The sequence below is a fragment of the Alistipes intestinihominis genome, from assembly GCF_040095975.1.
Lineage (GTDB): Bacteria > Bacteroidota > Bacteroidia > Bacteroidales > Rikenellaceae > Alistipes > Alistipes senegalensis.
This window is the reverse complement of the sequence record NZ_JBBMFL010000015.1, coordinates 1-57,671: the sequence shown is the minus strand read 5'-3', so window position 1 is coordinate 57,671 and position 57,671 is coordinate 1. Positions and strand designations below refer to the sequence as shown.

Sequence of the window (57,671 nt, the reverse complement as noted above, 5' to 3'; positions counted from 1 at the left end):
GCCTCGCCGCGGAATCCGAACGTATGCAGGGCGTAAATATCCTCCACGGCCCCGATCTTGCTCGTGGCATGGCGGTCGAAAGCCATGCGCGCGTCGATGGGCGACATGCCGCAGCCGTCGTCCACGATCTGAATCAGGTCCTTGCCGCCGTCGCGGAAATTGACTTTCACGGAGGTCGCGCCTGCGTCGAGAGCATTCTCCATCATCTCCTTCACCACCGAAGAGGGCCGGTTGACGACCTCGCCCGCGGCGATCTGGTTGGCGACGACCTCGGGTAGTAATCTGATCTTGTCTGCCATCTACTCCTCCTGGTAATCGTTGGGGACGACCGTGATAGGTGCGTAGGGATCGAACTCCTCGGCGGCCTGCTCGGTCCGGACCGGTACGGCCGGACTTCCCGCACGCAGGAACACGTCGGCCAGCTTCGGGTACAGAAGATAGATGAACAGCAGCACCAGCACGGCTGCCGCCGCCATCTTCAGAATACGCACCTGCCCCGCCCTATCCTCGTCGGCGCGCCGCGCCGCACGGGCGTCGCGCTGGGTGCGGATGTACTGCCCGGGCTTGTATTCCCGTCCGGCATCCTCGGCCCGTTCGCCGCGCAGCTCGGCACGGCGCTGTTCACGGGCCTCCTTCTCGGGGTCATAATAACGCGGGATATAGTTGAACTTGTTCGCGTGCTTCTTAAACGGGGTAAAGCCTAACATGGTCGTCCTGTTTTTTCGGTAAAGATACGAAATCTTCGGGATTTTATGATCATCCTTCCATTTTTGAGACAATCCGGCCGCGATGCGACAACTGCGTGCAACAGGCGAGGGCAGACAATAAACTGAATCCAATGCTCAACATCCAGGCATCGCCCCTAAAGCCCGGCTTTCAGCCGGGTGGATCAGACTCGCAAACAGGGCGGAACGCCCTGAACACAACCGACCGAAACTAATCAAACGGTCGAACCTACCTTCGAATCTTCTTACCGGAAGAAACTCTTCATCCGTTCGAAAATGTTCTGGTTCTTGACCGATTCGGCCTTCTGGAACCCGGGCTGCGCCGCCAGCTGTTCGACGAGCCTCTTCTCCTCGGCCGAGAGTTTCGCCGGGATGGTGATGTCCACCACCACCAACTCGTCGCCGCGGCCGTAGCCGTTCACGTCGGGCAGACCCTTGCCGCCCAGACGCAGCACCTTGCCGGCGTGCGTTCCCGGGGCGATCTTGATCTTGGCGCGTCCGTCCACGGTCGGCACCTCCACCGTGCCGCCCAGCAGGGCCGTCGTCACGGTGATATTGAGGTTGTGGATCAGGTCGTTGCCGTCGCGCACCAGTTCGGGGTTCGGCTTCTCCTCGATCATCACCAGCAAATCGCCGCTCACGCCGCCCTGACGCGCCGCGTTTCCCTTGCCCGTGACCGTGAGGACCATGCCTTCGCCCACGCCGGCCGGAATGCGGATCTCCACGACCTCCTGGCCGCGCAGCGTCCCTTCGCCCTTGCACTTGTCGCACTGCGCCGTGACGACCTTGCCCGAACCGCCGCACGTCGGGCACACGCCCTGCGTCTGCATGCGGCCGAAGAAGGTGTTCTCCACGCGCGTGACATACCCCGTGCCGTTGCACGTCGGGCAGGACGAATAGGAATTGGCATCCTTGGCCCCCGTGCCGCCGCACTTGTCGCAGGCCACGGTCTTGTTGATCTTGAGCTTCTTCGTGACGCCGTTGGCGATCTCCGCCAAGGTCAGCTTGACCCGCACGCGGATGTCCGAACCGCGGTTCACGTGGCGCGCACCGCCGCCGCCCGACGAGCGGAACCCGCCGCCGAAATGGCCGCCGAAGATGTCGCCGAACTGCGAGAAGATGTCCTCCATCGAGAATCCTCCGCCGCTGAATCCGCCGAAGCCCCCGGCTCCGCCGCCCGCCGCGCCGCTCATTCCGGCATGGCCGAACTGGTCGTACCGGGCGCGCTTGTCGGGATTCGACAACACGTCGTAAGCCTCCGCGGCCTCCTTGAATTTCTCCTCGGCCTCCTTGTCCCCGGGATTCTTGTCGGGGTGATACTTGATGGCCGCCTTGCGGTATGCCTTCTTTATTTCGTCAGCGTTAGCGTTCTTCTGGACGCCCAGCACTTCGTAGTAATCCCTCTTTTCTGCCATGATCCTACTCTCCTACAACAACTTTTGCGAAGCGCAGCACCTTGTCGCCCAGCTTGTAGCCCGTCTGAACCACGTCGATGACCTTGCCCTTCTTCTCGTCGCCGGCGGCGAACCGCGCCACGGCCTCCGAGAGATCGGCGTCGAACTCCTTGTCCAGCACCTCGATCTCGGTCACGCCCTTCTGGCGCAGCGCCTCGGTGAATTTCTGCGAAATGAGCGTCACGCCCGCCCGCAGCGCCTCCAGATCGTCGCTCTTCTGCATGGCGTCCACGGCGCGCTGCACGTCGTCGCGCACGGGCAGCATGGCCAGCAGCACGTCGCGGCCCCCGGTCTGCACCAGTTCCATCTTCTCTTTGAGCGTCCGCTTGCGGTAGTTGTCGAACTCGGCCTGCAAACGCACGAATTTGTCCTGCCACTGGGCCACGGCCGCTTCGAGCGCCTTGGCGGCATCGTCCTCGGCAGCCGGATCGTCGTCTGCCATTGTGTCAGTCGCATCGTCTGCCGTGTCTGACACATTGGCACAGGGTTCACCGTCGCACGAAGGATAACCGTCGCCCGGAGCGAAACCTTCGTCGCCGCTAACGGCTTCATTATAAACTTCTTGCTTTTTCATATCTTGTAATTTTTTCAGTTTTCCTCCCTTTATTCGAACAAATTGCATACCAACCCGCCCAAAGGCCGGATTTCAAGGGCGATGCTACCCGATGATGAAAATCGCCGGGCGTTTGTTCAGTTCGGGCAGCGGACGCCGCCGCCACTCCCCCGCCGTGCGGGTCTCGATCCGCCCGCCGGGAGCCGTCAGCTCCACGGCCACCGTCAGGCGCGTCTCCGCCCCGAGCGTCTGCACCAGCTGCTCCATCAGCTTCCCGTTGCGGTAGGGCGCCTCGATGAACAGCTGCGACTGCCCTTCGGTCAGGGCCCGCCGCTCGAAAAAGCGGATGGCCTTCGCCCGCTCGGGCGGCTTCACGGGCAGATAGCCGTTGAAGGCGAACGACTGGCCGTTGAGCCCCGACGCCATCACCGCGAGGATGATCGACGACGGTCCCACGAGCGGCACCACGCGGATGCCGCGACGGTGGCACGCCTCGACGACCAACGCCCCCGGATCGGCCACGCCCGGCACGCCCGCCTCGGAGATCACCCCCGCCGAACGGCCCTCCAACAAGGGTTTCACCAGCTCTTCGACCTCGCGTCCGGCGGCGGTATGCTCGTTCAGCTCGCGGAATTCCAGCTCTCCGATGGGGCGTTCGACGCCGGCTTTCGACAGGAAGCGCCGCGCCGAACGCGTGTTCTCGACGATGAAATAGTCCAGCGAGTTCATCACGTCGCGGTTGGCCGCGGGCAGCACGTCCCAGGGCGCCGTCTCGTCCGAGATCGGGCAAGGTATCAGATAGAGGGTTCCGTAATCCATTACTCTTTGAGGTAAATCCGTTTCACACGCCCCGACACCGAGGTCATGATCTCATAGGGGATGGTCTCCAGCACGCGGGCCATCGTTTCGAGATCGTTGCCCGGCTCCGCCGAGAAGATCACCGCCTCGTCGCCCTCCCCGACGCCCGGAATGTCCGTAACGTCGATCATGCAGCTGTCCATGCAGACCCGTCCGACGATCGGCGCGGGCCGCCCGTTCACGCGCATCGACCAGCGTCCGCACCCCAGGTGACGGTCCAGCCCGTCGGCATAGCCGATCGGCACCGTAGCCGTCACCGTCGGCCGCAGGAGCTTCCCGGCGCGCCCGTATCCCACGGCGTCGCCCGCTTCGAGACGCTTGATCTGCACGATGCGGGTTTTGAGCGTCGATACCGGACGCAGGCCCGGATTGTGCTCCCAGCCGAAGCCGTAGAGCCCCAGCCCGAGGCGGCACATGTCGAACTGCGCCTCGGGAAACCGCTCGATGGCGGCCGAATTGGCCGTGTGGCGAATCACGGGATACGGCAGCGACGCGGCGACGGCCGCGCTCATGCGGTCGTAACGCGCGATCTGCGCCCGCGTGTAGGCGTCCTCTTCGGGCATGTCGGCGCAGTTCAGGTGCGAGAATACCGACGCCACCTTCACGGCAGACAGTTTCGGCAGCTCCCCGCACAGACGCTCGATTTCATTCTCCATGAATCCCAGCCGGTGCATGCCCGTGTCGAGTTTCAGGTGGATGGGATAGCGGATCTCCCCGGCGTGCGACACCGCATCGGCGAAATCGGCCAGCGAACGGAAACTGTATATCTCGGGTTCCAGCCGGTTGGCGATCATCTGGTCGAAACTGTCGGCGTCGGCGTTCAGCACCACGATCGGCATCGTGATCCCCCGCTCGCGCAGCAACACGCCCTCATCGGCGAACGCCACGGCCAGATAATCGACGCCCTGATGTTGGAGCATCTGCGCCACCTCGAAATCCCCGGCGCCGTACGACCCCGCCTTGACCATCGCCACGAGTTTCGTCCGGAAATCGAGTTTCGAACGGAAGTAATTGAGGTTGTGGATCATTGCGTCGAGATCGACTTCCAGCACCGTCGTGTGGCTCTTGCGCGCCAGGGCATGGGCCAGCTTCTCGAAGCGGTACTCCCGGGCCCCTTTCAGCAGCACGGCGCGTCCCGCCACGGCCCGGCGGCCGATACGGGCGATGCACTCGTCGGTCGAGGCGAAAAATTCCTTGTCGCAGTCGAACAGCGCGGCGTAGCGTTTCAGTTTGGGTCCGATGCCGATCAGCGTGTCGATGCCCGCCCGCGAGACCATCCCGGCCACGCGGCCGTACAGTTCGTCGTCCGTCAGCCCGCTCTGCGCGATGTCCGACAGCACGAGCGTCCGGCGGCGCGACAACGCCACGTTGTGCAGGTAGTCCAGCGCCAGCGCCAGCGAATTGAGATCGAGGTTGTAGGCGTCGTTGATGAGCACCGAGTCGTTGATGCCGTCCTTGACCTCCAGCCGCATGGCGACCTCGGGGGCCTCGGAGAACGACGGCGCGGGATAGCCCATCGCCGCGCAGAACGCCTCGACGAGCTGAGCGTTGCGGCGCGACGCCTCGTTGCCGATCACCGCCTCGGGAACCTGCGGGCACGCCGCGGCGTCGCAGAGCTTCCGTTCGGCGAACCGTGCGGCGATCATGCGTCCCAGCGGCTCGTAATAACTATGGTAAACGATGGTCCGGGCCCGGTGGGCGAGGATCATCTTTTCGTTGCATTTCTGCTCCAGATTGAGGAAGTTCTCCTGATGCGCGTCGCCGATCGAGGTGAAGACCACCACGTCGGGACGGATGATCCGCTCCAGCCGCTCCATCTCCCCGGGCTTCGAGATGCCCGCCTCGATCAACGCCAGCTGCTCGTCGCCCTCGATCATCAGCACCGACAGCGGCACGCCCAGCTGCGAATTGTAACTCTTGGGCGAGCGGTAGCACTTCATCCCTGCGGGCAGCTCCTCGGCGATCCACTCCTTGATGACGGTCTTGCCGTTCGACCCGGTGATGCCCACGACCGTGCCTTTGAACTGCGCCCGGTGGTAGGCCGCCAGGCATTGCAGGGCCGCGATGGCGTTCGGAACCGCGACGTACCCGCATCCGGGCAGGGGTTCGACGCTGCGCTCGGTGAGGAACGCCCTCACCCCGCGCACATACATCTGCGCGATATAGTCGTGCGAATCGTGGTTGGCGCCGCACATGGCGACGAACATCGGTCCGGAGCCCAGCTCGCACGTCAGCGAACGGCTGTCGGTCACCACCGACTGCACCTCGCAGTCCGTGCCCGAGAACTTGCCGCCCACGACGGCGGCGATTTGCGAAAGCAGATATTTCATAAAATACCTAAATTTTTCCTTGGTACTTTTTTCCGCAAAAAGTACCAAAAACTCTCCGACGGATGCCTTCGCCTACTTAGGGCGGCCTAACGCTGGCTCCGGGCGACTATTCGCGGGTTTGCAAGCAAACCGTCCCCTCCGCTCGCGCTTTTAGTCCGCCCTGCGTTTCACGGCTCCGGCATCAAGTCGGAATCATTCGTTTCAATTTTTTTCGTCAGAGCGGATGCAGTTTCGGGCTTCGTGCCGCGGCACACGGAAGGGACATACAGGCGTATTTCCCATTCGCGGGACGCAAGGGAAGCGCGAAAATACGCCGCCATCACGAAAAAGTCACGATCGTTATTCCCGCCCCGCCGCGGTCGGCATGCTCGTCGGCCGCCGAAGCGATCTCCGGCACCGTGCGCAGGTAACGGCGGATCTCCTCCTTCAAAGCCCCCGTGCCCTTGCCGTGGAGAATCGACACCGACCCCACGCCGACCATCAGCGCGTCGTCGATGAAGTTCTGCACCATGTCCAGCGCTTCCGACGCCCGCATGCCGCGCACGTCGATGTGGTCCTTGAAGTTGAGCTTGCGCGACGAGATGTCCACCGACACCACCGTCCGGGCCGTCACGGGGCGTGTCGCCTCGCGGTATTCGTTGTTCGAGACCACCGTCAGCCGGCTCTTGTCCACCGTCGTCAGAATCTGCCCGAAGGCCACCTGCGCCCGATTGCCCTTCACCGACTGCACCACGCCGACCATCTCCTGCCCGGCCATGCGGACCTTCGACCCGACTACCGCCTCGCGCGGCTTCTCGGGCATAGGTGCAGGCGCTTCGGCGGCTTTCGCCCCCTGCCGGGCCTTGCGCTCGTCGCGCCGCTGGCGGCGGCGTTCGATCCGCTCGATCTCGCGGGCCACGGCAGCCTCCTTCTCCGACGAATCGGCCTGCTCGACCGTCTCGCGGAAATCGTCCAGCTCCCTCCGCGCCAGCCGCGTCAGCTCCTTCTCGGCCTGCGCTTCGCGGATCGTCCGGATCGTGTTCTCGATCTGCCGGTTGGCGTCGGCGATCAGCTGCTGCGCCTCCTGCTTGGCCTTCTTCAGTATCTCCTGCCGCTCGGCGCGTATCTTCGCCAGCTGTTCGGCGTAGTTCTGTTCCAACTCCTCGACCTTGCGGTCCGTCAGGCGGATGCGGTCGCGCTTCTGCTCCCAGTAGTGCTTGTCGCGGGCGATCTCGCGCAGCTGCTTTTCGATGTTGATATGGTCCGACCCGGCCTTCTCGCTCGCCGCGCGGATGATCTCCTCCGGCAACCCGATCTTGCGGGCGATCTCCACGGCGAACGAACTGCCCGGCTTGCCCGTCTCCAGCCGGAACAGCGGCCGGATGTTCTGCACGTCGAACATCATCGCGCCGTTGGCGATGCCCTCGGCCGACGACGCATAGTATTTGATATTGGCGTAGTGGGTCGTGATGACGCCGTAGCACCCCTTCGCCAGCAGGCGTTCGAGAATCGCCTCGGCGATGGCCCCGCCGATGACGGGCTCGGTTCCCGACCCGAACTCGTCGATCAGCACCAGCGTCCGGTCCGAAGCCCCCGCCAGCATGTTTTTCATGTTCAGCAGGTGGGACGAATAGGTCGAAAGGTCGTTGTCGATCGACTGCTCGTCGCCGATGTCGATGAAGATGCTTTGGAACACGGGCAGCTCCGAGACCTCCGAGGCCGGAACCGGGAATCCGCACTGGAACATATACTGCACGATGCCCGTCGTCTTCAGACAGACCGACTTGCCGCCGGCATTGGGGCCCGAGATGACGAGGATGTGTTTGCGGCGGTCCAGTTGCAGGTCCAGCGGCACGATCTCGCGTCCCGCGGCTTTCAGCGTCTGCTGCAACAGCGGATGGCGGGCGTTCTTCAGCACCAGCCGGTCGTCGGTCGAGAGGATCGGCCGCACGCAGCGGTTCTCCGAGGCCCAGCGCCCCTTGGCGCGCAGCATGTCCATCTCCGCGAGGTAGTCGCCCGAATCGGCGATCAGTCCGGCGTCGGGACGGATCGCTTCGGTGAACTCAGTCAGGATGCGCACGATCTCGCGCCGCTCGGCATACTCCAGTTCGCGCAGCTCGTTGTTGATCTCCACCACCTCGACCGGCTCGACGTAGAAGGTCTTTCCCGTCGCCGACTCGTCGTGGATGAATCCGTTCAATTTGCGTTTGTTGCCCGCGGCGACCGGAATCACGGCCCGCCCGTCGCGGATCGAGATTTGGGCGTCGGCATCGACGATGCCCGCCCCCTTGGCCGCAGCCAGCACGGCCTGCAAGCGCTTGGCCGCCTGCCCCTCGCGTTCGCGGATGGCCCGACGAATCTCCTGCAAGGCCGGCGAGGCGTTGTCCTTCACGTTGCCGAAGCCGTCCAGAATGGCGTCGATGCACCGCACGATCTCCGGGAACGCCGCCACGCCGCGCGTGCGGGCATACAGCGTCGGATAGCGCTCTTCGCGGCCGAGGATGAAGGCGACGATGCCGCCGACGACCGACAGCGCCTTGCGCAGGGTCACGACCTCCTCCACGTCGAGGAACGAACCCTCGACGCGCAGTTTGGCGACGACGTAATCAACGTCGGGATACTCTCCGCCGGGGAAATCGCGCTCCATTTCGAGCACGAGACGCATCTCGTCGGCGAGCGCCAGGCGGCGTTCGATCTCGCGCGGCGAGGTCGAAAAGCCCTCGTCGGCGAGCCGTCCGCGGGCGGCGCGCATGGTACAAAGGGCCGCGACCTGCTCACGGAGCCGGTCGAAGCCTATTTTCTGCTCGAATGTGGCAGGGTAAATCATGACGATAAATTAAAAATGAAAAATTAAGAATTAAAAATTTGGGATTCGGTCTGCTGGAGGCATATCTCGTTTTTAAGAGAGACTGTCCCATCCTATCGGACAAAGCAGGCAGAAAATATTCGCCCGGGGTCCTTTCATTTTTAATTTTTAATTCTTCATTTTTAATTTCAAGGAATCGCGTTCGGCCTTGGCGGCAGCTTTTGCAGCCTTCCGGTCGGCCTTCTCCTGCATCTTCTCCGGACTGCGCCCGAAGAGCGAGAAGTGGACGTAACGGCCGGGGTACTTTTCGAGGTCGGCCAGCAGCGACGCGAGGTTGTCGCTCGCTTCGGTCAGCGAATCGTAGAGCGCGGCGTCGTTCAGCAGCTTGCCGACGGTTCCCTCGCCCGACCCGATGCGGGCCAGCAGACCGTTGACCTCGCCGACCGCATCGGAGAGCTGCCGCGCGAATCCGCCGTCGGCCAGATCCGCGGCGATGCGGTTCACGCTCCCCACGATGCTGTCCACGCGCGGGGCGTTCTCGCCGAGCATCGCGGAAAAGGCCGTGAGATTCTCCACGGCGGCTTTCAGATTGTGTTTCTCGGCGTCGAGAATCCCGGCCAGGTCGCCCGTGACGGTATCCAGATGGCCCAGCGTCCCGGTGATGCTCTGCGCATTGGCCTCCAGCAGGTCATTGAGGTTCGTCAGCGTGCGCGAAAGGTCGCCCGTCACCTGCGAGATCTTCTGCTTGAAGAAATCCAGCTCCGATCCCGCCATGTCCATCAGATCGCGGTCGCGGCTCGAACGCAGCGTGTCGCCCTTTTCGAGATAGGTATGGGCCGAACCATAGGTGATCTCGATGGCTTTCGACCCCATCAGGCTGTTGCTGAATATCTTGGCCTCGGAATCGGTCGGAATCCGGTACTGGCGTTTGACAGTCAGTTGCAGCACGACGTTGTCGCTGCGCCCGGGATCGAACGAAATGCCCGTCACCGTACCGATCTTCACGCCCTTCATCATGATCGGCGAGGCCGTCTGCACGCCGTTGATCTGGTCATAGGCGGCGTAATAGACCGAATTGCGGCTGAAAATGTCGAATCCTTTCAAAAACCGGATTCCGGCCCATGCGGCGATGAGCATCGCCACGGCGAAAATTCCGATTTTAGCTTCTCTCTTCATAGCTGAAATTTTATTTTACGATTTGCGTTCCCCGGCAGCTCACCACGAAAGCCTCCGGGAATACCCTGCGGACCTCGGCCGCCTTGCGCTGGGCCGCGGCGCGGGTTTCGTATTCTCCCACACAGTATTTGTAGGGGAAACGCCCCTCGGAAGTGAACTGCTTCACCTTGCCCTTGTAGTCGCGGAACTGCGCCGAGGAGACGGACACCGGCGACGCCGAGGCCATCACCTGCACCGTGTAGCGCAAGGGCTGCGCGGCAGGCTTCCGCACCGGTTTTTCAGCGGCCGGTTTCGCGGCATCCGCTTTCGGTTTCTCCGCAGCGGGTTTCTCTTTCGGCTTCGCGGGCTCCGTTTTCGGCTTCGGCGTCTCGGCCGCGGGCTTCGCCGCGGGTTCCGGAGCGGCGGGCTTCGCCTGCTCCTCCCCGGCCATACGCGTCCCGATCACATAGGACGAATAGTCCCGCACGGCCCGGTATAGCGAGCGGGCGATCTCGTTCTGCCCCTTCTCCGACTTCATGTAGGCCGCCTCCTGCGGGTTGGACATGAATCCGATCTCGGTCAGCACGCCCGGCATGTCCGTAGCGTAGAGCACGCGCAGCAGCTGCGGTTTGATGCCGCGCGAATGACGCCCGGCTTTCAGGTAGTTGTTCTGGATGCAGCGGGCCAGGGCCATGCTGTACTCGCCGTAGGTGAACTGCAAGTTCTGGATATAGGCCCGCACGATGGCCGCCGTCCGCTCGTCGGACATGTCGATCAGGTCCTCGCGGTTGCTCTCGTAGAGGGCGTTCTCGTTGTAAAGCTGCTCCTTGGGGCTCTCGCCCATGATGAGCGTCTCGACGCCCCGGGCCGCCGCGACGGGCGCCGCATTGACGTGAATCGAGATGAAGAGGTCGCCCCCGGCCTTGTTGGCGATGTCGGCACGCGCCTGCAAGTCCGAAGCCAGGTCCTTCCCCAGCTCCTTGTCCGTCTTGCGGGTGTAGACCACCTTCACACCCGGCATCCCCTCCTCGATGAGTTTGCCCAGCTTCAAGGCCACCTTCAGCGTCAGGTCCTTTTCATAGACTCCCCCGTAATGCGCCCCGGGAAATTTGCCTCCGTGTCCTGCGTCGATCACCACGACTTCGAAGCCGTGCGCAATATTCTCTGCGGCGGCAACGTTGGTAAAAACGATTGCGGCTGCGAAGAGGAGTAGCAACAAGAGTCGTGTGCGCATATTTAATGGTTGCAAATGTGAGCTTTCTGTATTTTTTTACCTATCTTTGTCGGGCTTAAAATGCGGCGGGAACGCACCTGCGGGGCATTCCGGGCGTTTTTGCCGACTTGTCGGCAAAGGTATGGAAAATTTTTGGGATTTTGGATAGAATTAGGGTAAAATATCTCCTGTCGGCGACGGTTCTGCTCCTGTTCGCCCAGATCGTCCTGGGCGGCGCGGCCCCCCGCGCGGCGTTCGACGGCCCCGTGTCCGACACCCTTCCGACTCCCCCTCCCGCCGACACCGTGCGCCCGTCTGCGGACCAAGCGCCGGCCCCCTCGCGGCGCGAAGTACGGCGGCAGGCCCGCGAAGAGGCCCGGCGGCGCGCCGCCTTCAACGCCCTGCCGCAGGAGGAGCGCGACTCGCTCTTCTCGGCGCAGGTCGATTCGCTCGTCGCCCGGAAAACCGACTCGCTGAACATGTCCCGCCCCGACGCGCTCGCCGCAGACACGCTGCACCGCGACACGGTCAAGAAACCGCGGCCCGCGGGCGCCTTTCTCGACGATCCGATCGCGGGCAAGAACACCGACTCGCTGGTCTACGACGTGCGCAACAAACTGGTCTACATCTACAACCAGGGCGATGTCACCTATCAGAACAGCAACCTCAAGGCCGACTTCATGCGCATCGACATGAACTCGAAACTGGTCCACGCCTACGGCAAACCCGACTCGGTGGAGGGCAAGTTCATCATCACCAAGCCCGAGTTCTCCGACGGTTCGGCCTCCTACCAGATGGACACGATCACCTACAACCTCGACTCGAAGAAGGCCAAGATCAAGGGCGTGGCCACGCAGCAGGGCGACGGCTGGCTGGTGGGCGGCAGCGTGAAGAAGATGCCCGACAACACGATCAACATCCAACACGGCAAATACACCACCTGCGACGAGACGGACCACCCGCACTTCTATCTGGCGATGACCAAGGCGAAAGTCATTCCGGGCAAGAAGGTCGTCACCGGCCCGGCCTATCTGGTGATGGAGGACGTGCCGATCTACTTCCTCGGCATCCCCGAAGGCTTCTTCCCGATCAACATGGGTCCCAAGTCGGGCCTGCTGATGCCGACCTACGGCGAGGAGTACTCCAAGGGATTCTTCCTGCGCGACCTGGGCTACTACTTCACGCTGGGCGAATACGCCGACCTGGCGGTGCGCGGCGGCTTCTACACGCTCGGTTCGTGGGAGGCATCGGCCGCCTCGCGCTACATCAAGCGCTACAAGTACAGCGGCAGTTTCAACATGCAGTATTCAAACGTCAAGACGGGCGAAAAGGGCGAGGACGACTACATCAAGCAGAGCAACTTCCGCATCCAGTGGACCCACTCGCAGGACGCCAAGGCCAACCCGGGTTCGACGTTCTCGGCCTCGGTGAACTTCGCCACCAGCGGTTACAGCCGCTATTCGGCCACCAACCTCAACGACATCCTCGCCACGCAGACCAACTCGACGATCTCCTACTCGAAGAACTGGGCCGGCACGCCTTTCTCGCTCTCGGCGAACATGGCCATCTCGCAGAACTCGCAGAACAAGTCGATCTCGGTGACGCTGCCGACGGTGGTGTTCAACGTCTCGCGCTTCTACCCCTTCAAACGCAAGGAGAAGACCGGCAAGGACCGCTGGTACGAGAAGATCTCGATGCAGTACACGGGCAAGATGACCAACTCGGTGACCACCACCGAGTCGGAAATCTTCTCGAAGAAGACGCTCGAAAACATGAAGAACGGCATCGAGCACTCGATCCCCATCTCGGCGTCGTTCAACCTCTTCAACTACATCAACCTTTCGCCGTCGGTCAACTACAACGAAAAGTGGTACTTCAAGAAGGTCGAATACGAGTGGAACCCCGTCACGAACCAGACCGACACGCTGCCCACGAACTACGGTTTCTACCGCCTCTACAACTACAACCTCAGCGTCTCGGCCTCCACGACGGTCTACGGCATGTACGACTTCACGAAGAAGAGCCGCAACCGCAAGATCCAGGCGATCCGCCACACGCTGACCCCCTCGATCGGATTCTCCTACGCCCCGGATTTCAGCGACCCCAAATACGGCTACTACAAGACCCGCCAGACCGACTCGACGGGCCGTTTCACGACCTATTCGCCCTATGCCGTCAACGCCTACGGCGTTCCGTCGTCGGGACGCTCGATGTCGATGAACTTCTCGCTGTCGCAGAACCTCGAAATGAAGGTGCTCTCGAAACGCGACACCTCGGGCGTGAAGAAGATCAAGCTCATCGACGAACTGCGCATCAGCGGCTCGTACAACTTCCTGGCCGACTCGATGCGCCTGTCAACCATCCCGATCTCGTTCCGCACGACGCTGTTCAACAACTTCGGCATCAACCTCTCGGCGACGCTCGACCCCTACCGCGTTTCGCCCGAGGGCAAACGCTACGACAAGCTCTTCTTCCCGGGGCGTATCGTCTCCACGGGCTGGTCGTTCGGCTACACCTTCAAGTCGCGCGCCGACAAGTCCCAGCCGGCCATGAACGACATCACGTCGATCCCTCCGGAGTACATGAACCCCTTCTACGACCCTTACGGGCACATGGACCCCGTGCTGCGGCGGCAGTACATGGCGCAGAGCTACTACGACTTCTCGCTGCCGTGGAACTTCGGCTTCAACTACTCGGTCAACTACTCGATCTCCTACGTCAACAACGGCACGACGGGCTACCGCAAGAACGTCACCCAGACGGTCGGGTTCAACGGCTCGCTGAATGTCACGCCCAAAACCGGCATTAATTTCCAGGGCGGCTTCGACATCAAGCAACGGAAGCTCACGACCTCGTCGGTCTCCATCACGCGCGACCTCCACTGCTGGCAGATGTCCTTCTCGTGGATACCGTTCGGCTACCACCGTTCGTGGAGTTTCAACATCGGCGTCAAGGCTGCGTCGCTCTCCGACCTGAAATACGACAAGTCGCAGTCGATGTACGACAACATGTACTAAACGAAAAGCGGCCCCGGTCGGGGCCGCTTTCTTTACCGCTTTAATTAATTACAGATGCGTCACCTCGGCCGGCTCGCGGTCGATGTAGTGGGGATAGCGGAACTGCGGCATCCCGAAAGCCATCGCCGCACAGATGCGGCGGCCTTCGAGCCCCAGCATCCCGTTCAGCCGCGCCGCCCGGTCCTGCCGGAGGGCCGTCAGCACGAACCCCATGTAAATCTGGCTCACGCCCAGCGCTTCGGCCATCAGCGAAGCGTTCTGACAGGCCAGATTCGCATCCTCGGCCCCGAAACGGTTCTCCTTCGGGGCATGGATGAACAGCACCGCCGTCGCACCCCGCAGCACGCGGTCGCGGCCTTCGGCGTACTCGCGCCGCAGGCGTTCGAAGACGGGCACATAGCGGTACACCTCCGGCACGATGCGGCTCAGCCACGGCCGCACGAGCGGACTTCGCAGGCGTTTTTCCAGCTTTCCGAACACTCCGAGGGTGTACTCCGTAATCCCCCGCAGCTTCTCCGGATCGGTCACCAGCGTATAGCCCAGCTGCCGGGCGTTGCTGGCCGTCGGGGCGCGGTCCGCCGCCGCAACGATGCGGTCCAGCATCTCCTGCGGCACGGGAGTCTTTTTCAGGGCCCGGTTCGACCGCCGCACGGCCATCAGCAGCTCCACCTGTTCGGGCGTCGGCAGCGCGGCGTAATCGGCGGCGTGCACCCGTTCTGGCGGGAACGCCTCGTGCGCCACCGACCCCGTGGGACAAACGGCCACGCAATGACCGCAGACGATGCAACTCCCGGGGTTGCACAGCGTCACCGGAGCCCCGGCTCCCTCCTGTTCGAAAATCTGCGAAGGGCACACCTTCACGCAACGGCCGCAGCGGATGCAGCTCTCCCGGATCGAAATCTCCATCGGGCTCCTAATGGCTCACACCCTCCATTTCGGCGGGGTCGTGCTTGTATTTGAAGACGAGTGCGAAGACGACAGCCACCGCGAGGGCGTATCCCGCGAAGATGAACCACGAATCGGGCCAATGGAAGGCATCCACCACGGCGCCCGCGGCATACGACCCGAAGAAGGCGCCGAAACCGTTGGTCATAATCATAAAGACGCCCTGCGCCGAAGAACGTATCTCGCGGCTGGTCTCCTTTTCGACGAAGAGCGACCCCGAGATGTTGAAGAAGTCGAACGCCACGCCGTAGACGATCATCGAGAGGATGAGGAACACGGCTCCCGAACCGGGGTTTCCCACGCCGAAGAAGCCGAAGCGCAGCACCCAGGCCAGCATCGAGATCAGCATCACCTTCTTGATTCCGAAACGCCGGAGGAAGAAGGGAATCAGCAGGATGCAGAACGTTTCGGACATCTGCGACAGCGAGAGCAGGATCACCGAATGTTTCACGATGGCCGAATCGGCATACTGGGGCATCGTTCCGAAATTCTGGATATAACTGTCGCCGAAGGCATTGGTGATCTGGAGCGCGGCGCCCAGCAGCATCGAGAAGATGAAGAAGACGGCCATGCGCTTCTCCTTGAAGAGCGCGAAGGCGCGCAGTCCCAGCGTATCGACCCACGACTGCTTGCGCACGCCGCGGTTGACGGCGCATGCGGGCAGCGTGAACGAGTAGACGGCCAGCACGAACGACAACGCCGCCGCGACATACAACTGCCAGGCGGTGAGTTTGATCTGCACGCCTCCGATATGCACCAGATCGACGAACCACATGGCGGCGATGAATCCCACGGTGCCCCACACGCGGATGGGCGGGAAGTGCTTCACGCTGTCGAGTTTCGCCAGATCGAGGGCGTTGTAGGCTACGGAGTTCGACAGCGCGATGGTCGGCATGTAGAACATCACGCTCAGCAGCATGCAGCTGTACAGCGGCGCATATTGGGTCTGCGCGGCCGCGGCGATGAGGAACCCGCCGCTGACGAGGTGGCAGATGCCCAGCAGTTTCTGCGCCGGAACCCAGCGGTCGGCGATGATTCCCATGACGGCGGGCATGAACAGCGAGGCGACGCCCATCGTGGCGAAAAAGCTGCCTATCTGCAATCCGGAGAAACCGAGCCCCCCGATATAGGCCCCCAGCGAGATGAGCCACGAACCCCAGATCGCATACTGGAGGAAGTTCATGACGATAAGCCGGAATTTAATTCCCATAATCTTCTGATTTTGTGTAAATTTTAAGTTTCAAACGGTTTTCCCTTCGCGGGATTATAACAAATGTACGAAAAAATTTCGGTAATTTTCTTTGCATTTGAAAAATAAAGTCCTACTTTTGCATCACCAAAATCTACTGAGCTATGGTGTAACGGTAACACAACAGATTCTGGTCCTGTTATTCCAGGTTCGAATCCTGGTAGCTCAACAAAATTCAGCGTAAATCCCTGCAATTCAATGAATTGTGGGGATTTTATCATTTATCAAAGTGCAGTAAAAAGCCATTTCACGCAGGGTGTTAATTGGACCAATCGTGGGACTTTCAGACTAAAATTTTAGTCCAACAAATTTCATTCCATTTCTTTGTATATCAATATTTTACACTTGCAAAAATGGAAAATTTTACGTATCTTTGTGTATATCCCAAAAGGCATTATAGCCTTATCTCCCTGCATAGTTTAGTCTAACTAATTAAAAATCATCTTATTAATATGATTTCGATACTGTTTTTCATTAAACGGCATCGACTCCTGCGTACTGGCCAAGCACCTATATACGTTCGGGTATCAGCCAACCGAGCCTATTCAGAGTTCGGAATAGGACGAGGAGTCGATCAAGAGCAATGGGTGACGGCAAGAGGCCGAGTAAAACCCGTCGGCTCAAAAAACAAGGCACTAAATGCCTATCTGGATAAAATCGAATACGACCTGTTCTCCATAGCTCAAACCTTACAAAGCGAGGGTAAGCAGGTAACCGCCAAAGCCGTAACCAACCGTTACCGAGGTTTTGACAAACCACAGATTTCATTCATTGACCTATGCGAAGAACACAACCGGATGCAATCGGAACTCGTAGGTAAGACAGTAGCAGCAGGCACGGCCATCCGCTATCAAACCTCGCTAAACCACCTCAAAGAGTTTATGCAGACGCAAGGAAAGAACGACATTTACACAGACGACATCACGGTCGAATTTCTCGAAAAATACGTCCATTTCCTACTTGTAACACGGAAACAATGCAACAACACCGTGGTAAAATACCTTAAAAACATCAGCAAAATCATCAATATAGCCATAGCCCATGGAGTGATGAAAAACAACCCCGTAGCATTATTGAAACTGCGATTGGAAGAAACCAAGAAAGATTTTCTGACCGAGGAGGAATTGCACACAATGTCCCAGGCAAAATTCGAAAATCCGCGTTATGACCGTATTCGGGACATCTTCCTGTTTTGCTGCTATACGGGGTTGGCTTATGCTGATGTTTATTCGCTGACCGCCAAAGAGATCGTAACGGGTAAGGAAGGTAAGCAATGGATCGTAAAAGCCCGAACAAAGACCCACAGTTTGTGCAATATTCCTCTTCTCAAACCTGCCATACAGATACTCGACCGTTATGCAGACTTTGCCAAAGCTGAAGGACGATTACTCCCGGTTCCGGCCAATCAAACCATGAATGACGGGCTGAAAGAAATCGCGGAATTGTGCGGAATCAATAAGCAACTCACGACTCATTGCGCACGTCACACGTTTGCCACGACGGTTACTCTTGCCAATAACGTATCTATTGAGAATGTTTCCCAGATGCTCGGCCATAGTAATATCAAAATGACTCAGCACTATGCCAAAGTCCTCAATACCTCAATCAGCCGAGATATGGAAAAGGTCGAAGCGGAACTCTCTTCATAATTATAAGGCTTGCCAAAATCGGCACACCCTTTTTTCGGACACAACTTTTGTGATTAGGGAAAATAGTTGATTGATAACGAGTTAGTAAATGACACAAGTACGGATTTATCCGTATAAACATTATTTCGCTAAGGAAACTACTCTTTTCATGTAGGTTTCTATGTAGGTTAATTAATACCAATTGATTCCTACTAATGCGAATTAATAATAAGTCATTAACTAACTCGTTATCAGTCTATGTACACGATTAACATCAGGGGTAAGCAGAACCCGAAAGACACCAAGATGGTCAAGCTGGAGATAATTTTCTTCAAGACCGGTTACGCCCGTGTGCCGAAGGTTATAAACATCACAGGGCTATTAAAAGACTGGGATGTCAAGTCTCAGAGTTTCCGTGTAGGGAGTGCGGAGGCCACTACCAAGAACAAACTGCTTTTCGATTTGCGAACCAAATATCTGCATGTCGCCGATACCTGGGAGATGGAAGGCAGGAACTGGTCGCCCGTCCAGCTATCACATTGCTTCGATGAAATCAAGGCGGCCAAACCCGAGGTCAAAGTAAAGAGTGTCCAGCAGATGATCGATTATCTTGAAGAGACATTCAAAAACAAGAAACGCATCAAGAACGGTCAGATTGTCGACAGCACGACCAATGCTAAACGGTATGTCTATCTCAAGCGTGAACTGCAGGCGTTTACAAAGGAAAAATATGAAAAAGCCTTTTCCTCTTATTTCTTTACGGATATTACAGAAGAGTTTCTTCTTGACTTTGCGTTTTGGCTTAAAGAAAGAGGTATCAGAAATGGCAACAAGGCCGGACTTACACACAAACTAAGGTTGCTCCGTGCCGTATGCAGGCAGGCAGAAAAGAAAGAGATGTACGGGGTGAATATGGATAACTTCCTCTGTCTCGGTGATGATATTAATTGGCCGGAAACCACTTCAAGAGCAGTTCCGGAAACAGTCATAGCTAAAATCGCAAATGTTGACCGTACCTTGTTTACGAAAAAAGAGCAGTTGCATCTTGATTTGTTCCTGTTCAGCTACTATACCGGAGGTATGGCGAATGTCGATGTATGTAACCTGACATGGGATTTGGTCCAGGAAGACCGCATCGTCTATGAACGTATCAAGTTTCCCAAAACAGCCAAACCGGAATTACTCAGTAAAGCAAAAGCCATCATGAATAAATACCGTGGGCAAAGTTATGGAAATTATGTATTTCCTGTTTTTACTCATAAACACACGACCACTTCCAAGAAGACTACACGTGTCAAGCAAATTTCCACACGCCTTTCACAAACCTTGACGAAAGCATGCAAGATGTTGCGCATTAAAGAAAACATCACATGGTATTCCGCCCGTGGCTCTTTCATATCGAAGATGGTAGATGCCGGTAATAATCCGTATGTGGTTGCAGAGATGGCTGGTAACAGCCCATTGACCATCTATAAGCATTACTACAAGAATACAAAGCGGGAAGAAATCAAGCGGCAGATGGAAGAAATGTTCTGACCAGACATATCCATAAAGTTGTAAACACCTTGACAATTTCTCTGATGGATAAATCATACGGTATAATGGCTGTTAAAAGTCATTGATTACCAATGTGATATTTATTATATTGACAGAATCGCTCTTATTCTTGATTATTTTCACTACCTTTGTAGTCAATAACTTAAATAATATTTATATGAAAGAGTTGGTTTCAAAGATACAGGAAGTATATGCTACATTCTCCACGGATGCGGCACTTCAGATTGAAAAAGGCAACAAGGCCGCAGGTACCCGTGCCCGCAAGACTTCGTTGGAATTGGAAAAACTGATGAAAGAGTTTCGTAAGGTTTCCTTGGAAGAATCCAAGAAATAGCCTTTACACGTCCGGTCGTTATCACATAATGCCGGTTCTTCTGCAGATGCGGCATAAAAACCATATTGGCAGAACGACATAATAAAATACGGAAAGCGTTAGCTTTTGTCATGCACCGAAATCTGGTAAATTTCACTTATCCGCAGGACAAACAGTTTTCGCCTATGCTTTTGCGTGGGCTTAACTTGTTTGCGGATAGGTTTACCAGAACCTCGGTGCTACGGGTTATGTCCCACGCTTTTTGGTCTTGGTACATTGAATGCTTGACGGGACTCAAGCCAAATACGGAGATATTATGAACGACATGAATCTGATGGATGAACTTTTGAAAATTCCTGCTGATGCAACTGCCGCCACCGTACAAGGCATAGAAATGCTTCTTATCGATGAAAACAAGGCGGGGGCTTTATTGGAGTCGGATCCTAATGACAACACCATCCACGAATGCCTTTTAAGCAACGGCCGTTTCCTGTTCCAATCGGACAATGCCAACCTCGTTGCCCTGTATAAAGTAACAGGATCATCTGAATAACGCTCCTGTTGCATATAATCACCTTATTTGTCTGATTTCATCCTTCCTGCAAAGGCTTTTGACGGCTTGAATGCCGGGATATTGTGGGCAGGCACTATCACCGTGGTATTCCTGCTTATGTTGCGTGCTGTCTTTTCCGCACGGTGCTTGATGATGAAACTGCCGAAGCCGCGAAGATAAACCTCCTCGCCGTTTATCATGGAAGACTTTACGCTATCCATGAATCCTTCGACAACTTGTAACACGACCTGCTTCTCCAGACCGGTCTGCGTTGCTATTTCCCTGACGATATCCGCTTTTGTCATATTAACTCTTGATTAAATACTGTCAATCCGTTCACAAAGATACATCATTTCCTGAAATATCCTCCTTTTACAAACACATATAATAAACATTAGCCGGCGTCCGTCTCTACTCTTTCGATACAAATAGTATCGAAGTATGAAGCTGACACTCAACCGCAAATTCAAAGGTCAGACCTATACCATAGGTGACCTGTCCATCGACGGCAAATTTTTCTGTAATACCATCGAAGATGCCGTGAGGGAACTTCCGGCAACCTGTCCGGATACTCCTCGCGGCCGTTCCTGTACCTGCAAGGAAAAGGTCTATGCCAAGACTGCCATTCCTGCCGGGACTTATAAAGTCACTCTTCAGTACAGTCCCAGGTACAAGAAGAAAATGCCATATCTGCATGATGTGCCGCATTTCCTCGGCATCCTGATCCATTCCGGCAATACCGAAGTCGATTCCGCCGGCTGTATCATCGTGGGAAAGAATACGGTCAAGGGAAAAGTTTTGGAATCCCGTACTACATTCCAAAAACTGTATGCTATACTCGAGTCCGAAAGGGACATAACCATTCAGATTGTATAAATCTAATGGCGGTCAACAGGCTCAAACCACCCAGAAACCTGCGCATCGAGTTCAAACCGTCCCCACGGCAGTATGAACTCTGGAAACTGTTGCAACCGAACTATTGTCCCCATTGTGGCGGGGAGATCGAGCAAATCCTTATCGGCTATGACCAGCAAGGCAACCCTCAGTACAGGCCCCAATGCAGGCATTGCAAGTCGCAGAACCTGCCGCAGCTGATACTGGGAGGCGGAGCGGCCGGCGGCGGAAAATCGTATATCGGCAGCGTTTGGCTGGTGTCTTCATGTATCCGGTTCGAGAATATCCGTGCGGTGGTGGCCCGTAAGACACTCAAGTCGTTGAAGGAATCGACATGGAATACCATCAAGTCGATTCTGAAGGATTGGGGACTGAAAGAGGATACAAACTACAAGATAAACAACCTCGAAGGCACGCTCACATTCTGGAATGACTCGGTCATCATCATGAAGGAGATGGCGGATATCCCCAGCGACCCCAACTTCGAGCGTTTCGGCTCTTCGGAATACACCATCGCCATGGTGGACGAGGTGTCGGAAATCTCGGAACGGGCCGTCGAAGTGCTGTTCTCCCGTCTCCGCTGGAGAACCCATGAGACATTCAAGACTCCGAGAATGCTGCTCACCACCAATCCGACGATTAACTGGGTGCGTTCCCGCTTCGTGCAGGACGAAAACGGAGACAAGGTCATCTGCCGCGAGGGTGAAGCGTATATACCTTTTTCCGTGTTTGACAACCCGAATATCGCTTTCCGTCAGGTGTACGAGGCGGCCCTGAACAAGATCCGGGATCAGGCGACAAAGGAACGCCTGCTCTATGGCAACTGGGATTTCGTGGAAGCCAACGATATGGCGATTTATAACAGTTTCGACGGCTCCCGGCATCTCGTTACCGGACTGAAAGAAAAAGCATACGATCCGACCAAGCCGCTCATCACGGTGTGGGACTTCAATGTTGCCCCCCAAATGTCGGTGCTCTCCGCACAAATAGACTATGAAAACAGGAAGGTCTATATACTGGAAGAGATACTCGGCAAGCCGGAGGAAAAGGAGAACAACACACCTGCGTTGGCACGGAAAGTACGCTTAAAACTTTACCGGGACAAGCATATCGGCGGAGTGGATGTGACCGGTGACCCTTCCGGGTTACAACGCTCCACCACCAACGAGGACGGCATCAACAACTATACCATCATCACGGACACTTTCGGCAGAGGAATCCTGCGACCGAAGGTAAAGCTATTACGCAAGCAGCCTCCGCAGGCTACACGGTGCGAGTTCGTCAACGAGGTATTCGGGGGCTATGAAGGCTGGGAGATACAAATCGATATCAAATGTCGCAAACTTACCCAGGATCTGATTTACCAGCTTCGTAACGAGGACGGTACCAAGAGCAAACAGAAGACCACCGACCCGAAAACCGGTGTCAAATATGAACGGTACGGGCACTTGTCCGACTGCCTTGACTACCTGCTCTGTTACTACCTGCGTGACAGCTGGTACAAGTTCAAGAGCGGAGGCGACGGGAACGGGTATGTGGTATCCACATCGGTAATTCAGGAAGGATTTTCATACTAATAACGGAACAAGGATATGTACAGACGGTTTCTCAATAATGACGACTATCTTGGGATAATTACTCCGGAAGCCCTGGCACAACTCACGCGGGGCAATGATGCACGATTCATCCAGGCGGAAGAATCGACGGAGATGAGTATCGTGGAATATTTGTCGGAGAACTACGAGATTGAAAAGGAACTTGCAAAAGGAAAATATATCGCCGAATACGACCGTCGGATTACCTATCCCGTGGGTGTGCATGTCTATTTCGAGGGACAAATCCATGAGGTGATACGCTCCGTCAGCGGCTATCGCAAGCCGGCAACGGTTGTCTATTGGGAAGAGAGTTCTGATATCCGTGTCGATGCGGGACAAGTTGTAAATTATTCCCAGTTCAACACCTATTATCCGGGAGATAAAGTGAATTATAACGGCATTGTTTATACTTGTCTTAATGAAAACGGGTACAAGTTCGATGATGTCCGTATCCCGTTGGTCGGCGGTTGGATCGAGGCGGAAGCCTCGTTATGGCAGCCTGTCGAGTATCCTCTGTGGGCAGTCGTCGAGTATGAAGGAGCATTCTATACTTTGATGACGCTTGAAGGTTTCGATTACAATCTTGACCCGATGGTTTCCGACTGCTGGGGAGCCATAGCCGATTACGATTCATCATACAATGCCTATGAGTTGTCGGAACACGAATATGTCGTTTATGACGGACGGGTATTTTACCCGGAAACGGATGTGAACGCGGACACACCGCAAGTCGGGCAGAACCTCTCGTTGCATGACCCCCGCAACTACAATCTCAAGAAGCACATGGTCCGGCTGGCCATCTACGAACTCACGAAACTCATTGCTCCGAATAATGTCAGTGTTGTCCGCATGCGCGATTACGAGGATAGCATGAAATGGCTCAATGATGCCGCCAAACTACGGCTTAATCCGCAGATTCCCCGCAAAGTCGATGACTCGAAGAAACCTGTCACCGACTGGCAACTGGCTACTTTCCAGACGGATTATGATCCGTATAAGAATCCGTGGATGGTGTAAATAGAAAAAGTATTAGGTATCAGAGAAATAATTGTTACATTTTTTCAACTGACTAAATAACAGAAGAATGTCGATGCCTTATACCTTACGAGCAACTAATCAAATCTAGCATCTCGTTACTTATCTAAATTTTTTAATTAGTAATATCTGGTAAATGCCGGAATTCCGGAATGAGGGATAGAAAAGTGAAAGAACTCTTTCGTACAAAAAAACAGATTTTCGGGCATTGAAAGAATAATTGATAATCAGTTATTTGTGCTGTTTTTTGACCAAAAACTTGTTTTTTGGACAGAGCAAAAATTGTCTTCTCAATTAAAAGATGGGAAACTCGCAGTCTTTATATAGCGAGTATTTCTTCCTACACCCTCTTTCTGTATAATCCCCATCTCTTCCATTTTTGAGATAAACACTCGAACCTGTCTGTCAGAACCTTGATATTATCTGATTACAGAATCAGCAGTCTATCAACTTTTCTATCCATTCATTGAAGTGACTGCACCGGGCACGAAGTTCATCCATGCCGACACTTTTGGTAACATCTTTGCCGGTAGCCGGCTTATTGTAGTTGTAATGCTGTTTTTTGTCTCCTTCTATCGCCTTGATAATACGTTTGCTCGGAGCCGTTTCCGGACTATTGTTTATCAGCTCGGGGTTGCTGGTTTTCTCCAGGTCTTTTTTCAGCTGTTCGCAGCGTTTCTCACAACCGGGGTAACGCTTTGCCAGATAGTCAATACCGCAAAAGAGCAGAGCTTCAAATTCATGCAGCTGAATATAGGGAATGAAACGACTATCGTTGATTGCTTCAGCAAACGCCGTTTCCAATGCTGCGACACGGGCGTAAGGCTCACCGATTGCTTTGGCTGCTTCATAACCGGGAAAATCATCCGGCAATGCGTAGAGGTCGAACATCGTTGTGAAAACATGACGTTCGTATTCGCCGTCCATCTTCATTTTCCGCAACAGTTCTAGGTCTGTCACCGCCTGAGCATAGCTCAGCATTCCACCACGGGCATTCTTTTTCTTGTTAGTGGTAATCAGGATGCTTTTTACACCTGCCACACCTTGCGCTTGCAGGTAGGGACGCAACACTTCCTCCACAAATCCCTGTTCCGTCTGTCCCTCACAAAGGACATGAATAATCTTCGCTTTCATACGGGACGTCCTCCTATGATGTTTTTGTCCCAAAGTTCGCTCACCGTATAGTTCTGAAGCCAAAGATGATATTCTTTGGCGTCAAGGTGAGTGACAGAGGTTGCCTGCGTTTCCTTGTTCATTTCCACCACAGAGATATCGCCGATGTCGAAATGATCGACCAAATCCTTGCTCTGCGTGGCAATAATGACCTGTGCGTGTATGGACGCATCCTTAATCATTTCTGCCAGCTGGCTGATGGCATAGGGATGCAAGCCAAGTTCCGGTTCATCCAAAATGATGACGTTGGGCATTGTCTGGGCAGGCTGCAGAAGCAAGGCGGCCAGGGCAATGAAACGGATAGATCCGTCGGAGAACTGGTAGGCATTGAAACGATAGTCCGTGGCAGAATTATCTATCCACCGGAGAGAAATGATACCACCCACGGGCTCCAGATAGAAGTCCTGGAACTGGGGAACTACGTCACGGACATAGTCAACAATCCGGTTGTAGGCATCCTTGTAGTTCTCCCGCAGGAACAGCAGGAAAGAAGGCAGATTGTTTCCGTGCGACTGGAGGTAATTGGCCGTCTCGACGGGACAAGCCTGACGTAGCGGCCCCTCTGTCGATGAATCGTGAAACTGATATACCTTGCAGTAAGAAAGCATCTGGAAAATAGTTTTGGCAACCGGATCCTCACACTCTGCGAGAGCGGACTCCTTGAAATTCGGTTCCAGTGCTATCTCATAGGGCTTTTTCTCCCCCTTGCGATGCCATGTAATCCGCTCTTCCGTGATAATCAGCCTGTCGGGAGTGGCATTGGCCAATGAAAAGCCATAAACATCCATGGAATTGCTGTCGGCAAACTTCAGTTCTCCGGACATGACCGGTGTCCGTTTAATGCCGTAATGCAGCAAGGCATGAGACGTGCCCGATATTTCCACATATCTCCCGAATGACTTGCTCATCATGTAGCTCAGCATCCGGAAAAAACTGATGATATTGCTCTTGCCTGCACCGTTGGCACCCAACAAGATGCTGACATCACCCAGCTTCAAGGTCACAGGTCTGTCATAGGCTATGGATTTATATCCTCTGATCGTGACTTCTTGTAATTTAGTCCTTTGGTATGTCTTTGCCATTATCGTCATATTATTGATTGAATTACAAAAATAACCATAAATCCCAATACGAACGAAGGAATGCTCAAAAAACTATAGAGTTAATTTGTCCGGAGTCTGAAGGCATAAATAAGAAATCTGTTTTTCTTTTTAGCTAGGTCGGATTTTCAGTTCTGCTATGTGTTTCTTCTTCTCCAAGCCCTTTGTGGTAAATCCTTCACATCGAAATGGGAAAAAGACGTGCAGAACAAGCGGAACACTCGGTAAATGCCGGGATTCCTGAATGAGGGATAAAAAGTGAAACGCCTGCCAATGATAACAAAACCAGCAGGCGTCATTTATTATATTTTGTCATTTTACGAATGTGACATCTCCTTCCACAACTTCCCAGTCGTCGATTTCAGCTCCTATTCCCGGTGTGCGAAGCCCGTCCGTACCGAGTATAAGCGAGATTTGACATTCCTGTCCCGCTTTGAAATTCGGAATGGACAGGTAATCATAGACCATTTCATTCAAGTGAACTTGGATGAAAGGCTCTACCGGGCTGTAGTCTAACGGCAAGGTGGCAATGTAATGTCCGTCGCCGGTATGGTCTTCCGCAGCCACAGACAAGAAGTTACCGTTGCCGTCCATACAATTGAGCCAAATGTCTGCCTCTGTTATGCTGCCGATGTCTTTGTCCGCCTGCAATACGACATTCACCTTCGGTACTAACATATTTCTTCTGGTGAATGTGTCAAGAAAATACAAAAGTTACAACCGAACATTAAGTGTTTGCGTTATACGCATACACGCTTTTCCGTCACCGTAAGGATTAATGGCTTTACTCATTTGCTCATAAGCAGATGCATCATCCAATAAAATCGATACCTCGGAGACAATTTTGTTATAATCGGTTCCTACCAATTTTACCGTTCCTGCATCCAACGCCTCCGGACGTTCGGTGGTGTCACGCATCACCAGTACCGGTTTGCCTAACCCCGGAGCCTCTTCCTGAATACCACCGCTGTCGGTAAGGACAAGGGTCACTTTTTCCATCAGGAACACGAAACTCAGATATTCCAATGGTTCGATAAAGAACATATTTCCCAAACTATTCAAATTCTCCCCGAATACTTCATGGATAGGTTTGCGGACATTGGGGTTCAAGTGCATCGGATAGACAAAGTCCACATATGGATATTTTGCCGTCAGATCCTTAATGGCTGTGCACATGCTGATGAATCCGTCTCCGAAATTTTCACGTCGGTGTCCGGTTATCAAAACGAGTTTCTTGCCATCAGCAAGCCGTGAGGTATCGTAACCCGCTTTTTCCAGCACCCCGGCAAGTTCTTGTTGTAGAGCTCCGTCAGTCTTTATTTTATCAACAACGATATGAAGGGCATCGATGACCGTATTCCCTGTTACGGTTATCTTGTCCTCCTGCACACCTTCCGTCAACAGATTTTTCTTGCTTAAAGCGGTCGGAGAAAAGTGATAGGTGGCAATGCGCCCTGTTATTTGTCTGTTCATCTCCTCCGGCCAAGGGCTGTATATGTTGTGGGTACGCAGGCCCGCTTCTACATGACCTACAGGGATCTGCTGATAGAAAGCTGCGAGTGCGGCGGCAGTAGAAGTGGTTGTGTCACCGTGCACCAATACCACATCAGGTTTCGCCTTGTTCAACACATCACGCATCCCGGTCAGCACACGGGCGGTTACATCATACAGATCTTGCCCCTGCTTCATGATGTTCAAGTCATAATTCGGCTTGATATCGAATATCTGCAACACCTGATCGAGCATTTCACGATGCTGCCCCGTCACGCAGACGATTGTTTCAAAGTCTGCTGATTTTTTTTGGAACTCCTTCACCAACGGAGCCATCTTAATGGCCTCCGGACGAGTCCCGAAGACCAGCATTACCTTCTTCATTGTTCTATAATTTTTTAGTTATCAGCCACCAGGCATACTTTATCAAGTGAATTTGCCGTTTTATTCTTTTCGGTTCTTTGAGCAACCGATAGGCAAATTCAAGATTGTGGTTCACCCACCATTTAGGAGCCCTTTCCACATGGCCAGTATATACATCGAAGCTGCCGCCTAATCCTTGAAAGATGGCTTTGTGTCTATGCTGTATTTCTTCCATCAGTAATTCCTGTTTAGGAGACCCCATAGCCACAAATACCACATCAGGTCTTTTTTCGGTTATGTCTTTTATAAGTCTTTCCCGTTCCTCGTTTGCCTTGATATATCCATCCCGATAACCGATAATGTGAATCCCTGCATATTCTTTACGCAGTTTAGACACAGTTTCTTCTATGATTTGAGGTTTACCACCTATCAAATAAAAAGTCTTTTCTCTATAAAATTGAGCTACAATTTTGAGCCACAACTCACAACCGGGAATTTTACACGCATTTTCAAAACCTTTTTGTTTGAGAGCCATTTGTGCGCCGGCTCCATCGCAATACCCTATGTTCCGATTGATAATTCCTCGTGTCTGATCTGTAGCATGTAAAATTTTCTCAGCATTTATGGCTACTAATATGCCCTTATTATCGTTTACAAAAGACAACAAAGACTGTTCGGAATCGAACGGATATATTTCGACTCCGTTTAAAGAAACTTTATTCATTTATGTTGGAAATTTTATATTGCGAGTAAATAATGCGACATTGCATTAAACATAAATGCATTACTCCATCGCATATACGAGATTTTAGAACTGATGCCAGGTTTTAATTGGTAGTAGAAATACCCCTTTTTATCTTGCATATTTCGGATTGTCCATTGCAATACTTTTTTGGCAAGTTCCTCATATTTTTTCATCTTATGTAGGCGGGTCAATGTTATCAATAGCTGCCCTGGACAATGGATGTCAATAGGATACATTCGGTTATCATAATATTTAGGAGTTCCGTCCGCTTCGAAAAAATGATTGACATAGTAGTCGAAACCTTTTTCGATGTAACCATTGAAAGCATGATCCTCTGTCAACTCTTGATAAGCGATCAGCGCATCTAAATTATATCCTGTATGAAAGCTGTCTACCCAATTCTGTACGGGGAGCATTCCATATACCCAAGCCCCGTCTTCCCGTTGCCCGGAACAACAGGCTTTAATGGATAGCTCCGCTAGTCTTTTGTATTCCTCCTGTTGTGTATAATAAAAACAATAACTCAACAATCGAGAACCGAGCAGCGAAGCATTGAACACAGTGTCATTACCCTCTAACGGACTATAAGAAAAGAGAAAGCCACCATTATACGGCGTGCGATGCAAATCTTTTATTACAAAATCCGCTGCACTTAATGCAATCTCCAAATAGTGTTTGTTCCTAGTTATTTCATATGCCTGCATCAGTGCCGTGGCACAGAAATTTGTAGCAACTACTGTGGGCGTGAATTTGGGAAAAAGAAACAGACGGCGTGCCTGCCAATCGAAGTTATACCCCCAGCAAGCACCGCTGTAGCCTTTAGATTGTAAGGATATAAGCAACTCTGCCAATTCTTCAATCCGAGCCTTTATCATCTCCAACGTTCCCATTTTTTCGGATAATTGCGGATGATTTTCCACAACTTTATACAGATTGCAATATCCGGACAAGAACAGCCCGATACCTTTTGCGTTATACTCTTTCGGAACGAAAGCCATCCGTCTCATATTGAAAGGGCAACGCTTGAAACCTTGTATGACCATCAATCTGCACAATACAGACTTTTTCAGCAGCGGAATTGCCTGAAAAATTTTAGAGTTGAGACCATCATACGGATCCCAACCCTTGAAATGTTCAGTCTCACAATAAATTTTTAGCTTATAAAAAGCATCTGCAATATCATTCATTGGTGTTATTCATTTTGTCAAGAATGGCATACGGCCATCTTTATACTTTGGGTTTGTCTCAATCGCATAATCAAGATTCTTTCTCCAGCCAATAATCTTTGCCGGACATCCTGCTACAATAGCACCTTTGGGAACACTTCGGTTGACAAATGAATTTCCAGCGATTACCACATCATCTTCTATTACAACAGGGCCAGCAATAATAACATTAGGTCCCACCCAAACATTATTCTTTAGACAAGGAACTTCTTTATATGGAAACTGCCGTACAGTAGAAAATCGCAATCCTAATACGCAATTTTCTCCGATTTCTGTTCCCGGTATTAAGACAGTGCTAATCCCTTTGCACACACAGTATGACCCTTTTCCTATTTTTGAATCAGCGGTTATTTTTGAATTGAAAATGAGAAAAATCAATAGTTGTACGATTTTGGGCAAAACCGGAATATGGCGTTCAAATAGCCAACGTTCTACCCTATAGAATGATATAATGTCCATATGAATTAATCCTACCGTTTTCTTATAAATTTTGCGGGATTTCCTGCCCAAACTTCATTGGCTGGTATATCTTTGGTCACAACAGAACCTGCTCCAATTATAGCTCGCTCTCCAATTGTTACAGGTTTTACCACCAAAGTATTCATTCCGAGATAGGCGCCTTTGCAGATATGAACCTTCCCCCTGTCGTAACTTCCAGTATTAGGATTCATGAAATGTGTTACTATTTTCACCCCCGATGTCAAACGAACACCTTCTTCGATAAAAATATCTTGTGGATAATTTGTGTCAAATATGACGCCCTCACCGATAAACGTTCTTTTGGGGCTGATTATCTGCACTCCACCCCATTTGCAAACTAATGGTCTCCATGCCCTTGATTTCATGGGTAGATGTTGGAGGTGTAAAAATATTAGCTTCTTGATTCTCAGAATATTCATAGCTCAATATATTTCTTTAGTGTATTTTCAAATTTTCGGACAACAACGGATGCAACAAAATGGGTTTTCGCATATTCGGAATTATATATTGATACACTCCTCATTTTAGCAGGATTCTCGATATATGGTTTCATTGCTTCTGCAAAAACTGCCGGATCTAACGAACTTGATATATATCCCATCTTTCCATTTTCAAAGAAATCTATTAGGCCACCCACTTTTCTGGTAAAAATAGGGAGTCCGAAAATCATTGCTTCCAAAACCACAGTTGGCATACCTTCCGTATAACTTAGAAACAAATACATATCGGCGTTAATGTATTCCTTTTTAAAATCTTCCCCACGTAACTCTCCAGTAAAACGGACATCCTTTATTTTCTTATTCTCAACATATTGTTTCAACATAGGAAGTTCTGAGCCATCACCGACAAAGGTCAATGTCAGATCCTTGTATTGTGACTTAAGTATTGAAAATGTATCGACTGTTTCATATACACCCTTGGCCTTTTCTATTCGCCCGCTATACATAATGTTTTCGGCTTTTCCTTGTCTCATCGAAAGGTCAAAACCTGAAATAAAATAATCGGGTACTTTTGTCGAAGTTAGATGTATATCAGATTTTATCCCCCTCCTTATCAATTCATTCTTGAAATCTTGGGATAACACAAAAATACACAAGGCCTTATTCAAATTGGCACTTATCCATTTCCAATCTGCATTTTTAGCATACTCGAAATTGAAACCATGAATAAATACGGATGTTTTCTTTCTGAAAAATCGGCAAATGTTTAAATATATAAAATCTCGTTTTAAGGCTTTATCTCCAAGCGATGGGTTAAGTAGTACTATATCAGGTTTAAAGCAAATCAATCGGATTATAAAACGGATAATTAAAAATGGATAAAATATATTACGCCAAGGCTTACGACCGAAATAAAAATATTCAATATTTTCTTTCCAATACTCTTTAATCCCTAAATAATAATTAGTTACTCCTCCATATCCGGATTTAGTGGGAACAGTTATTAATACCCTCATTGTTAGTGTTTCAATTGATATGATTAAAATAATTAAGAACATTGAACATCAACGGTTAATCTATTTTCGTTTTCTGATGTTATGCCTTTTTGGTTGTTCGTATTGGTAGCTATCCATAGACCATACATCAGCACGATGAGAAATTCAGATTACAAAATTTTTCATCATGAACATAGATTACTAAACCATAAGTTTAGTTGGAACAACATGTGCCTCTGTTCAACTAATGGTGTAACAATGAAATACAATACCGGTATAATTGTAACCATAGTTATTAGTAGCTGGGACTTAAAACTCAATTTGGATTGAATATCCATAACCCACATATATGTAAAAACATATAAGAATAGCACGGCAAGTTTGAAGAATCTATCATAAAAAGTCAAACTGACATATCCGAAATTGGCAAAAGACAATAGGAGAATACAGAACCCCCAGAATTTGACATTCTGCTCCCAAAATTCTTTCCCTATTTTTTTATATAGTATATAGATCACAGCCAAGACACCGAAAACGGCAATTGTTTCACGAAGCAAATAGAACTGATTACCATACTCGCGTATTTCCTCTGCATACTTTCCAACAGACTGTATGATATTTTGATTCCTAACGCTCTCTTTGACGTAGTTTTCAAATATGCCAAATTGTGCGATATTAGTGACAAACGCGATTTTCGCAAAGCGAACGATGAATGATACGATAAGAATTAAATAGTACACTTTAAACCTATATCGCAAGAGTAGGTTTAATACAGCCGCGACACATAAGGCGAGTAGTGAATAGTGAAAACAAATACATAACGCAGATAACCAAAGGTACTTAACGGCTCCTGAATTAAGGTATCTCAAATAGAAGCCAGTAAAAACAAATGCTCCGCTCCAAAAGCGAAAACCGAGAAACCAATAGTATTCTACAGTAAAAATCACTCCCAGGAAGAGTAGCCATGCAGGAATTGACATTTTCTGCATATATAATGGCTGGAGTGGTTTTACGACTCCAAATATAAATAGAGAAGTATATACCACACACGCACAAGCAGAGAAAAAATTCCGGTTATCAGCAATTAAACCAATGAAATATTTAAATAATACAGGATATATTTCTTTGCCATATTTTGATGTTCCAGAGTCCATCCATTGCTCAACCAATGATTTGTCGGCAATACGATGAAAATGCTCATAATGAACCAACAAATCCATTTGTGGCTCATAAAACCAACCAAAATAGAAAGAAAAGATAATAAATAGAATGGGGGCAAACCTTTGTCTGAAAAACATTAATGACAAACACAGTCCTACAAAAGGAATAAATGTCATTATTACAGACAAGATTACAATTAAGGCTAAAGAAATAGCCCAATGTCGAGAATTAGTATCTATATTGTATATCCTATTGTTTATCAACATTACCAACTCTTACTTTATTGGCTAAATATAGGCGCAAAACCAAACATCCCACGTTCGCTATAATCAAAGCCCAAATAACACTTCCTATGCTAATACTGTGAGTAAGAATCAAGACAAGGACAACAATGATGTATATGATTGCAGAATAAATGGTTGTCATATTTACCTCATTGATTTTTCCAAGTACGCCCAAATAAGGGAAACCGAACATGTCAGCTGGCACACTAATCGCCAATAAAAGCAAGAATAGGTTGAAATACGTGGTTATACTTGCTGTTTCAGTCTTAATAAAAATCGGTATAAGATACGGTGATAAGAAATATATACAAGCTAAAGCGATTGTATTGGCAATACATAAAAGCAATACCATCTTAGTCGCTCTACCCATATTTTTTATCCTTGTGAAATATGGGTAAAATATCTGAGATAAAAGCGGAGAAACAAATGATGAATACGCATTATGAAGTTTTTCCGCAGCTGTATATAATCCGACTGCAAAATCTCCAAGAATAAAGCCAAGCACTAAGGTATTCATTGTTTTATAGGCTCTCATCAAAAAAGTTGATGAGAAAAACGGAATACTATCCTTAAGATAAAATTTCACTTCTTGTGCCGAGACTATTTGAAGTTTGATCCCGTATCTTTTTTGGGCAATGAATAAAGCGACAATACCTGAAACAAATGTTTCAAGAGCATAGCACAACATCACCAATGCATAATCATCAGTAGACTTAACGATTAAAAAAATAGGCAATATACATAATAGCTTTATTGGCACGCTGATACGTGTTATATATTTAATGTCCTCCATTGAACGGAAAAGCCAATAGGGAGCAATGACAACCCCTATCAAACGAATAAAGGCTAATATATAAAGCGTGAGTTCATTCCTTAGTGAAGGAATCAACCCTACAACTAAAATATAAACAAATAGAGAACAGAGTATGAGAAAAAACTTACATTGCAGAATAGAAGAAACTATCCTTCCCAATTTTTCTTGATTGTCTCTATTATTGACGACATGCCTGACATTAGATAAATCGAAACCGAACTCATTGAATATCTGAAAGTAAAAGCTAAATATAATGGCAAAATTTACAAGACCGTATTTTTCTACTCCTATAACGTTCAACAAATATGGAATTAGTAGAATTGGTATAATGCTACTGAAACCATAAAGGAGAAACTGATTCCAAATATTTGACAACAATCTTGATTTGAAAACTTGGCTTAATGTCATCTTCTTAAAGCAATAGATTTTCTGTAAATCTGCAATCAGTATATGTGTACGTTTATTGGGAGGGTAAGTCTTGGTAAACTTAATGATTGTCTACCTCTATTGCTTAAATATTCCACAGAAATCAAGTATCACTTTATCATCTTTCCACGGTAGTTCTTTGAAAGGTGTATGGGCTGTAAGGAACACAACAATATCGGCTTTGTCATAAGCCTCTTTATAGTCTGTCAACTTGAACACGTTATGTTCTTTCACATTTGGCTCTACCACTAAAATGTTGGCATTATTACATCCTTGCATTACTTTAGTTGTGATATATTTTGCTGGAGATTCACGCAAATCGTCAATGTCCGGTTTGAATGCCAACCCCATCATTGCTACCACAGGCTTACAGTGATTTTTCAGTTCAAATTCAAACATGGCGTTCTTTACTTTTTCAGCACAATAGAACGATTTATAATTGTTGATTTCGCGTGCTGTAGAAATTATGCGACTTTCAACCGGAAAATCCGCTGTAATGAAATATGGATCGATAGCAATACAATGACCTCCGACTCCACAGCCAGGTTGCAGGATATTTACGCGCGGATGTTTGTTGGCAAGCCTGATAAGTTCCCAAACATTAATCCCTGCCTTGTCGCAAATCAATGAAAGTTCATTGGCAAAAGCTATCTGCACGTCACGACTGCTGTTCTCAGTCAGTTTGCACATTTCAGCGGTCTTGCAATTAGTCCGATGCAGCGTCCCCTGTACGAACTGCGAGTAGAACTCGATTGCTTTTGTTGTACTTTCTTCGTTCATACCGCCAATGACACGGTCGTTATGTACCAACTCATAAATCACATTGCCCGGAAGTACACGCTCGGGGCAATAGGCGATATAAATTTTACCTTCCAATTCAGGACGCTCAGCGAAAATTAAGTCACGCATTTTATCAGTCGTACCAACGGGTGATGTGCTTTCAATTACATATAAGTCACCTTCCTTGAGAAAAGGAAGTACAGCACGAGTTGCCGCCTCTACATACGAAATATCAGGCTCATGATTACCTTTGAACGGGGTGGGAACAACCATAAAGTAAGCGTCACTTGTCTCCGGCTTCGTGCTTGCGTGCAATGTCCCGTTTTTCACAACTTCTTGCAGCATTTCTTCCATCCCCGGTTCAATGATGTGGAGCTTACCTTGATTGGTCAGCTCTACAACTTTGGGGTTGATGTCAACACCCGTTACCTGTACTCCGTGCTTTGCTGCGATAATGGCTGTAGGCAATCCGATATAGCCCAAGCCCATAAAACATGCTTTCATAAAATTGAGTTTAATTGAAATTCTTTTGATTGGTCATTCATACTTTTGAACAGTTCATCCAGCTTTTTCACAAAATTGTCTTTTTGGCTATCGGAAAGTTCCTTATCTTTTAACTGCTCTATAATGGAATGATAAAGAGCCTTTTCTCCGCTTGTCATCTTGTTGTTTATTAATAGGAATTTTTGTTATAGCTTGGCTATCCATAGCCGCAATAATCTTGACTATAAATCAAGCAGTTTTTGTACGTTTCTTGTAACGCTTGTACAAATGAACTTTTGAAATATACTGTAACTGTGAATATCTGTCCCTATATAAGCAATAGCCTGTTCTCTCATAAGAAACATGGCCTTTTTCTTAATCCGGTTGCCATACATACCCGCTATTGATGGAAGATTAATCTGGAATTTCACACCCATGTCTTTTAGCTGTCGGTAATCCGATTCATCCATATAAGCATAACGCTCCGGATGGGCGAGAACAGGGTGGTATCCTTTAGATTTGATGCGAAGCAGGATATTTTTCAAGCCCATCGGAGGACTGAAATAAGAGGTTTCCACCAGCAGGTGGTCGCCATTCTCGCCTAAAGGTAGCAGGTCATTCTTTCCCAGCCGTTCCTCAAAGAGATTGTCAAGCATGTTTTCCGCTGCAAGGTGCAGTTGTACGCCACCTGTGTAAGCAGCCTGCAATTCTGCAAAACGGTCGCGAAGATGGGCAGTCGTATTGGGAATGTCTTCCATGATGTGCGGTGTGAGCCATACGGATTTGATCCCTTGCTCCTCATACAAACGTAGAATTTCCAAAGATTCGTCCATCGTTTGTACACCGTCATCCACGCCCGGAAGAATATGCGAATGATAGTCTGTAAAACCGATTAGCTTTATTATATTTTGTTTTTCCCTTTTTTTAAAAAACCACATATAATGACATAAAACTTTTTAATCATTCCCGATTCCACATGACATATATGCGGAATCCGGGAATGAATTGATTGTCCCGGTGATAAACTTCACCACCAGTTTCGCTTGCCGAAATGATTTATCAACCCGGCCCCAACACAAGCTAAACCGATACAGATAGCCGCAGGAGGACAGATAAATCCACCAGCCAATACTCCGGCTTTTGTTGCGGCAACCACTCCGACTCCTTTGGTAATCAATGCTGTTTTACCAAATACACCTACAGTAACCATACCCGCACCGAATAAGGTCGCTTTGTCTTCTGTAAAATCGTTCTGTGCCATAGTTGTGATTTTTAGTGAAACAATAGGGAAATCAAATTTACATTCTTACTCCGTATTTAATTGCTTGATAATCAACGATTTACTCTATATATTTTTCATCGGAACCATAGTGATATTCCGAACCGTAACCATAGTGATAACCATACCGATAGCCATAACGGTATCCGTAGCGACCACCGCTTCCCTCGGTTCCATTCAGGATCAGGGACATGTTCTTGTATTTTTTCTCCCCGTAGATTTTCTCCAGTTCAGCAAGCATACTCAGTTCAAGCAATCCTGCACGAACCACGAAAATAGTACGGTCAGCCAGCTTCTCGATTATCTGCGTGTCGGCCACCAGTTCGATGGGCGGACAGTCAATCAGCACATATTCGTATTGTTCCCTTACGGTATCTATTACCTGTTTCAGCCGGTCGTCGAACAACAGTTCGGTGGGGTTGGGAGGTATGGTGCCGACAGGAAGGATGTCCAGATATTTCTGTTTCGGATTGGTGACAATTATTTCATTGAGATTGTCAATCCTGCCGCCAAGATAGTCGCTCAACCCCTTGGTAGGAGAGTCGATATAGGATGACGCAGAGCCGTGACGCAGGTCACCGTCGATTACCAACACTTTCTTCCCTTTAATGGCAAAGCTCACGGCGATATTCATGGTCAGGAACGACTTGCCGCTGCCCGGATTGAACGAGGTCACGATGATGACATTCGATGCCTTATCCTTGCCAGTCATGAACTCCAAGTTGGTACGCAATACACGGAATGCCTCGTTGATGATGTCACGGCTGCCCTCCTTGACAACAATGGCCCTGACTTCCTGTGGTTTCTTTCTGAATATTCCTTTCTTCTTTCTTGTGAACAGCGGAATTTCACCGATGAACGGTACGGTTACGCTTTCCAGATCTTTTCTTCCCCGTACACGGGTATTCATGTTCTCACATATAAAGATAATGACTACCGGAATAAGCAGTCCCAAAGCACACGCGACCATTAAGATGTTTTTGCGCACGGGTGACATCGGCAACATGCTACCGTGGGGCGGGGCAACAATACGGGTATTGTAGGCCGTAAATGCCTGTGAGAGTTCGTTCTCCTCACGCTTTTGCAGTAAGAACAAATAAAGAGCCTCCTTTACCTTCTGCTGGCGTTCCACCGAGAGCAGGTATTTGGCTTGTGTAGGGTTAGCTGCTATACGTGATGTTGTCTGTTGCTCCGTCTGCCGCAAACTTTTTATCTGCGAATTCAAGGTTACTATCTGATTGTCGATAGACCTGATTATCGCCCCACGCATGGATGCCAGGGCCTGATCCATATCAACGACCAGCGGATTTTCCGTACTACTGTTCGCAACCAGGCTGTTGCGCTGCAACAGTTGTTTGTTGTATTCGGCAATCTGCGATTCAATATTGGCGCTTTCAATGCCGGAATTGGCCGGAAGCAGTTGGGTACGGTTGGCGTCATTGGACAAATAGTTCCGGATGTAGCGGGTCATGTAGAGCTGGTTGTTCAAAGCCAGAATCTGCGCATTCGTCTGGCTGCTCTGCGCCATATACATGCTCGAAGCCGCCTGCACGTCGGGTAACAGATGTTCGGACTTGTAGGATGAAATGTCCTCGTCCACGTTGCCCAGTTCCTGTTCGATTACGCCCAAACGCTCGTTGATGAACATCGAGGTGCTGATAGCGATCTGGTTCTTGTCCTTCACCCAGTTCTCATTATAAACGGAAATCAACATGCTCAATACATCCTCCGCCCGTTGTACAGAATTATCCCTGAATGACAGGTCGATAACTGACGCTTTCTCATTATTCAATGAAACGGACAGATTGGACGAGCAGGAGTTTACAGCATCATACAAACTGGATTTACCTACATACAATGTGTATGTCTCGCCTTTCACATAATTGGGGGTTGCATGGATAATGATTTTCCCTAATGGCGTAGTGATGGAGTCGAGCAAGCGGCCCTTTATATCCTTTCCGTCGAGCTCCGTCCCGTTACGTGTAAAGTCGGATAAGAGTAATGTGCTGTCTGGCTGTACTTCCAATGTAAACCCAGCCGATTCGTTTTCAGGAAAGTCACTTATCGTTACATCCACTGGTAATGTCAGTCCATAGGCCACCTGACGGTGGAATTTCCCCGGAACGAAGTAATTCATATCCAAACGAAATCGTTTAACTACCTCGGTCATTAAAGCCGGCGACTGAAAGGTGATGAGTTCGTTATTTACATTGGTGCTGGACTGGAACAACCCAAACTCCGAAAAGGATTCCAGATCCGGGGAAACCGACTTGCCTTTGGAATCCTCCTTGATCAACACCGAAGCAGTGCGTGTATATACGGCAGGGGTACACAGCAGATAGACAGCAGCAACACCTGTCGTTATCGCCAAAGACAGGACGAACCACTTCCACCTCGCGAGGCACAGGTACAACAGATCCTGTATCCGCAGGAAATCATCCGGCTGTCCCGGTTTTGTATTCTTTTGATTTACGGCCATATCAGATTCTATATTTATTTCACGATCAACACGGTAATGGTGGTCAGCAGCGAGGCCAACGATAACCAAAAAGAGGTAGACCGCACGTTGTTCCCATTGACTGTCGATTGTCTTGCCCTGACCGAGTTAGGTTCGACATAAACAATATCGTTCTGTTGCAGGTAGTACACGGGAGAAGCATAAAGGTCATATCCCGAATTCAGATTGACCCGGTACAGGGTCTTTTTGCCGTTTTCCTCCCGCTGTACCAGCACGTTCTCCCGTTTCCCGTAGACGGTAAGGTCCCCGGCCATGCTTAAAGCGTCCAGGAGCGTCAGCCTGTCCTTGTCGATATTGAAACGTCCGGGGTTGGCGACCTCACCCAACACGGAAACGGTCAGGTTCATGAATTCCACTGTTACTACCGGATCTTTTACGAGGTTTTTCGAGATCAACTCTTCTTTTATGCACAAGGCAATCTCCTCGCGTGTCATTCCCGCCACATGGATATGCCCCAGCACGGGAAAATCGATATTTCCATCCTTGTTTATCGTGTATCCTGACATTCCTTGATTGTTGGATGCTTCTGATCTTATACCGATTTGTCGGGATATAATCGGAAGGTTGAAAAGGTCCATCAACAAAGGGTCTTTGCTGTTGACCAATATGGAAATCTTGTCTTCGGGACGTACCCTGATTTCCAATGGATTAAGAACCTGCTCTGCCATACCCGGTTTCAGGTCCGTAAAATAAGCGACTTTCGGCGCGGCACATGATCCTAGCAGGGAAGCCACGGTCAATAAGAGTAAAATGTATCTGATTTTCATATTTCATTGATTTTTATTTGTTGGTTGCCTGTCTCGACTGAAGCTGTCCGATACGTTTCGTCAGTCGGATATTGGTGAAAGTCCATATCAGGATATCGACTAGTACGATCCAGTTTACATTCAGATAAAGGGAGAGAAGAATATTAAACAGTATGAATACGGTCGATACGGATATGACGATAATCATGACACTTCGCTGCTGCATTCCGACAGCAAGTAGTTTATGGTGGATATGGTTCTTATCCGGCAAGAACGGGTTCTTTCCGTTGCGTACCCGATGCAGATAAACCCGGACCACATCACAGCAAGGAATCAGCAGCGGGGAGAATGCCAGCACCATCGGATTTATATGTACCGTATTATCATCTGTCCCACACATAGTCAACTTGAGACTGAGAAGACAGAACATCATGCCAACGGTCAGGCTGCCTGTGTCACCCATGAAAATCTTTTTTCCGTGCTCGGCATTCCCGAAAACATTGTAATAAAAGAACGGCACTAACACCCCTAATGTGGCGAACGCCAGCATGGCATATATATACTGGTGAAACATAAGAAAAGTCAACCCATAAAGCAAACAGGCAATACTGCATAGCCCGGAAGCCAGTCCGTCAATGCCATCGATCAGGTTGATGGCATTGATGATGAAGACCACGAACAGAATGGTCAGAGGATACCCCAGCCATAATGGAACCGAATGAATGCCTAGAATGCCGTACAGGTTATCGATATATATACCACCGGCGATAAGCATCATGCCGCACAGAATCTGGATAACGAACTTGGCTCGATAACGGATGCCGATCAAGTCATCGGCCATGCCAACCAGATACAGAACCATGATGGAGCAGAAGGCGAAAGCCAAGGGCCGAACATCGTTCTCGATTTCGGACAACATCTCCGAATGCCCCATAACCATATTGATCCCCAGCAACAAGGCTACGGTGAAAAACACTACCGGCTTGAATGCGATGCCGCCCAACCGGGGCACGGCACAATGATGAATCTTCCGTTCGTCGGGAAGGTCGAATAACCGCTTGCGGAAAGCGATCAACAAAATCTGGGGAATGATGATACCCGCACAGAACACACAGATCAGGAATGCAATACTGCAATTAACTATCCAAAAAATCATATTATGTCAGAATTTGTTCTTTACTTGTGCAAAGTCATGGAAGAGAAGAGAATTTCATCACCTCTTTTTTGTGCCATTCCTTGTACCGCTTCATCGAGATTCCTATCCCAACAAGTTCCCTGTACCCTGATACTTTCTTTCTGAAGATGTGATTTTTGCCGTAAGCCTGGAGTTCGTCATCCGAGATGCTGACCATTAAAACGGGAAATGGGTAAACTTTATGCCTGAGTACAGTTACATCGTGTGTCACGAACAGCTGACTCAATTGGTAGGCGGATTCTTCGAATGCGTGCCAATAGTCACCTGCTCCATACAGACGAATGAATCGTCCGGTTGTATCTTCTGTGTGAATGATGTCGAACAGGCATGTTTCGATGAGTTCCATCAATGGCATCCAGCAAGGCTCAGTTCCGGAATTGTAACCATTCATTACTTTCAAAAATGTTTCATCCGTTGTCGGGAATTAGCGTATATTCAATTTTACAAAGCCAGAAATGCAGGTTTTATCCTCATTGTAACATGCGCCGGGCTGTTCTGTACAGATGCATTTGTCAAAACAGATAACAGAAACCAGTACTCATCTTGTTCCGGAGCATAACCTTTAATATCCGCAGCTCGTCCGGCAGGTCATAATCAATGCACACCGCTTTAACTTTGGACCATATATCATCCAAAATAGAGTCGGGCTTACATATCATTATTTTATAATAGCCTGATATATTCGGGATTGACTTCCACCCCTACGGAAAAGAACTCGGGCAGCTCCACTAACAGACGTTTCGTTTTCGACCCGCGTACAGTCAGCAATTTTCCTTCATAACCGTCCAAAGGACCGCCTACAATACGGATGTGCCGTCCGCACATAGAGGGTGTCAATTCGCCAGGAAGATAATATTTCGGATTTTTCGACACACTTACAGCATGTATGAACCGCTCCATGTCCGCATCAGCGACAGTCATCGGATTTTTGTAACCACCTCCCTTCTGGAAACGATACTGTATCGTGGGATACTTTTCCACAAACGGATCAATAGCTTCCTGGGTATCATGAACAAAAAGCAAATCCTGGATAAAGGGAACTTCTTCCCGAGTCCGTTTGCCGCCATGAACACTCAACTGCTCTTTCATGGGAGTGAACACCTCGAAATGCTCGTTCAACAGTTGCTTGTATGCGGGCAACTTGGCATTGGCCCGTTTAAGGTCGCGCATCACGTACCAGCATGTCTGTTTTTCACCTTCCGAAGTAGCCATATTTTGGATTTAGGACAATTCTTCTAATCCTGCAAGATTGTAAATTATACTACATATCAAGCAGTTACAAACATTCTTTTCAAAAGCTGGAGAATAACTTCCCATGTCAGTATATCTGTTCATGTTTACACCATAAAAGATTCCGTTATCTCACACATGCACAAAATCTCTGAAGCCGTTTCCGGCTCCATCTTCTGCTACTTCTCTCCATAAGAGAAGTATTTGGGATACAAAATTATACAATTCACTGAAAATAACAATATAAAAATGATATAATTTTCAACCGAGTGCCTCATTTCAAACAGATGTTATAGGTTTTACTCAACAGTTGTTAAGTGAATCGTCTTCCAAGCAAATAAAACAAATATTGTTTACTAGCTGATTACAACCAATTTTATATTCAAATACTTCTCTTATGGAGAGAACGGAATTTTTGTCGAACAATCTCTCTATAACTTACACTCAGACTTATTTGTAACAAAACCTTTTTTGCTTCATTATTGTTAGTCTGAACTTATCGGTCATACACTTCCCAATAATTAGACGTTTTCATACTATATATTATGTACCACTTTACAGCGCATGACGAGGATACTTGTTTTCATGCCAAATTTTTGTCACTTCATGCTAAGTAAGTCTAAACGGGTTTCAAATGGGCTACGTTCTGTAGATAAGGAGCAAGTTTTCTTTTACCCGCATTTAATTGCTTATTTCCTCTATAAACAGAGAAAAAATTTTTGTTTTCCCCAACAGATAGTAAGTAACTTAACTCTATCTGTTTATAGAGAAAGTATGGCGAAGTTGGAAGAAAGTTGGTTGACAGTAAATTGGTATATAGATTCCTTGTTTTTATAAATCAAGGTATAATGCTGGGTCCCCAATAACAGTATTTTGAGAGAAGATGTAGTATTTATCTGTATTTATCGCAACCGGATATTAAAAAATGTCCATGATGCTTGGGGGTTCCCCAAAAGTTGATAGTCGATTGAATAAGATTGTCAGCTGCGTTGAACCTAAATCGTTATCCGATATTATGCAACACTTAGGATTAAAAGACAGAAAAAAAATGCGATGAATGTCCATCTAACCTTGATGATTATTAGAGAGAGTGTATTGAAAAATGACAGAATCGGATAATCCTGCAAATCATTTTGATAGTAGGTATCCTAATTGAATTTTGTCAGACTGTCTATGACAGCTTATCTTCCGCAACGGAGCGGCATACGAAAGCCGGTTATTTATTTTGTTTTCCTTTTTTCTGGACGATTTCGTTGTGCTTTTCGACCAGTTCGGGGAAATTCCTTCTGATGAACTGCCCGAACGAGCAGTCGTTGAACCCGAACCGCCTGGCCAACGACTTCACGCTTTCGGTTGTCGTGCCGTACAGGTGCATGGCCTCGCTGTATTTCTCCATGCTGCGGCGGGACACCGCGCCGCCCGTATCCGTCCTGACCATTCCCTTCCGGGCATACAGTTCCGGCTCGTGTTCCTTCAGGTAGCTGCGGAACGCTTCGGGTTGCAGCCCGAACTCGGCGGCGACCTGTGCCGTCGGCAGCCCGCTTTCTTTCAGCCGGCGGATGGCTTCGGCATATTTGGCCTTTGTCGCGGGGTTGTATTTCCGGACTTTAGACCAGTCCACTAGCCGCCCTTCCTCGTAGGGGATATTCTTCCGCCTGCATACCAGGTCCAGATGCCACCTTTGCAGGTGCTCGTAGAATCCCTTCTTCGACACTCCCGTCTTCCCGGCTATCCGTGCGGCCGACATGGGTGTCGTGGCATACAGATGCACCGCTTCGGCATACTTCTCCACCAACTCCGGAGAGGGGGCGTGCACGGTACCCCGACCGGTGATTTCCCCTTTCCGCTGCCGTCGGAGAGCCTTCTTGCGTATCCTGATGCGCCGCTTCACCAGATCCTTATGGTAGAACAACAGGTGCTGTTCCAGTCCGGTATAGGAAAGCCCGCAGGAGTCGGCAACCTCCGGCACCGTGACATACGAGTTACCCTGCAAGAGCCTGACGGCCTCAGCATACTATTCCTTGCAGGAGCGGCGCGTGCCGCGCGGCAGCCCGTCACCGATACCCAGCCAATCGCGCACCTTCTCGCGCCATTCGATTATCTCGGGGTAGTGCGTACACGGCTGCCTGCCCAGATTCGTGCCTTCCAACCCGAATTTACGTGCAATCCGATATGCTCCATGCTCCCGCACGCCTCGATGGTATCCTTGTATTTGACACGGGTAGCGGGCAACTGTCCCCGGAGCTGTCCCAACTTAATCTGCCCGGCCTCTTCTTTGCTGCACAGTATAGCGTAACGGGCCAGCACGAGTTCACGGTGGTACTTGGTCAGGTAACACCGGAAACCCGATTCTGTCACTTCGCAGATACGGCATATCTCACAGCCGGAAAGCTCCGTGGAAGCGTACATCTCGATCGCTCGGCGGTATTTCTCCTCCGTCTCCGGCCTGATGCCCCTGAAACGGTTGCTCTCCTTACTGTCTTTTCCGGATGTCTTCATAGGCTTTCATGAGGCATCTTTCAGGACAACCGTTCTTCCACCTGCTCGAACGAAGCGTCCTTGAGTATCACCCGTTTTTCCGCATCGAGCAGGTAAAGGGTGGGCATCGCCTTGAGGTCGTACACCTGTTCGCGGGTAAGCCGCTGATCGGCATCATAACCATCTATCCAACCGGCGGGAAATTCCGCCTTTTCCCACGCGGGGGTCTTGCCCTCCACACACACGGAGAGGAGTTTCAGACGGCCGGACTCCAACAGGTCGTTCACAACCGGGGACAGGGTGAGCAATTCCTTCACCCGGCGGCAGTCCTCGCAATCGGGGTCGTTGAAGTAAACCAGCACGTAGTCGGCCTTTATGCCGGAGAGCTGCCTGCGCCTGCCGTCCCGGCAAGTGACGGTGAAATCCGCCGCCACGTCTCCCGGACGGTTCTTCATGGCTATTTCCAACAGGTAGCGGGGACGTATCTTGTCCGTATCGGACAGGCAGGGGTTGTCCAGCAGTGCCCGCAATACGAGGATATGCAGTTCCTCGTCATGCATGGGCGAATTGGGCTCGTAGAGGTACTTGTCACTCAGCCCGATGAAGTGATACAGCATCTCCTGTCCGGTTGCGGCGCGGCGGAAAAGAGTATCGATGGCAGCCTGTGCCCGGTCGGTATAGGGCAGGATGCCGAGGAAATCGACAAAGGCCTGCTCGGTGATTTCAGGACGGGAGATGAGCGACGTATCGGCAAAATCGAAGTGGTCCCAGTAATGCAGGGACAAGTACGCCGCCCTGTCTTCAGGCGCCGTCAGCGTGACAGGCACGTCGGGCAGACGGAATTCCTTGGTTTTCTGCTGTTGGGCATGTGAACAGGAAACGAGACTCATGCCCAAAAGACAGGCGAAAAAAGTATGATTCAGCATCTTCATATCTTATGTTGTTAAAAAGGCGCCGGATGTGGAAACGTCCGGTGCCGTTGCATATACCGGTTCGGAAAATCTCATTCGCCGGCAGACGGTTCAAGTACGATGTGCGGACTGGCAAACAGGCTGGACAGGCTCGGGTATGTCGCATGATAAACCATGCCTCCGTCACCTGTGTAATGCAGTTCCACCTCGTCCGTGTACCAGTTAAACTCATATTCCTTGCGAAGCCGAAGTTCGTACTGGCCGTCGGCTGTTACGCTTACCGACCCGATACGGCTTCCGTTGCGGGTACGCTCGAAGGATACGAAAGCATCCTTCGGTATGTTTTGCACCACGCCGGCGGTATTTTTATATTGAAGCGTCCCGGCAATCGATTGGTTCGACACACGGAAAGTCTTGGAATAATACACTACCCGGCTTTCATCGGACGAAATCACGATGTCCCCGGCACTTACGACGCTATTCACAAGGAACGGCAGGGTCTTGCGTTCCCCACGCTGACTGGAGGCAATATTGTCCGTGTTAGCAATATCATCCGTACCATATCGCCGTTCCGTCTCCCGCTTGGCATCCACGGTATAGACAAAACGCCCGGGAATCGTGGGATGCGCTTTCAGTTTGGTTCCGTCCAGTCTGTTTTCCGCAAGACGGCCGGCATCGATTTTCAGCATAGGCGCGTCGATATAGATTTCGAACGCTTGGCCGAAAGGATCCACCGACTTGTTGTCAAAACCGGCAAAGCTCGTCACATCGATGCCGATATCCACCCGCTGGTCGGGTTGATATGTCCATTCCAACGGGGTGACTTTTTCCGGTATGTCTGCCGGTATGGCACCGGATGCTACCGTGCGGTCAGGCTCGTCGGCCTCTCCCTGCCAGTCGTTGTTGCCGTACTTCACGCGGGCTCCGAACCGGAACGGGGTGTAGTTGGCCAGCTCGAAAGTCGTACTGCGGTATGATCGGCCGCCATATATACCGGGATTATCCTCGTTTGCATCTTCCGGCAATACCGGTCCGAGCCGGTTGTCGTTGGAGGCGATGTGGATCACCTCGGCGCTCCGGGCACGGTTGGTCTTCATGTAGATGGAATATCTTCCGGTACCTTGCGACGGGCTGCTCAAAACTTCAGTTCTCGGTTTGAACATCAGCATACGGCCACCTTGGGGATTGTTGGTCTGCCACCAATTGTTCGATTCATCGGGATAGAATTTGCAATCGAATGCAGTCACTCCGGCATCGGGTTCCTCACCGTCCTCGTAATAATCCAGGTATTGCGAGTAGAGCAGGAATTCGTCTTTGCCTTGCGCATTGGCAGGATTGTCGTTCCCTGTCCCTTGATCATTGTCGGACCTCTCTGCCAGCAGCATGTCAAACTGCACGTTGGCTCCTTTTTTCTGTGGAACCAGACGATAGTATATCACTTCATCTTGTACGCCCGAGCCTACGGCATCGTATTTGTTCAGTCCCTGCACCGTGATGGATACGAGATTGGTGGAGTATTTGAACTTGCGCCGCATCGTTTCGAAATATTCGGCTTCGATATAGAGCGTGCCCTCGTAGCCGTTTTCCTGATTCAATATGTTCTCGAAATAGACACGCTGGACGCCGGGACCATCGGCCGTGTAGACAAATTTGTAATCCGGCTCTTTGCCTTGATAGACGGAAGAGATTTCACCGCTGCTGTACCAGTCATTGTCCGCCTCGCGCACCACGGGCAGTTCCATGCCCGAAGCGTTGCGGATATCCAGATCGCCAACGGAAAGGTACACATTCATCGGGAACAGCTCCTTGGGACAGCTTTCGGGTATGGTGAACATGGCCGTAACATGGGCACGGTTGTTCTTGTTGGCACCGTTCCCTAAATTACCGTATATTTCCGTCCCGACCCATGCAGGCACGAAAGACTGCTTCCTGATCGTGATGACCTTGATTTTGCGTTGCAGCCGTCCCTTCTTGACAAGCAGCGTACCTTCCAGTTTCTCGTTATTTTCCAAACGAAGCGGGTGTATCTGGATATGTCCCTGTCCGACACCGTTCACGACCTCGAATTTCGTCTCGAATGTCTGCGTCGCCACCCCGTTGTCTATCCAGGAGACCGTTGCGGCATCGGCTTCGGTGATGGCTTTGTCATTTTTTCCTTTAATGGTATAATTGAGCGTGTAGCTGCCTCCGTTTTCCGTAAAGCTCTCGTCCAGTACGACAAAAGTCTTCTCTACTGTCAGGATATAGTCCGTATCTTCCACCTCGTTCACTTCATCGGAAATGGAAATCCATACGTTGTTCGTGGCTGCCGCTTCCAACGCCTCGGCAAAGGAGGCCTGACCGAAAGATAGCGCGCCCTCGATGTGAAGCTTGTAATGGTGGTTCCGGCGCACGAGGAGCTGCTCGCCCTTGTCGTCAACCAGCAGGACACGGTAGTATTTCTCTTCGTCCTGATCCGGAAGATGTCCCCGAAGAATTACGCTGACAGGGGCATCGGCACTGTTCTCGCACTCGAAGACATACTGGTTCATGCTGGATGTCACGTCCGTAATATCGCTCATCTTGGCATCGTTCACGGGAAGCGTGACGAAGGGGTCGTCGCTGGAAGGCCACGTGAAATCAAAGCCTTTCTTCGGGTGGTGCGGGGCCACCGTTCCGAAAGCGTTGGTGTTGCAGACCGCAAAGCCCGTAATCACGATATGCCCGTTATTGTCCGGGTTGTCGACGGAGATTCTCGCGTGGTTGCGGATCAGTTTGACGGAATTGCCCGAGGTGGCCATCTGTTCGGCTATATTGCTGTCGTTTCCTGCATCGCAGGCGAAACGGCCCCAATAGATCATGCGTCCGGACGAGCCCTCCAACACTGCCATGACCTCGGACTCCGACTTGTTGCGGAAACTGTCCTCCTTGAATTCATCCATATTCTGGTTGGCCAGGAAATGGATGGTCCGGGTATTTTCGGGCACCTCAGCCTTGAATGTGCCCTCCATCTCCCCCGGGCCGGGCTTCTGCACCGTGACACCGGCCTTGACGGTAGAGATGAAAAGCCCGTAACTGTCAAAGCAGAAAAGTGTCATATCTTGCACTCCGCCACCGTCAGGGTCTACCGCACGGGTGACGACTTCCTGCATCGCAGGAATTTCCGTCTTGAAATTCAGCATGATGTAGCCGTCGCGTGCCTCGGTCTGCGGATTCTGCCACAACTCGCTTTCGCTGCACGAAGCGAGCAGGGCCGATACCGCAAGCAGGGCGACAAGCTTGTCTATTATTTCCTTTATCATATTTCGTTTCTTTTTGACAGGTTTCTACGTTTATTCCTTTTTACCGTAGGCATCGCGTACACAGGCCACTCCGGTACCGCTAACGGTGTATTTCTCATTATAAAATCTTCCGCTTGCGCTGTAATAGTACTGTCCGTTCAAGCGGTAGTCTATGGCGTCTGCATCCTGGTCTTTCGAGCCCTGGAATTTAAAAATGATTTTAAGTTCGGCTTCTGTGGGCAGGCGCCAGTCATCCAAGGTAACCGTCCTATCGGTTTTCGGGTCTTTATACGTTTCTACATAATGCGCGCAGTGCTCGCGTGCAACGCGGACACTGTTGTCACTCCCGTCCAGCTTCAGGTTTCCTCCTCCAACTTGGAATTCGCCTACACAGGAACCTATCATGAATGACGGCGAGACCAATTGGGCATTGTCCTGTCCCGGATCCGTAACCATAAGTTCCGGATGGTATGTATCCTGGACCATACGTGGACGGCCAAGAGTATATTCACTGGATGTCCCTGTCAATACAATGGTGTACATTCTGCCGTTAATTTCGCTATAGCGGGATTCCCGAAGTCTGTTTGAGTTTGATGTGTAATAGTATTCATATAAATCAGACTGTCCGCTTCCATCATTCCTCAATTTTGCTACTTTTGAAACGAAGAATCCGTCCGGAGGACCTCCAAATAAACCATCTGTCCCCGTTAGGTATCTATATTCTCCGTTCCAACTGGAGATATTTCTGGTGGCAAGGGCGATTCCGGTAATTTTATCACCTACATATTCATAGGTAGTCGGGTTAGGATCTGAATTCTTGAAATCATCGCGGTACGAGTACCACCCCTGGATATTCGTGATATATTCCAACGGATACTGCTCAATGGTTACGGTACGTTCGTTGCCGTCCTCATTTGTTACCCGGACTTCGATATAACGTATCGTATTGTTCCTGGGGAGGTCGCTGTGTACATCCAGCTTGCCGTTGAGCCCCTTGTCGGGAGTAATGAGGATGTTGCCATGGCTGCGCCATCTGTATCCGGTACTCACTCCCCATTCGTTATCGTTTGGATTATCGGGGTATCTTTTCTCCAAGTTCTGTTCCCTTCCGAACTTGTCTATATAGTAAACCCGGGTAATCTGTGCCGTCACTTCCGACGAGGAGGTGAAGATCAGGCTGGTGCGGTCGTCCTCCTTGTTGTGCATTTCCAGGTCGTACCGGTTGAGCACAAGGAAAGTCGGGCGGTCCCCGCCTCCGACATTTACCGTCTCGTCTATCCAATTCTCCACGGTATATTTCAAATCCGTCAACTGCACCGGTGTGGAGGGATTTTCCGCTCCGGGGGCATTGACCGTTGCCGTTACCCTGTAGCAGGTGTTGCGGTTCAGGGCCTTGCCGTTACAGACAGGAATCTGGTAGTAGTTATCGGGACGCAGTTGCGGGTCGGTATCCTTCTGGTAAGTCAGGGGAATGTTCATCACCAGGCGCACTTCCTGCTCCATGGAACTTCCATTGTCCCAAGCATGGGCATACATGTAAGCCGTTACGGTAATTTTGTTCGCCGTCCACTCAAGATAGCCGCCGGAGGTCTGGGCGGTATTCCTCAGCTTTGCCGCACCGTCCGCACCCGCCACTACCGATGTGGTATAGGGCATATTGCGCAGGTAGTAACCTATGCCTTTGGAATCAAAAGTCACGTCTTGGCCTTTGTTGATGGTCACCACGACTTTTGCCGCTGCCCTGCGCAGCGTGACCGCCAGCCGCGTGTCATTCCCTTGCGAGCCGTCGTAGAGGACGACCGGAGCAGCAACCGCCGGTTCATCGTTCCCTTCGGGATAGGCTATGCCGTCCATGAGGAATGTTCCCGGGACACCTTCAATGTCTTTCCCTGTCAGGTGAATGTTCTCGTCCTCCTGCGTCATCGCCTTCAAGGCGTTCAGGTTCGCGAGGTTTTCAAAATCCTTTTCCGGGTGGGTGCTGTTGGCGATCAGATACACCCAATACCTCTCATTTTCCGTAAAAGACGACCGTTTTACGGGCAGTGTAATCCGTCCCGTTTCATTGGCTGACGCGTTCACCCGGTCGCTCCACACCTTCGTTTTCTCGTCGGTATCGTTGAAAATCAGCACGTCGATATGGCTCACTGCGACCTCCGCCCCTTCGGCCGGTACGGTAGCACGACTCACCGGCAACGCTCCCGACGAGATGTCGAGGATAATGCTGTTGCCGTTACCTCCTGTCTGCCCGCCGGGGAGATCGTCATCTTTGCTGCAAGCGGCAAGAAGCCATGCCGCCGCACAACAAATCATCATATTGTATATAATCCGTCTCATCGCTTGTTAGTTTGTAGGTATGTCAACCTGTTTGATTACAATCTTCTCGGTGCTCTCGCTTCCTGTCCAGTTCGTGGCTCCGCTCTGCATGTTGATCAGCAGGAGCGAGCTTCCCGAAGGATCCCACTTCGGGGTATAGGCGATGCCCAACGAGAACTGCTTGTCCACGTTCTCGCCTTTCAGTGCCCTTACCCGGATTTCGTACGCTGTATCGGAAGCCACATAAGGCGGTGTCACGAGTGTGTTGACACCATCCACGTTTTGATATACCGTCAGTTCATAGTCTGCGGCTGTGGCATCAAACAGCGTGGGCTGCCATTCCTGTCTCACAGGACCTGTGATGGTGAACCTAAAAGAGTAGGTTCCCGCTGTCGATGATGCGCCGCCATTGTAGTAAACCGTCGGCTGCGCGTAGGGGGCGGTCCCTCCACCGAAAGGTTGCAGCAGTTCATAGGAAGGGTAATCGAACTCCAACTGATAATCTCCACCGTCCTCCCAGTCGGCCACATCGTATGCGACAGTTATCTTGCCGCTGTTGTGCATCAGGCAGCATACCGCATAATACTTGTTCCTTTCAATGCGTGGCATATAGACCAGACCTTCGCGCGGCTCGCTGTCGAACGTGTAGCCGATTTTGAGGATGTTTCCATGCTCATCACCCGGTGTGTTCCACGAATCGCTGCCCCAAGGGTTCTCGAAAGGATAAAAAGGAGCCCCCAGTACAGGCGTGTAGTTTTCGGGGTTCTGCCTCTCTTCGGGCGTGATATTCGTGGCCAGCGTCTTCGTTACCGGTGCTGAAGAGGGGACGAGTGAAAACTCGCCGGTACCAGTGGCGCCTGCCAGTTTCAGCGTTTCGTCGGTCTGTGGCATCAGGTAATTATACGCACGCGTTCCGGCTTCCAGCAAGGTCAGGTCCGTTACACACAGCTCTCCTGCCTCACCTGCTTCTTTGGCCGCGAACACGCCCAACTTGCCTATGGGACGCTTCAGTTGGAACGTCAAGACATCTTCCAGCGGTGTATGCCCCGAATGGCCGGGGTCGATCGGCTGACGGTTAGAAAGTTTCGAGAAGTCGATTGTTTTGGATTCCTTGCCGAACATTGGAAGTCCGTAGGCTTGGACATCTCGTGTCAGCGTGGTAAACGTGAAATCATTTAGTTCCGCTTCCGTAGTATTTTCCGTAAAGGTTTTCTCGGCACCTGGGGTACTCATGGCCTTCTCGTTCGCGATGATGTAGAAGTCTACCGTTTCGGTAGTCAGGGAAGTCATCGTCAGATCCATCCAGAATGTAGCCGGAGTCTCCATGTCTCCGCTCCGGAACTCGTGGCCCGCCAGTTGTCCTTTTACAAAGGCATAGACACGAAGCGAGTGAATGGCCGATTCTTCGCCGGTCGGTGTGCCGTCGGTTTCGCCGACAGCGCATGTCCCTACGTTGAGCCGCACTGCCACATCGTGCCGTTCCCCGAGCGATGCGGCATCTTCCTTGACGCACCCGCACGGCAACAGGCCACAGCACACTGCTGTAACTGCCCAGTATAATATTTTTCTTGTATTCAGCATATTCTTTTCGGTTCGGTCTAAAACTCAGGTTTCACTTGTTCGATGTACCATTCGGGTACGCTTACCGTGATTTCTCCCGACTTGAACTCGATGCGTATCGGGATGAGCACTTCATGTTTGGAACAGTCTATAATAGGATTGTCGGCAAGGAACCTGGCGAGGTTGACTTCGGCCAGCGGTTCCCCGTTCGGGGCGGCGCTCAGGCGGATGTTCACGTTCTCGTGGTTCTTGTGACGCATTATGTTGGTACGGGCCGTGAGCAACGCTTTTCCGGCTTCGTATTCGGTTTCAAGCAAATAGTCGGTTGCCTCCCCACAGGCCCGATTCTCAAAATCGGTACAGGGCGAGACTCCGCATATCTCAAGCACAGGCAGCGAGCCTGCGCGGGTTCCCGGGGCGGGAACTCCGGCCACTTCCACCGACAGATCGTAGTGAGAGCTGGCGAACTCTATGGTTTTGGTCTGGTTTGCCTCTTCATCACCGCTGTAAGGCAGTACGGTATAAGAGGTCGTAGCATAGTAAAGTGAATCGTTGCCGGCAACCTGTTTCTCGTCGAAATAATCCCCGGCGGCAAAGAGCATCCGGCCGAAATCGCCCGTGGCGATGCCATCGACCTTCGTGTGGTGGGTGTTCCCCAGGCAGACAATCCGGTAGTCTCCGGCAGCGAGCGGGGGAAGCGTAGCCGTGCGGTCCTTGACCTGTTCCTCTGGTAAGATACTCGAATTGACGCATCGATTTTCTGCATCGAATACGAACATCTCCACCCGGCAGATCTTGTCGGGGAATATTTCCGTGGTGCCGTCGCCCTTGTAGCTGAGCAACAGCGTGTTCGTGCTCAGACAGTCGTCCAGATCCTCACGGATGCAGGATGTGGCGGCTCCGGCGAGCAACGTCAGGCAGAAAACAATATTCGTCAATTTCATATATATGTGATTGAAGTGTTAAAGGATAGACAGGGCGGAACTTTCGCCCTGCCTATCGGGTTATCAATTAAAATTCAGGTGTGACAGGAACTACATCCCAGCTCATGACGTCAACAGTTACCTCCACACATTTTTGAGGATTATCCAAATCCTCATCGCTAAATGCAAAGTTCATGACGTAAATCTTGGCGAAATCTGCTGTAACAGCAGGAGTGAATGTACTGGTAGCCAAGTAAAGAGGAACCTTAGTTCCTTCATTTGTTGTACCAATCAATTTTACAAGAACTTGAGGATGGTTAGTATTTCCAATATTATTATCTTTAGGAAAGAAGTGGTATGCAGGACGGACATTGCCTTTCTCGTAGGAATGCTTATACTGTGTATTTTCATCCAATGTAACCAAAGGCAAGGTGGTTGCAGGACTCTCTGTTGAGGTAAATTCATCGTTATACCACGCATCAGCAGCTGTCTCGAAAAGGCCGAATATAGAACCGGGGTTAATATCGGAGTTCTGTATGTCACTGGCTGTTCCTCCCTGACGGTCTGCTTTCCCGAAATAGTTGTTCAACATGACCTGCTGAACTTCAATACTCTTGTACTTACGCTGACCTTGAGTAGGAGCTGTATACTCAAATTTACCGATTTCAATTCTGGATACACGCGGTTCAAGCACTACCTTCGCTTTGTAAAGCGGGTGTCCTGCCTCGTCTTGACCGGACACAGAAGTCAACTCGACTTCTTTATAAAGGTCTAGATCAGTCGGATTTTGCTGTTCGGCGATTATCAGGTCTTTTTTCAAATCTACATAAGTAGATGCATTTATTTGACTACCGTTGTTACCTACAACGATTACCTTGTTCACCTCAGCAGGTAAAAAATGGAATACCTTATCTGCGCGGTCGTCAAAATTACTTTTATTGCTGAAGTAGTGGGTTGCCTCAGTTCCTTCGATTGTTTTTCCTTTATACAGGGTAGTTCCGTCTGTAAAGAATACCTGTAAATCTGTCAAAGAAACCTTTGAGTTGTCTTCTACCTCTTGACCGGCGCCTCTGGTTACTGGAATCACATTAGACAGGTCAATGCTTACACTCTTTGGGGTGTTGTCCAACTGTCCCATTTCATCGTCTTTGTTGTCACATGCAACAAACGTCATTGAAGCAGCTAAAGCTGTCAATAAAAAACTCTTGACTTTCATCTTTTTGTTATTTAAAAATTAGTAAAAAGGTTTTTATAACTTCTCGCTTATGGATTTTGTCTACAACTGGTCGATGACCTGCCGCACCTCTTCGAGGTTATGCCGGGCAGTCGCGGAGCCTGCCTCCGAAGCACGGCGGAACACATCCTCCGCCTTGTCGTATTGTCCGGCCCCGGCGTATGCCACACCGAGGGTGGAGAGCAGTTCTGCCGACCGCGCGGTGACTTCCGATTTCTCGAGCAGCTCCACCGCCTTGGCATACTCCTCACGGGAGATGGCGTTCACGGCATTCTCATTGAGTGCGGAGGGCGAAGCGGGGAAATAGCGTAAGGCGGTGGCCATCACCTTGTCGTACCCGGGCGTGCCTTTCCCGTAGGAATCGGCCACCTTGTACATTTCCGACAGGCTCAGGAGGTCGGGACGCTCATCGACCATGCGGCGAGCCTCTTCGAGGTTAAAGTTGCGCACGTTGTACTCGATGCGGTACTCGTTGCGGCGCAACGCGGGGTATATCTCGGTGAGCAGCCTGTGGTAAATGGTCGGCGGCACGAGTTTCTGGAGTTGCAGCTCGCAGAAATCCCGTTCGTCGGGGTAACGTTCGATGATTTCATATACCTCGTCGCGTTTCAGCAGGTTCGGGAAGTCGCCGAGCACACGGACGAAACCTTCCCAGTCCTCACCCTTCCAGTCCACGTGGAGCATCTCGGGAGCGATAGCGTCGTAACGGCGGATATAGTCGGCCAGCGCCTTGGCGCGGTTCTCGGACAAGGCCATATTGTGCGCCATGCTGCCTTCGGGAGAAGCGTAACCGGTGATGTAGATACCGATAATCCTGACGTCGGTATTTTTCTTTACCAGCTCGATGGAGTTGGAAACGGTGTCCAGTTCGGCACGGTTGTTCTTGAATCCGGGCAATATATTATAACTGTCCTGCCGGAACTGCAGCCGGGCGGTGCGGGTTTCGGCACGCACTTTCACGGGTTCAGGTTCAGGGGCTATGCTGTCGAGCTTGTAATCGGGGACATAGGCAGGAAGTATGCCCGCCCACAAGGACTGCTCCGCCTTGCCCTTGTCGCAGTTCACGCAGCCGTGTACCTCTTCGCGGATTTTGATCCGCCCGTCGAGCATCCAACGCTCGTAGGGCACGGTGGCCGCATAATCGTAATGCTGCCCCTTGCTGCTGTGGCGTATGATTACCTGTGCGGAATCATTGTGGAAAGGGGGAAGCTCCACGCTTTCGAGCCGCTGCGCCCGCAAGTAAACCTTGTGGCGGGTCTTGCCATCGATGACTATCGGGGGAAAGGTCACCTCGCGGCTACTGTCCGCCGACATGAGTACGGGTGTCAGTGCTACGGTGTGCTGCGTACGGATTTTCGCCTTGCTCAAATCGACGGACATCGTCAGCTCTACCGTGCGGCCCTGCTTGACGACCCCTCCCTGACGAATCCCGATCAGAGGCAAGTAACTGGTTTCGTTCTCGGCATGCAACATCATGGGACAACATGCCAATATCAGCAATAATAGGATGTATATGCGTCTCATAGTCATTTTCTTGTTATTTGATTATATATATCAGGGAGATGCCCGCCTTGGTCGGGCCGAAATAATGCTTGTCCTTGTTGCCCTTGAACTTGCCGCAAGTGGCACACTCGTACTTATCGTATTGCGTGTAGATGTAACCCAGACCGATCGTGGCTTCGAGGTTCCAGCGTTTGCCTAAAATCCATGAGTAGCCATACGACAATCCGAGACCCGTAGCCCAGCCCTGATAACGGTGATCCTTCGTGGACTTGCTTTGGAACGGGATTCTCACGCCACTGATGTTGTAGAACGCGTAACCGCTGTGCAGGCCGAAGAAATGGCCGTTATAGCGTTCGCAGAGCCAGTAACGGAACTCCGGCATTACCATCCAGTGTTTGATTTTCTTGTTCTTGTCCTTATTCAGCGTCCACGGGTTGTAGGCACCCGTGAGGTCGAGGGTCGTGCGTTTGCCCAGCCCAAATTCCAGACTCAAGTTGGGCGTGGTACTTGACCAATACAATAGATTGGTCTTTACTGCGATATCCTGCGCTTTGACAGTGCCCGTGCACCAACAAACCGCAAGAAAAACACCGAAGATCAATTTTTTCATATTTTCCTTATTCTTGTTCATTAGTGTCCCGTTAAAATGGGACGAGTTAAACAATTAATCAAATAGCCCCGGAATAATGGGATTATATAGA

At 50.7% G+C, this 57,671-nt stretch carries 50 protein-coding genes and 1 tRNA gene (1 of these 51 running past the window's edge); 9 read left to right on the top strand and 42 right to left on the bottom strand.

The features are described from left to right. The 9 genes from mutL to WMO46_RS12010 form a co-directional block, all read right to left on the bottom strand. Window positions 1-299, bottom strand: partial view of a DNA mismatch repair endonuclease MutL gene (mutL, locus tag WMO46_RS12050; RefSeq protein WP_278965403.1) — the 5' end (the start) only. Its footprint begins 1,690 nt before the window's first position; 299 of the gene's 1,989 nt are visible here — the first part of the coding sequence; it begins with the start codon at window positions 297-299; its stop codon lies off the left edge, out of view. Then, window positions 300-707, bottom strand: coding sequence for a hypothetical protein (locus WMO46_RS12045; RefSeq protein WP_129651677.1), 408 nt, complete (start codon window positions 705-707; stop codon window positions 300-302). A 263-nt stretch (window positions 708-970) separates the two neighbouring features. After that, window positions 971-2,140: a molecular chaperone DnaJ gene (dnaJ, locus tag WMO46_RS12040; protein WP_349094420.1), complete on the bottom strand. Its 1,170-nt coding sequence runs from the start codon at window positions 2,138-2,140 to the stop codon at window positions 971-973. Between the two features lie 4 nt (window positions 2,141-2,144). Then, on the bottom strand, window positions 2,145-2,753 hold the full coding sequence (locus tag WMO46_RS12035) for a nucleotide exchange factor GrpE (RefSeq protein ID WP_026076609.1): 609 nt from the start codon (window positions 2,751-2,753) through the stop codon (window positions 2,145-2,147). Between the two features lie 84 nt (window positions 2,754-2,837). Further along, window positions 2,838-3,551, bottom strand: a complete 714-nt coding sequence (locus WMO46_RS12030) for an SAM-dependent methyltransferase (RefSeq protein WP_019151138.1) — start codon at window positions 3,549-3,551, stop codon at window positions 2,838-2,840. Then, window positions 3,551-5,920 carry an alanine racemase gene (gene alr, locus WMO46_RS12025; protein ID WP_278965398.1) on the bottom strand — a complete coding sequence of 790 codons (2,370 nt, stop codon included), beginning with the start codon at window positions 5,918-5,920 and terminating at the stop codon, window positions 3,551-3,553. The genes WMO46_RS12030 and alr overlap by 1 nt, the downstream gene beginning before the upstream one ends. Before the next feature lie 319 nt (window positions 5,921-6,239). Then, the gene (locus WMO46_RS12020; RefSeq protein WP_278963947.1) at window positions 6,240-8,726 is read right to left on the bottom strand and encodes an endonuclease MutS2; all 2,487 of its coding nucleotides are present in this window, start codon (window positions 8,724-8,726) and stop codon (window positions 6,240-6,242) included. Between the two features lie 147 nt (window positions 8,727-8,873). Beyond that, window positions 8,874-9,881, bottom strand: coding sequence for an MlaD family protein (locus WMO46_RS12015; RefSeq protein WP_278966778.1), 1,008 nt, complete (start codon window positions 9,879-9,881; stop codon window positions 8,874-8,876). A gap of 10 nt (window positions 9,882-9,891) precedes the next feature. After that, window positions 9,892-11,094, bottom strand: a complete 1,203-nt coding sequence (locus WMO46_RS12010) for an N-acetylmuramoyl-L-alanine amidase family protein (protein ID WP_278966776.1) — start codon at window positions 11,092-11,094, stop codon at window positions 9,892-9,894. 140 nt (window positions 11,095-11,234) lie between these two features. On the opposite strand from WMO46_RS12010, the gene WMO46_RS12005 reads away from it, so the two are divergent. Beyond that, window positions 11,235-14,090: a putative LPS assembly protein LptD gene (locus WMO46_RS12005; RefSeq protein WP_278966775.1), complete on the top strand. Its 2,856-nt coding sequence runs from the start codon at window positions 11,235-11,237 to the stop codon at window positions 14,088-14,090. A 48-nt stretch (window positions 14,091-14,138) separates the two neighbouring features. Here the strand turns inward: WMO46_RS12005 and WMO46_RS12000 are convergent, their stop codons facing one another. After that, window positions 14,139-14,996 carry a nitroreductase family protein gene (locus WMO46_RS12000; RefSeq protein WP_349094419.1) on the bottom strand — a complete coding sequence of 286 codons (858 nt, stop codon included), beginning with the start codon at window positions 14,994-14,996 and terminating at the stop codon, window positions 14,139-14,141. Window positions 14,997-15,003: 7 nt separating this feature from the next. Then, window positions 15,004-16,245, bottom strand: a complete 1,242-nt coding sequence (locus tag WMO46_RS11995; protein ID WP_019151145.1) for a nucleoside permease — start codon at window positions 16,243-16,245, stop codon at window positions 15,004-15,006. 137 nt (window positions 16,246-16,382) lie between these two features. On the opposite strand from WMO46_RS11995, the gene WMO46_RS11990 reads away from it, so the two are divergent. The 5 genes from WMO46_RS11990 to WMO46_RS11970 all read left to right on the top strand — a co-directional run bounded on the left by WMO46_RS11990 (window position 16,383) and on the right by WMO46_RS11970 (window position 20,335). Continuing rightward, window positions 16,383-16,453: transfer RNA gene (locus WMO46_RS11990), tRNA-Gln, on the top strand. Window positions 16,454-16,736: 283 nt separating this feature from the next. After that, window positions 16,737-17,933 (top strand): site-specific integrase, encoded by a 1,197-nt coding sequence (locus WMO46_RS11985; RefSeq protein ID WP_349094418.1) that lies wholly within the window; start codon window positions 16,737-16,739, stop codon window positions 17,931-17,933. Window positions 17,934-18,170: 237 nt separating this feature from the next. Beyond that, window positions 18,171-19,448 carry a phage integrase SAM-like domain-containing protein gene (locus tag WMO46_RS11980; RefSeq protein WP_004293508.1) on the top strand — a complete coding sequence of 426 codons (1,278 nt, stop codon included), beginning with the start codon at window positions 18,171-18,173 and terminating at the stop codon, window positions 19,446-19,448. Window positions 19,449-19,626: 178 nt separating this feature from the next. Then, window positions 19,627-19,803 (top strand): histone H1, encoded by a 177-nt coding sequence (locus WMO46_RS11975; protein ID WP_004293509.1) that lies wholly within the window; start codon window positions 19,627-19,629, stop codon window positions 19,801-19,803. Window positions 19,804-20,098: 295 nt separating this feature from the next. Next, window positions 20,099-20,335 (top strand): hypothetical protein, encoded by a 237-nt coding sequence (locus WMO46_RS11970; protein ID WP_004293510.1) that lies wholly within the window; start codon window positions 20,099-20,101, stop codon window positions 20,333-20,335. Between the two features lie 23 nt (window positions 20,336-20,358). Here WMO46_RS11970 and WMO46_RS11965 read toward each other — a convergent pair whose 3' ends face one another. Further along, a complete protein-coding gene (locus WMO46_RS11965) occupies window positions 20,359-20,640 on the bottom strand; it encodes an HU family DNA-binding protein (protein ID WP_004293511.1) in 282 nt (93 codons plus the stop codon). A 136-nt stretch (window positions 20,641-20,776) separates the two neighbouring features. Between WMO46_RS11965 and WMO46_RS11960 the strand changes: the two genes are divergently transcribed. The 3 genes from WMO46_RS11960 to WMO46_RS11950 are packed head-to-tail and all read left to right on the top strand — an operon-like array spanning window position 20,777 to window position 23,841. After that, on the top strand, window positions 20,777-21,211 hold the full coding sequence (locus WMO46_RS11960) for a DUF5675 family protein (RefSeq protein ID WP_004293512.1): 435 nt from the start codon (window positions 20,777-20,779) through the stop codon (window positions 21,209-21,211). A 5-nt stretch (window positions 21,212-21,216) separates the two neighbouring features. Further along, complete coding sequence (locus WMO46_RS11955; protein WP_004303996.1) at window positions 21,217-22,806, top strand: phage terminase large subunit; 1,590 nt, start codon at window positions 21,217-21,219, stop codon at window positions 22,804-22,806. A gap of 15 nt (window positions 22,807-22,821) precedes the next feature. Beyond that, window positions 22,822-23,841 carry a hypothetical protein gene (locus WMO46_RS11950; RefSeq protein WP_004293514.1) on the top strand — a complete coding sequence of 340 codons (1,020 nt, stop codon included), beginning with the start codon at window positions 22,822-22,824 and terminating at the stop codon, window positions 23,839-23,841. 453 nt (window positions 23,842-24,294) lie between these two features. Here WMO46_RS11950 and WMO46_RS11945 read toward each other — a convergent pair whose 3' ends face one another. From WMO46_RS11945 to WMO46_RS11800, 30 genes are all read right to left on the bottom strand, one after another. After that, window positions 24,295-24,993 carry a DUF4276 family protein gene (locus tag WMO46_RS11945; protein WP_004293516.1) on the bottom strand — a complete coding sequence of 233 codons (699 nt, stop codon included), beginning with the start codon at window positions 24,991-24,993 and terminating at the stop codon, window positions 24,295-24,297. After that, a complete protein-coding gene (locus WMO46_RS11940) occupies window positions 24,990-26,114 on the bottom strand; it encodes an AAA family ATPase (protein ID WP_004293517.1) in 1,125 nt (374 codons plus the stop codon). Before WMO46_RS11940 ends, WMO46_RS11945 begins: the two co-directional genes overlap by 4 nt. Before the next feature lie 330 nt (window positions 26,115-26,444). Further along, complete coding sequence (locus WMO46_RS11935; RefSeq protein WP_004293518.1) at window positions 26,445-26,810, bottom strand: hypothetical protein; 366 nt, start codon at window positions 26,808-26,810, stop codon at window positions 26,445-26,447. Between the two features lie 36 nt (window positions 26,811-26,846). Further along, window positions 26,847-28,007: a non-hydrolyzing UDP-N-acetylglucosamine 2-epimerase gene (wecB, locus tag WMO46_RS11930; RefSeq protein ID WP_004293519.1), complete on the bottom strand. Its 1,161-nt coding sequence runs from the start codon at window positions 28,005-28,007 to the stop codon at window positions 26,847-26,849. 4 nt (window positions 28,008-28,011) lie between these two features. Further along, window positions 28,012-28,710, bottom strand: a complete 699-nt coding sequence (locus WMO46_RS11925) for a WecB/TagA/CpsF family glycosyltransferase (protein WP_004293520.1) — start codon at window positions 28,708-28,710, stop codon at window positions 28,012-28,014. 14 nt (window positions 28,711-28,724) lie between these two features. After that, entirely contained in the window at window positions 28,725-29,918 is a 1,194-nt protein-coding gene (locus tag WMO46_RS11920; RefSeq protein WP_004293521.1) for a glycoside hydrolase family 88 protein, read from the bottom strand. 9 nt (window positions 29,919-29,927) lie between these two features. Beyond that, a complete protein-coding gene (locus WMO46_RS11915; RefSeq protein ID WP_004293522.1) occupies window positions 29,928-30,416 on the bottom strand; it encodes a serine O-acetyltransferase in 489 nt (162 codons plus the stop codon). A gap of 11 nt (window positions 30,417-30,427) precedes the next feature. Next, complete coding sequence (locus WMO46_RS11910) at window positions 30,428-30,856, bottom strand: acyltransferase (protein ID WP_004303995.1); 429 nt, start codon at window positions 30,854-30,856, stop codon at window positions 30,428-30,430. After that, the gene (locus tag WMO46_RS11905; protein ID WP_004293524.1) at window positions 30,853-31,935 is read right to left on the bottom strand and encodes a glycosyltransferase family 4 protein; all 1,083 of its coding nucleotides are present in this window, start codon (window positions 31,933-31,935) and stop codon (window positions 30,853-30,855) included. The genes WMO46_RS11910 and WMO46_RS11905 overlap by 4 nt, the downstream gene beginning before the upstream one ends. Window positions 31,936-32,057: 122 nt before the next feature. Continuing rightward, window positions 32,058-33,209: an EpsG family protein gene (locus WMO46_RS11900; protein ID WP_227043624.1), complete on the bottom strand. Its 1,152-nt coding sequence runs from the start codon at window positions 33,207-33,209 to the stop codon at window positions 32,058-32,060. 73 nt (window positions 33,210-33,282) lie between these two features. Continuing rightward, the gene (locus WMO46_RS11895) at window positions 33,283-34,539 is read right to left on the bottom strand and encodes an oligosaccharide flippase family protein (protein WP_004303994.1); all 1,257 of its coding nucleotides are present in this window, start codon (window positions 34,537-34,539) and stop codon (window positions 33,283-33,285) included. A gap of 96 nt (window positions 34,540-34,635) precedes the next feature. Continuing rightward, window positions 34,636-35,841 carry a UDP-N-acetyl-D-mannosamine dehydrogenase gene (gene wecC / locus WMO46_RS11890; protein WP_004293527.1) on the bottom strand — a complete coding sequence of 402 codons (1,206 nt, stop codon included), beginning with the start codon at window positions 35,839-35,841 and terminating at the stop codon, window positions 34,636-34,638. Continuing rightward, on the bottom strand, window positions 35,838-35,999 hold the full coding sequence (locus WMO46_RS11885; RefSeq protein ID WP_004293528.1) for a hypothetical protein: 162 nt from the start codon (window positions 35,997-35,999) through the stop codon (window positions 35,838-35,840). The genes wecC and WMO46_RS11885 overlap by 4 nt, the downstream gene beginning before the upstream one ends. 63 nt (window positions 36,000-36,062) lie before the next feature. Then, complete coding sequence (locus tag WMO46_RS11880) at window positions 36,063-36,758, bottom strand: tyrosine-protein phosphatase (protein ID WP_004293529.1); 696 nt, start codon at window positions 36,756-36,758, stop codon at window positions 36,063-36,065. An 89-nt stretch (window positions 36,759-36,847) separates the two neighbouring features. Next, window positions 36,848-37,081 (bottom strand): hypothetical protein, encoded by a 234-nt coding sequence (locus WMO46_RS11875; protein WP_004293530.1) that lies wholly within the window; start codon window positions 37,079-37,081, stop codon window positions 36,848-36,850. 79 nt (window positions 37,082-37,160) lie between these two features. Continuing rightward, window positions 37,161-39,578, bottom strand: coding sequence for a GumC family protein (locus tag WMO46_RS11870; protein ID WP_004293531.1), 2,418 nt, complete (start codon window positions 39,576-39,578; stop codon window positions 37,161-37,163). A 14-nt stretch (window positions 39,579-39,592) separates the two neighbouring features. After that, window positions 39,593-40,384: a polysaccharide biosynthesis/export family protein gene (locus WMO46_RS11865; protein ID WP_004293532.1), complete on the bottom strand. Its 792-nt coding sequence runs from the start codon at window positions 40,382-40,384 to the stop codon at window positions 39,593-39,595. A 13-nt stretch (window positions 40,385-40,397) separates the two neighbouring features. Beyond that, the gene (locus WMO46_RS11860; RefSeq protein ID WP_349094417.1) at window positions 40,398-41,519 is read right to left on the bottom strand and encodes an MraY family glycosyltransferase; all 1,122 of its coding nucleotides are present in this window, start codon (window positions 41,517-41,519) and stop codon (window positions 40,398-40,400) included. 34 nt (window positions 41,520-41,553) lie between these two features. Next, window positions 41,554-41,949, bottom strand: coding sequence for a hypothetical protein (locus WMO46_RS11855; RefSeq protein ID WP_004293534.1), 396 nt, complete (start codon window positions 41,947-41,949; stop codon window positions 41,554-41,556). A 272-nt stretch (window positions 41,950-42,221) separates the two neighbouring features. Next, complete coding sequence (locus tag WMO46_RS11850) at window positions 42,222-42,770, bottom strand: UpxY family transcription antiterminator (protein ID WP_004293535.1); 549 nt, start codon at window positions 42,768-42,770, stop codon at window positions 42,222-42,224. Window positions 42,771-44,004: 1,234 nt separating this feature from the next. After that, window positions 44,005-44,757: a hypothetical protein gene (locus WMO46_RS11845; protein ID WP_004303991.1), complete on the bottom strand. Its 753-nt coding sequence runs from the start codon at window positions 44,755-44,757 to the stop codon at window positions 44,005-44,007. Window positions 44,758-44,885: 128 nt separating this feature from the next. Further along, window positions 44,886-45,287, bottom strand: a complete 402-nt coding sequence (locus WMO46_RS11840) for a hypothetical protein (protein WP_004293537.1) — start codon at window positions 45,285-45,287, stop codon at window positions 44,886-44,888. A gap of 20 nt (window positions 45,288-45,307) precedes the next feature. Then, the gene (locus tag WMO46_RS11835; RefSeq protein ID WP_004293538.1) at window positions 45,308-46,198 is read right to left on the bottom strand and encodes a DUF5106 domain-containing protein; all 891 of its coding nucleotides are present in this window, start codon (window positions 46,196-46,198) and stop codon (window positions 45,308-45,310) included. 71 nt (window positions 46,199-46,269) lie between these two features. After that, window positions 46,270-49,458 carry a hypothetical protein gene (locus WMO46_RS11830; RefSeq protein WP_349094416.1) on the bottom strand — a complete coding sequence of 1,063 codons (3,189 nt, stop codon included), beginning with the start codon at window positions 49,456-49,458 and terminating at the stop codon, window positions 46,270-46,272. Window positions 49,459-49,488: 30 nt separating this feature from the next. Continuing rightward, window positions 49,489-51,771, bottom strand: coding sequence for a fimbrial tip adhesin FimD (gene fimD / locus WMO46_RS11825; RefSeq protein ID WP_004303990.1), 2,283 nt, complete (start codon window positions 51,769-51,771; stop codon window positions 49,489-49,491). 6 nt (window positions 51,772-51,777) lie between these two features. Beyond that, window positions 51,778-53,331 (bottom strand): fimbrial protein, encoded by a 1,554-nt coding sequence (locus tag WMO46_RS11820; protein ID WP_004303989.1) that lies wholly within the window; start codon window positions 53,329-53,331, stop codon window positions 51,778-51,780. A gap of 17 nt (window positions 53,332-53,348) precedes the next feature. Beyond that, complete coding sequence (locus WMO46_RS11815) at window positions 53,349-54,254, bottom strand: FimB/Mfa2 family fimbrial subunit (protein ID WP_004293542.1); 906 nt, start codon at window positions 54,252-54,254, stop codon at window positions 53,349-53,351. Window positions 54,255-54,321: 67 nt separating this feature from the next. Then, window positions 54,322-55,449, bottom strand: a complete 1,128-nt coding sequence (locus WMO46_RS11810) for a hypothetical protein (RefSeq protein ID WP_004293543.1) — start codon at window positions 55,447-55,449, stop codon at window positions 54,322-54,324. Between the two features lie 60 nt (window positions 55,450-55,509). Further along, window positions 55,510-56,991, bottom strand: coding sequence for a DUF3868 domain-containing protein (locus tag WMO46_RS11805; RefSeq protein ID WP_004293544.1), 1,482 nt, complete (start codon window positions 56,989-56,991; stop codon window positions 55,510-55,512). Between the two features lie 13 nt (window positions 56,992-57,004). After that, window positions 57,005-57,580 (bottom strand): DUF3575 domain-containing protein, encoded by a 576-nt coding sequence (locus tag WMO46_RS11800; protein WP_004293545.1) that lies wholly within the window; start codon window positions 57,578-57,580, stop codon window positions 57,005-57,007. Between the last annotated feature and the right edge of the window lie 91 nt (window positions 57,581-57,671).

Excerpts from the sequence above, each read along its gene's own strand:
- WMO46_RS11885 (WP_004293528.1), bottom strand. The coding sequence starts at position 35,999 with ATGACAAGCGGAGAAAAGGCTCTTTATCATTCCATTATAGAGCAGTTA.
- WMO46_RS11905 (WP_004293524.1), bottom strand. The coding sequence starts at position 31,935 with ATGTTCTTAATTATTTTAATCATATCAATTGAAACACTAACAATGAGG.
- WMO46_RS11965 (WP_004293511.1), bottom strand. The coding sequence starts at position 20,640 with ATGACAAAAGCGGATATCGTCAGGGAAATAGCAACGCAGACCGGTCTG.
- WMO46_RS12030 (WP_019151138.1), bottom strand. The coding sequence starts at position 3,551 with ATGGATTACGGAACCCTCTATCTGATACCTTGCCCGATCTCGGACGAG.
- WMO46_RS11865 (WP_004293532.1), bottom strand. The coding sequence starts at position 40,384 with ATGAAAATCAGATACATTTTACTCTTATTGACCGTGGCTTCCCTGCTA.
- WMO46_RS11960 (WP_004293512.1), top strand. The coding sequence starts at position 20,777 with ATGAAGCTGACACTCAACCGCAAATTCAAAGGTCAGACCTATACCATA.
- WMO46_RS11950 (WP_004293514.1), top strand. The coding sequence starts at position 22,822 with ATGTACAGACGGTTTCTCAATAATGACGACTATCTTGGGATAATTACT.
- WMO46_RS12045 (WP_129651677.1), bottom strand. The coding sequence starts at position 707 with ATGTTAGGCTTTACCCCGTTTAAGAAGCACGCGAACAAGTTCAACTAT.
- WMO46_RS11835 (WP_004293538.1), bottom strand. The coding sequence starts at position 46,198 with ATGAAGATGCTGAATCATACTTTTTTCGCCTGTCTTTTGGGCATGAGT.
- WMO46_RS11970 (WP_004293510.1), top strand. The coding sequence starts at position 20,099 with ATGAACGACATGAATCTGATGGATGAACTTTTGAAAATTCCTGCTGAT.
- WMO46_RS12010 (WP_278966776.1), bottom strand. The coding sequence starts at position 11,094 with ATGCGCACACGACTCTTGTTGCTACTCCTCTTCGCAGCCGCAATCGTT.
- WMO46_RS11925 (WP_004293520.1), bottom strand. The coding sequence starts at position 28,710 with ATGAATAAAGTTTCTTTAAACGGAGTCGAAATATATCCGTTCGATTCC.
- fimD (WP_004303990.1), bottom strand. The coding sequence starts at position 51,771 with ATGAGACGGATTATATACAATATGATGATTTGTTGTGCGGCGGCATGG.
- alr (WP_278965398.1), bottom strand. The coding sequence starts at position 5,920 with ATGAAATATCTGCTTTCGCAAATCGCCGCCGTCGTGGGCGGCAAGTTC.
- WMO46_RS11815 (WP_004293542.1), bottom strand. The coding sequence starts at position 54,254 with ATGAAATTGACGAATATTGTTTTCTGCCTGACGTTGCTCGCCGGAGCC.
- WMO46_RS11850 (WP_004293535.1), bottom strand. The coding sequence starts at position 42,770 with ATGGCTACTTCGGAAGGTGAAAAACAGACATGCTGGTACGTGATGCGC.
- WMO46_RS11945 (WP_004293516.1), bottom strand. The coding sequence starts at position 24,993 with ATGAAAGCGAAGATTATTCATGTCCTTTGTGAGGGACAGACGGAACAG.
- wecC (WP_004293527.1), bottom strand. The coding sequence starts at position 35,841 with ATGAAAGCATGTTTTATGGGCTTGGGCTATATCGGATTGCCTACAGCC.
- WMO46_RS11800 (WP_004293545.1), bottom strand. The coding sequence starts at position 57,580 with ATGAAAAAATTGATCTTCGGTGTTTTTCTTGCGGTTTGTTGGTGCACG.
- WMO46_RS11820 (WP_004303989.1), bottom strand. The coding sequence starts at position 53,331 with ATGCTGAATACAAGAAAAATATTATACTGGGCAGTTACAGCAGTGTGC.
- WMO46_RS11995 (WP_019151145.1), bottom strand. The coding sequence starts at position 16,245 with ATGGGAATTAAATTCCGGCTTATCGTCATGAACTTCCTCCAGTATGCG.
- WMO46_RS11935 (WP_004293518.1), bottom strand. The coding sequence starts at position 26,810 with ATGTTAGTACCGAAGGTGAATGTCGTATTGCAGGCGGACAAAGACATC.
- WMO46_RS11915 (WP_004293522.1), bottom strand. The coding sequence starts at position 30,416 with ATGGACATTATATCATTCTATAGGGTAGAACGTTGGCTATTTGAACGC.
- WMO46_RS11810 (WP_004293543.1), bottom strand. The coding sequence starts at position 55,449 with ATGAAAGTCAAGAGTTTTTTATTGACAGCTTTAGCTGCTTCAATGACG.
- WMO46_RS12020 (WP_278963947.1), bottom strand. The coding sequence starts at position 8,726 with ATGATTTACCCTGCCACATTCGAGCAGAAAATAGGCTTCGACCGGCTC.
- WMO46_RS11875 (WP_004293530.1), bottom strand. The coding sequence starts at position 37,081 with ATGGCACAGAACGATTTTACAGAAGACAAAGCGACCTTATTCGGTGCG.
- WMO46_RS11910 (WP_004303995.1), bottom strand. The coding sequence starts at position 30,856 with ATGAATATTCTGAGAATCAAGAAGCTAATATTTTTACACCTCCAACAT.
- WMO46_RS11840 (WP_004293537.1), bottom strand. The coding sequence starts at position 45,287 with ATGAAGACATCCGGAAAAGACAGTAAGGAGAGCAACCGTTTCAGGGGC.
- WMO46_RS11940 (WP_004293517.1), bottom strand. The coding sequence starts at position 26,114 with ATGGCAAAGACATACCAAAGGACTAAATTACAAGAAGTCACGATCAGA.
- WMO46_RS11895 (WP_004303994.1), bottom strand. The coding sequence starts at position 34,539 with ATGACATTAAGCCAAGTTTTCAAATCAAGATTGTTGTCAAATATTTGG.
- WMO46_RS12000 (WP_349094419.1), bottom strand. The coding sequence starts at position 14,996 with ATGGAGATTTCGATCCGGGAGAGCTGCATCCGCTGCGGCCGTTGCGTG.
- WMO46_RS11980 (WP_004293508.1), top strand. The coding sequence starts at position 18,171 with ATGTACACGATTAACATCAGGGGTAAGCAGAACCCGAAAGACACCAAG.
- WMO46_RS12015 (WP_278966778.1), bottom strand. The coding sequence starts at position 9,881 with ATGAAGAGAGAAGCTAAAATCGGAATTTTCGCCGTGGCGATGCTCATC.
- WMO46_RS11880 (WP_004293529.1), bottom strand. The coding sequence starts at position 36,758 with ATGTGGTTTTTTAAAAAAAGGGAAAAACAAAATATAATAAAGCTAATC.
- WMO46_RS11920 (WP_004293521.1), bottom strand. The coding sequence starts at position 29,918 with ATGAATGATATTGCAGATGCTTTTTATAAGCTAAAAATTTATTGTGAG.
- WMO46_RS11975 (WP_004293509.1), top strand. The coding sequence starts at position 19,627 with ATGAAAGAGTTGGTTTCAAAGATACAGGAAGTATATGCTACATTCTCC.
- WMO46_RS11955 (WP_004303996.1), top strand. The coding sequence starts at position 21,217 with ATGGCGGTCAACAGGCTCAAACCACCCAGAAACCTGCGCATCGAGTTC.
- WMO46_RS11830 (WP_349094416.1), bottom strand. The coding sequence starts at position 49,458 with ATGATAAAGGAAATAATAGACAAGCTTGTCGCCCTGCTTGCGGTATCG.
- WMO46_RS11900 (WP_227043624.1), bottom strand. The coding sequence starts at position 33,209 with ATGACATTTATTCCTTTTGTAGGACTGTGTTTGTCATTAATGTTTTTC.
- WMO46_RS11860 (WP_349094417.1), bottom strand. The coding sequence starts at position 41,519 with ATGATTTTTTGGATAGTTAATTGCAGTATTGCATTCCTGATCTGTGTG.
- WMO46_RS11985 (WP_349094418.1), top strand. The coding sequence starts at position 16,737 with ATGATTTCGATACTGTTTTTCATTAAACGGCATCGACTCCTGCGTACT.
- dnaJ (WP_349094420.1), bottom strand. The coding sequence starts at position 2,140 with ATGGCAGAAAAGAGGGATTACTACGAAGTGCTGGGCGTCCAGAAGAAC.
- WMO46_RS11870 (WP_004293531.1), bottom strand. The coding sequence starts at position 39,578 with ATGGCCGTAAATCAAAAGAATACAAAACCGGGACAGCCGGATGATTTC.
- WMO46_RS11805 (WP_004293544.1), bottom strand. The coding sequence starts at position 56,991 with ATGAGACGCATATACATCCTATTATTGCTGATATTGGCATGTTGTCCC.
- WMO46_RS12035 (WP_026076609.1), bottom strand. The coding sequence starts at position 2,753 with ATGAAAAAGCAAGAAGTTTATAATGAAGCCGTTAGCGGCGACGAAGGT.
- WMO46_RS11855 (WP_004293534.1), bottom strand. The coding sequence starts at position 41,949 with ATGAATGGTTACAATTCCGGAACTGAGCCTTGCTGGATGCCATTGATG.
- wecB (WP_004293519.1), bottom strand. The coding sequence starts at position 28,007 with ATGAAGAAGGTAATGCTGGTCTTCGGGACTCGTCCGGAGGCCATTAAG.